This window comes from Vibrio tetraodonis (assembly GCF_003350295.1).
Lineage (GTDB): Bacteria > Pseudomonadota > Gammaproteobacteria > Enterobacterales > Vibrionaceae > Vibrio > Vibrio tetraodonis.
In genome coordinates this window covers 57,672-103,143 of record NZ_QLYY01000023.1, presented here as the reverse complement: position 1 = coordinate 103,143, position 45,472 = coordinate 57,672, and the positions used below count along the sequence as shown (strand labels likewise).

The following is a 45,472-nucleotide window of genomic DNA, read 5'->3' as shown; positions in this document are numbered from 1 at the left end:
GCCAATATAGCAGCCTTAAATATCGTCAAAGGCTTTGGCGATATCGCATAACTCAGAGCATGAGTCGTAGAGGTAACTGTTGGGATAATGCCCCAATGGAAAGGCTATTTAGAAGTCTAAAAACCGAATGGATACCAACTACTGGGTACCTAACCCAAACTCAGGCAAAGAAGGATATCAGTTATTACTTGATGGATTACTACAATAGGCAACGGCCTCATCAAGCAAATGATGGGCTATCGCCAGTTACTGCCGAAAATCGGCTTAAGTTAGTGTCCGGAATTTGTTGAACACTACATACAACTTTCACCTTAAGGGAGTTTAAAATGAACGACTTAAATGAACTAAAACGCTGGGTAGAAATCGTGCAAAGATCAGCCGTGCCATCGAACGGTGAACAGCTCACAACCAATGAGAAACAAGCACTTGCACAATGCTGCAGGATATTAGCTCAAACGGCAGAACTCATTGCTGATAAGGTCGCTGCTTAATCCGTTGACATTAGCACTTGTGACTCTGTATAGCATGAGTCACAAGTGGTACTAGGTCCCTCTTCACCATCTCAGAACCCCTAAGAATTAACTGCACGCTTCCGAAAGTATTTGATAGAAGTATTTTGGCGGTCTTACTAAATTGGAAAATTGGGCTTAATCTCTCAGTTATGAAATCAAGCTTATAATTGATGTAAGTGAACTTCGTTCCTTGCTTAATTAGCTGATATATTGAGAGTTATCCTATTTAAGAATCACAAATATTATGAGGTTTTATGTCGGCAAATTCTCTTCTTTCATCTGCTGCTGAGCAGATTTATGGGCGTGTATCTGGCAAACAAGATGCTAATAAATGGTATAAGGTGTTGGTTCCTGAATTACGTGAAGCACTGGAACGAGGGACTCCAATAAGTGACCCGCAGGTAAAAAGGCTCATCGAGGCGATAAGTGATTTACCATCTGCTGGAGCAAAGCAGCGCAACTTTACGCGCCGTTACATGCAAGACAAAGAATCAATGCTTAAGTTACCACGAGATCCAAATTCAATTATGTTCGGGTATTGGTGGTAAACATGATCAAATGGCTAATACATATTAGTTTTGTCGTCGCAACGATACTGGTTGTTAACGATGTAGCGTCTTTAGGCGACCCTGTTCAATTTATCGATTTAACCAGTCTGCTTATTGTCGTGGTACCAACTTTACTTGCTACGGGTGTAGGTTATCAAAAGTCACGTACTACAGCACTGAGTTGCGCTTTATTTACGGCCATTGTTAGTAGTATCTTGGGTGTGGTTATTGGCGTTATCCAAACTCTAGGGAATGCTTATTCTGATTCAGAGGCAGTATTTGTAGGGTTGAGCGTTGCACTATTACCTCTATTTTATGGCCTTGTCATTGCGTTATTAGTTCTGCCTTTTCACTTGAGTTGTAAGAAGTAACTGCTTTAAATCATATAATCTAGTATTAACAATGCCACCTCTTTCTGGGTGGCTATTTTGACTAGAAAAGAGAAAGAGTGATGGCGCCAAGCGTTGTGAATCACTCTTAAATTTATTGTTAGGCTAATATCCCAACACGATCTTCATAGACCAAAGAGAGATGCCTAGGGGTAAACCAACTTCAATGAAAAGACGAGTCAGGAAAACTGGTTTGGCAATTATACTCAAGTGACTAACTTTACGAGCAAACGACTCAACCATCTGCATGTCACCTTCGTACTTTACAACACGCTCTTCATACTGCATCATATTGTCAATTTCTTCAGCTCGTAGTGCAATATTCCATGCTGTTAGCTCGGAAGCTATATAAACAAGAAAAGTAACTGCATAGAAACAAGTAATTCCAGCAATAAGTGCAAGCAATGATTCTTGATTTGCTTCTGAAAACTCGATACCAAACGCTGAAATATTTTTTGGTACCAAGCCAACTTTAATGATAACAATTCCAACAAAAGCGCTAGCAAGTAAGTTTCTGCGCACTTTTCGTGTAGTTTCTGTCAAAGGCTCTTTAAGACGCTCTCTTAATCTTTGATTTGACATTTTTCTCTCGATTAGCTTAGCATTATTAATAATAAGCTGGCTCGTTTTATCGCCAGCCTATCATAACCCACTAAATAAAAATTAAAGAATATATATCAAATTTCTTATTTCTCCGTCACATAAAAACGAGCCAGCCTGCTATAACTTTTTGACGTGGCACGTTATCTTGGGGAACTTTGGCATCAACTTACCTATTAACAACGACTTACTAATTGCTCTGCCGAAAAACGAGTTCATTAAGTTGCTGGATATTAGAGAAATTCACAAGATTCAGTCAACCTACTCTGCACCTTTCGATTCTTTACGGGTTGGTAATGAGCTAAGGCTATTTGAATAGCGCATGATTTATTTTCTTAGTACTGGCATCTATTAGCTATGTATTTACTGTTACAACTCCATGCGGAGTTGACCAGAATCCTTTTCTGCCCTGATGTCTAACGTAATTCGCTATTACTTGTTCATTCACGCCTACGCTACTGACAAAGTAACTTTGAAATAACCTTCCATATGTAGAGACACATGCTAGGATTCATGATTTTCCAACAGTACTTGGTTACTGGAACTGCATGATATTTCGCGTAATAGACACTATGAGACAAGGTGTAATATTGTATTTATCCATCATACCGTCTCCAAAGGCATTCATCTGCGGGTAAATCCGAGGCTTTCTGCATCTATAGAATTAGTTGATATAAATATCAAAAACAATTAATATCCTAAATCTACGAGACTGCATGGGCATTCGAATAGGAAAAGACTATAACATCAACATTAATACTAAAGTGAGGTAGCTATGCCGTCGAACGTGATTGGCACATCTTATCAGGTTATAAGTGAGTCCAGACTCGAGAATGGAATAGAAGAACATTCTAAAGAAAAAGCAAATCATGAGGATGTTTGGCGTGGAATAAAAGATTGGTTTTCTAGCGAAGAAAAAGCGAAAGATGCACTATATTCAATATTCCATGATTACGAAGTTAATAAGAATAATAAGCTTCTAAATTTTGAACAATTAAAATACATGTGTTCCGAAGGATATAAGGATAAATTTTCTGCAGAATATATAAACGATGAAATCGAGTTATCCATTTATATAGAAGACAAAAATATTAATGTTTTCAAAGGAAAATTAAAAGATGAAAGAGTTTTAAAAAATTTAGATGTCGCAGCTGGTCATCCGAAAGATTTTTATATAGATGGTAAGGAGATATATAAGATAATATCACCAGCAGAGCAAGAAGGAATCAAATCACTCAAAACTGACAGAGATTCAACACCAGCAGTAGAAACCGTTTCACTAGAGAAGTCAAAAGAACTTCCACTTAGAGTAAGAAAGGATAATGAGAACTTCCACTTAGAGTAAGAAAGGATAATGAAGTTGTGGTGAAAATGCCAGTTATTGGCTCAGAAATAAAAACAGCAGGAAACGTCGCATATTATGACTTCAAGCTTGGAAAGAAGACTGCTTTGAGCAATGAATTACAAAGGAATCATAGACAATCATCTTTTAGAGCTAGCTTTAAAGAGTTTAAGCATCATCACTTTATTGATTCTAGAACTTCATCTAAAACATCATATTATAGACTTGAGGGTTTCAAAGCAACATCAAAAGTTGATTTAAATAGAACGGTAACAACTGAATCTTTTAAAAATATGTTTTTGAATACCCCTGAGAAATATCGGGAAGAATTATTCAAGGATTTACACACTGACCTAATTAAAAAGATGCATTTTCTTGATGAACAAAAAGTCACTTTTGTGGGTGGTAGTATATTATTTGCTATACCTGAAAATCCGATTGGAGATTATGGATTTGAGGTTAAATATGAGAAGCCAGAAGTAAAGTTTATCGATTTTGCACATCCAATTAAAAGTGAAGAAAAGGGTTATAAAACGCAGAAGGACTCTGTTATAAAAGGGGTTATACATTTATTAAAAGACCTTCAAGATGCACATAGCCAAATTAAGGAGCTAGGGTGAGTAGAACTGCCGAATCAACTAGATCCCAAACTTGCTTTTCAGTAGCTAGATGGAGTTAGTATGAGACTTTCTCCATCTAGCTACTGCAATTGACACATTGGCTTCATCAAGATTCCATTCTTTTGCTAACTTTTCACGTGCATTTAATACGCCCTTATTAGCTTCATACCTATCATGCCACCATACATCTGCTAGCGCTTTAAGTTCTTCCAACAAAAAATCGCCCTCACGATAGAGGCGCTCATCACCAGACAATGGCTCTTTTCTGGGGTAAATGGGCTTCTTACAAGATTTACACTTTGCTTTACATTTCGGTACTCCCTCTAGTTCCTAGCTTGTTTAGTGAAGAGCAACTGCTCTAAGTAGGAAAATGGCATAGATGTTTTATAAAAGGAAAAACACCTGTATGTGTATTTCTTTTTTTGAATATAAGAGTTTGTTCTTCCCCTACGCCTCCATAAACCACCCAAATACAAAAAAACCTCGCATATGCGAGGCTTTAATTAATACAGGAAAGGTTAACCATCAATTCCTTTCGATTTTAGGAATTCCGAGTAAGTGCCACGGAAGTCGTTAATTTTACCCTCTTTAATTTCCAGAACACGAGTCGCCAGCGAGTCCACAAACACTCGGTCGTGAGATACGAAGAAAAGCGTGCCTTTGTATTGCTCAAGCGCCGTATTTAGAGATTCAATGGACTCCATATCCATATGGTTGGTAGGCTCGTCCATCAGTAACATGTTCGGTTTGTGCATCATAAGCTTGCCGAGAAGCATTCGCCCTTGCTCACCACCCGAAAGTACTTTAACAGACTTTTTAATGTCGTCTTGGCCAAACAACATGCGTCCTAAGAAACCGCGAATGACTTGTTCGTCATCACCAGCCTGACGCCACTGGCCCATCCAGTCCATTAAGTTCATGTCTTCAGCAAACTCTTCAGCATGATCTTGAGCGTAATAGCCTATGTTAGAGTTTTCAGACCATTTGAACTCACCAGTACGCGGTGCCAATACGCCTGCAAGCGTGTTCAGTAATGTTGTTTTACCGACACCGTTTTCACCGATAATGGCAACCCGCTCTCCCACTTCAAAAATAGCGTTGAAGTCTGAGAACAAATCCTCTTCGTAACCTTGAGATAAGTTTTCAACAATTAAAGCATTACGGAATAATTCTTTAGACTGCTCAAAACGAATAAACGGATTCTGGCGACTCGATGGCTTCACTTCTTCTAGCTGGATTTTGTCAATCTGCTTAGCTCGAGAAGTGGCCTGCTTAGCCTTAGAAGCATTGGCAGAAAAGCGCGCGACGAATGTATTTAACTCGGCAATTTGAGCTTTCTTCTTAGCATTATCAGCCAGTAAACGTTCACGAGCCTGAGTAGCTGCGACCATGTACTCGTCATAATTACCAGCAAACAGACGTAATTCACCGTAATCTAAGTCAGCCATGTGTGTACATACTGAATTTAGGAAATGGCGATCGTGAGAAATAATGATCATGGTACAGTTTCTCTGGTTGAGCGTGTCTTCTAACCAGCGAATGGTATCCATATCAAGGTTGTTGGTCGGCTCATCGAGCAGCATAATATGTGGGTCAGCAAATAGCACTTGCGCTAACAGAACACGAAGCTTCCACCCCGGTGCGACTTCACTCATCAATCCATAGTGCTGCTCTTCAGGAATGCCTACCGCCAGCAGTAACTCACCGGCTTTGGCATCGGCCATATAGCCATCCATTTCGGCAAATTCGACTTCAAGTTCGGCCACTTTGATGCCGTCCTCTTCTGTCATTTCAGGCAAGGAATAGATGCGGTCACGTTCTTTTTTAACTTCCCATAGTTCTTTAAAGCCCATGATAACGGTATCGATAACAGTGAACTCTTCGTAAGCAAACTGATCCTGATTCAGCTTAGCGACGCGCTCATTTGGGTCATAACTGACATTACCACCCGTTGGGTCGAGCTCACCGCTTAAAATCTTCATGAAGGTAGACTTACCACATCCATTGGCGCCTATTAAACCGTAGCGGTTTCCATCACCAAATTTGACGGATATGTTTTCAAATAACGGTTTTGCACCAAATTGCTGCGTAATATTGTTGGTACTTATGATAAGACTATCCCCCTTTCTCCAACTCAGTTTAGTAGAGAAAATATGTTCGTATATGATTTGCGGGGGATTGTACCAAATTGAAACTATGAACTACATCAATTGTTCCAACTTGTTCTTCTGCAGCCTAATTACTACTCAAACCTGACACCAAAAGGCTGGGTCAGGTTTTAATCATGCTATCAGTATCAAATTGCTCGCCAATCGCTTAACTCAACACATCGACCACGATAAAGAACCTCGCTATTCGGATCTCTATTTGCGGTCACGAGTAACTCTGAACTGCTCTTTAACATTTTCCACTCATTCGGTGACATATAACGAATATCATTAATGTTTTGCAAGCTATCTATTAGCTTCAATTCACCTGTTGAATTATCGCGCATCCAAACCATGGCTTTGCTTTGAGAGATCTTGTCCATCGATAGGTTTCTTTGCATACGCAAGCTGGACTGTCCGGGTTTATCTCCCTGATAAGCAACCAATGCAAAATGATTGGTTTGTGTATCTGATGACATCATTGCCAAATAACTTGCCGGACGCACCTCGGCGATATTTATGTTCGAGGGAGGCTGTGTAAGCGTTGGTTGTAAAAATATACCCACGAATAAAGAGAAAGCCATACCTGTTGGCAGCCACCACCAGCGGATACTTTTTTCACGTTTGCCTAATCTAAAAGTGCTGTTGGCAATATTGGTCCATACCCGTTTGGAAGGTTTTTTGAGGGTGTTAGTAGAAGCGTTAAGGTCAGAACTAGGATTGAGGCCTGACAGATGTTGCTGCCATTGCTCTATATGAACCCACCAAGTCGGATCCGCCTTGATTAAGGCTTCCATTCTGCGGCGCACTCTGGATGTTTGTGTACCAAGTACGTATTCACCCGCCAGTTTTTCTCTCAGTTGGGGATTTTGGTATCGTTTACTGTTTATCTTGTCAAACATAGTTTCAATTCCTGTAACCCACGACGAATCCAAGATTTAACTGTACCTAGAGGTGTCTTCACATACTCGACGATCTCTTGATGGCTCATTCCATGTTGATACGCCAATACAATTGCATTTCGTTTCTCTTCAGCAAGAGACTGAAGGCAATAGTTCAAGCCTGAGTCGGTCTTTGATTCGCTAAGCTGAATCGCATCTTCTAATAGATTTTCAGTCAATTCTTCCTTGCGACGCTCTCGTTTTCTGACTTCATCTATGGCCATGTTTCTCATAATCTGGCAGAGCCAAGCCCAAGGATAATCCAATACGTACTCATTATTGCTATACCAGAGCTTTACATAACCTTCTTGTAAAATGTCAGCGGCGATATGTTCATCTTTGACCACATTGTATATAAGACTAAATAATCTTGTACTGGTTAACTGATAAAGCGCTTCGAAAGCCTCTCGGTCTCGAAGCGCTATTTTGGAGAGCAGTGAACCTATTTGATGTTTATCGTCGCTCACTTTTTCCTCATTGAGTGATCAGATGCCAAACATTTTTGACACCATCGCCAGTTGTTTCACCAGCTTGGGAATCTTTAAACCAACGATAAAGCGGTTTGCCCTCAAAAGTCCACTGGTATGTGTCATCCTTGCGCTTGGTAACACCAAATCCTCCAGTTAGCTTAATGTTGTCGATACCTTTTTGCGTTAAATCTGAGTCAACATAAGCGGGCGGCCACTTCACTTCACAGTCACCGTAGCACACTGACTGATTGTTCTTGTCTTTATCGAAGGTATATAGCGTCAAGTTGTTATCATCAACTAAGTATCGACGGTTGCCATCGTTATAAAGTTTTACTGCAACATCATCAGCGCGTGCAACTGGCCATACACCTTTAACACCAGCGCCATCAATATCACCCTCTTTTTGATCTTTGAACCATCGATAAAGTGGCTTGCCATTTAATGCCCATTGCTTGCTGCCATCTTTCCTAATCACTTGGCTAAACTCTGAACTTTTCGAAAACTGACTACTCGCTTTATCGTTAATAAGTAGAGGTGGCCATAAGGTCTCACACTTATCTGTACATACAGATTCCCCAGCAGGATCTTTAGAGAAGGTATAAAGCGTTTTACCTGCACCATCCACATACACTTCACCTACTGAAGTTTCGGTCGTATTAGAAGATGCCGTTGCGTAAGCCATAGGTACAACTAGAAGTGAAGGTATCATTAACTTTTTCATTATTTGGTTTCCTTAATTATTGAGTCCAACCTTCGCGAGTAAAGAAAGCTTTACCTTGTTCGCTATTTACAAAATCGATGAAATCCTGAGTTTGTGGCTCTGCGCCACGTGTTTTAGCTAACGTCAAATCTCGATATATACGCCTTTCTGGTTCAATCTCGACATAATCAACCTTATCAGCATGATTTAAAGGCCAATGAATCCATGTGATCCAAGCGTCGGCTTTCTGCTCTTGGAATGCCTTAAAACTTGCTCCACTGCCTTTGGCATAAGCAATAATCTTACTGCGGAAGTTTTGCACATCAGCCAAAGAGCCTTTACGTCCTGCAATGTCTTCCCAAACACCTGTCCCTGATGTGTTGTATACTCCCAAGCCTTCCGTCACGACAATACGAGAAGGTTTATCAAGTAAGTCTAGAATTCCTTTGATATTTTTAGGATTACCTTTAGGTACCGCTATAACAGCTCTGCGAAGATAAACAGGTTTTACATCCATATCGGTTATAAATGGATAGGTTTCAACAAATGCGCTCATAGATTGCTCTGAAGAACCAAAAATCAAATCTGCATTTTTCTGTGCATCACGAGTCCATTTAGATTCTGGACCTGCGATGACTTTTACCGGCACGCCTGTTTTTTCACTGTAGGCATTCGCTGCACTTCGAAGTGCTGTGTCAGGACCACCAGGACCATACACATTTATAACGCCATCTTTAGGCTGATGTTTAATCGATGGGTCAAGTTTAGGCGACGCGACAGAAAAGGTGCTGACCACTGCCAATGTCAAAGCGGCTAAGCTCATATTAAGCTTCATGTATTCTCCTTAGCTTTAAAAGGTTTCATACAAGAGACGCACTAGGGTGAGTTTTGGATGCACTAAAAACACACTTTTTTTAAAAAAATTTTCAAAACGAGCCAGAATAGATATAATTAATTGATATTTAACAGTATTTATTTTGACAACAATCAACCTGTGGTCGAGCCACGAGTGATAAACTCATTTCTCTATCACTTTACTTTGCAGATAAAAATCTCGATAAGTTCAGGTCAGTATGAGGACTACTATGCTTCTTCCAAAAGACACCAGTTGGGTTATTTTAGCTGGCGGACAAGGCAAACGTATGGGCGAAAAAGATAAAGGGCTTATTCTGCTTAACGGTCGTCCACTGATAGCACATGTGTTCGAACGTCTGTCGGCTCAAACCTCAGACATAAGGATTAGTGCCAATCAGAATGTCGAGTTTTACTCGCAATTTGCTCCTGTCATCAAAGATCATTTGCAAGGTTTCCTTGGACCAATGGGAGGAATTCATGCGGCCTTATGTGAATCAAAAAAAGATTGGGTTGGCTTTGCCCCTTGCGATTGCCCTGCGTTAACAGAAAATCTGGTCGAGCGTTTTTGCTCCGCAGTAAAGGAAGAATCTGAAATACTCGTTGCTCACGATGGGCAGTCGGCACAACCAGTTTTCTCTCTTTATCATAAAAAGTACTGGGCAGGTTAGTCTAGTTTTTGAGCGCCGGAGAGAGAAAAATGAAGCGTTTCTATCAAGAACGTAACACTCAATTTGTCGACTTTAGTGATGAACCGGACTGCTTTATCAATTTAAACACACCAAAAGAGCTAAAGGACTTTTTAGACAACACACCACAACAAAGGCTCTAAGCAGACATCAGAAAAGAACACCAATCTCTCAGCTGATGTTCAGAGAAAGTGACAATTAGCTTACTTAAGTGCAAAATATAAATTAATAAGAGCAGTTTTAAGCTCTACAACCATCCGAGATACTTATGGCACGCACAATCGAATACACATACAAAGGTAAGAACAAAACACTGACGTTTTCTTACCAGCAACACCACAACATTCATGAAGCAGTTGCTCAAGCTGAAGGGATAGACATCTCTGAATTCCTGAAGATGGAACAGCAAATTGAAGCCGTATCAGACACAAAGGCAGTGCGTAACTTTCGAGACAATCATTTTAGAAAATTAGGCTTTGAGAAGATCACTCTTGCGCAAAAAGAGAATCGAGGCATTGGTTCTAACAGCAAATAAATAGTCTGATAAGAGCTTGCCTTAGCAAGCTCTTTTTTTACTTGATATTTAGGAACGCTGCACCGCGAACACCACCTGAATCACCGTGCTTAGCTTTTATAATTTTGGGACATTTAGCAACCGACATCAGGTAATTAGGAATGCGTTTGGGCATTTCTTGGTATATTACCTCGAAATTCGATAACCCACCGCCTAAAACAACAACATGTGGATCATTAGCAGTAAAAATATTAGCTAAACAAATCGCCAACAATTCCAGAAAGCGATCTACATGCTCTGCTGCTTTACTTTCCCCACTCTGATATGCACTGATTATATCAAGCGCTTTTTTTTCTTCACCGTAATAGTGCGCATAGAGTAACTCAAAGCCGCGTCCAGATAGGTAGTTATCTAAACAGCCGCTTTTACCACATCCACAGCCAAATAAAGGTGCATTTTCTCCGAGAAAAAGCCAAGCATCAAGAGGCAGTCGCGTATGCCCGACTTCTCCAGCCACATTGTTTCGGCCAGACAACACTTTACCGTCATGTACTATGCCACCACCAAACCCAGTACCGAGAATAAGTCCGAGAACGGATTCTTCCTTATCAAGGCTTTTGTCCCACGCTTCGGATAGAGCAAAGCAGTTGGCGTCATTTTCTATTTTAATTTGACGACCGATTCTCGCTTCCAAATCCTTACGCAATGGTTTGCCGTTTGCGGCTAGAATATTAACAGTTAGCACCGTTTGGTCATCGGCATACTCCATTCCCGGGATCCCAAGTCCGATACTGCCTTTGCACCCAAATTTCTTATCGTATTTCTCAATCAGCTCTGCAATGGTACTAATAAGTAGCTGATAGTCATCTGTCGGTGTAGCAACGCGTTCAGTTGAAACACGCTCTAGTTGATCGTTAAAAGCACCAAACTCAATTTTTGTGCCTCCAACATCAAAACCGTAGAACATTACCTCTCTCCTAAAACTCAGTCTAAATTCGATAATTTTCTTATTATCTACATCAATGGGCCTACAATCCGTGATACCGTACTTATTTGTGCATTAACTTCAACTTTTCAAGGCCTTTACATCTCTTATCATACGTTCTCATAGCTAAGGTAATATTGTAGATTCGGCCTTTGTGTATCTGACTTTGTTTGACTTTTACTCATCAAATAGCTCTCTTTAAAAGCATCAAACCACAATACTAATGTTCTAGCTGCCGAATGTTCTCCCAATTGCTCTAATACAACACTCGCGACTTCCGCCGTAGCAAGATGTTGTTCATTGTCACTACGCCTCATTACATACTGTGAAAGTGACTGCGGAGAAATTGAAAGCACTGGTAGGTTATCTAAGTAAGGCGATTTTCTAAACATTCTCCTCGCCTCTCTCCAGCTTCCATCTAAAAAAATAAGTAATGGCTTTCTCTTGTTATCACTTAACTGACCTATGTCTTCATCCCTGATGATGCGATATTTGGATTCTACATAGTCTTGTGGAAACACCACTAACGGCTGGTATAAAGGATTAATCAGAAGATCCAACAGCTCCTGATGTGGCTCTGTACGGCTCCATTGATACGCATACCCTTCTTTTACCGTATCAAGGATTAAGCGCCCTGTATTACTTGGCTTGAACACTTCATTACTTGAAAAGAGCAAAAGCACGGCAACATCTGTGTCGACATTAGGCTGATGGGGACATAGACAGAGAGTATGCGCTACTTGACAAAATGAGCATCGTTTAACCTTGCTACCCCTGGCTTGATACGCCCGAGTGGAAGATAACAAACGCTGTTCATACAAATGATGATACGCGTGGATTCTCATGAGAATTGATGGATAATAAATAAGAAGGCCAAGTTTACATGGCAAGTGGGATATTGGAAATACACGACCGGAGAAAAATCAATTCATGGATACCCCAGATACTATTCGGCTGAGTATATTCGTTGTCGTTTTAATACTCTGTGCTCTATGGGAGTCGAAGAAACCTAGGAGAACGCTAAGCCAAAGTAAAAAGTTTAGATGGTTAAACAACCTTGGCCTAGTGTCATTTAATTCTCTATGCCTAACCATATTTATGCCTATCCTTGCCTTTGATGTCGCCGTTACCGCACAAACACATCAGTGGGGATTAATGCAGTATCTCCAATTACCAACATTTGCTGAGTTTATCCTATGCCTACTGATACTTGATTTCGTAATCTATACCCAACATATTGTTTTTCATAAAGTGCCTTGGTTATGGAGGCTACACAGAATGCATCATAGCGATCAAGATATTGATGTGACAACGGGTACTCGATTTCATCCAATAGAAATAATCATTTCGATGTGGATTAAGATTTTCACAGTGATCGTCTTTGGCATCTCTCCCATGGCCGTCGTGTGTTTTGAAATCACACTCAATGCTAGCGCCATGTTTAATCATAGTAATGCTCGCCTACCAAAAAAGGTGGACTTCTTAATGCGTAAAATCATTGTCACGCCCGATATGCACCGAGTACATCACTCGCAAAATTTAAGCGAAACCCATTCTAATTATGGCTTTTTCTTGTCTATTTGGGACAAGTGGTTTGATACCCACATTCCTCAACCAGAGTTAGGTCATAAGAAAATGGAGATTGGCGTAGCAAAGTTTCAAACAACGAATGAGCAAAGAATTGATAAAATGCTCACCCAACCATTCAGAAACGGATAAGAATGACTAACATGGATAGTTTGATAAAGCTGTTAACACCAATAGCATTCATGATCATCATGTTAGGGTGCACATCGCCTACAAAAAATGAGCATCTAATCGATACCAACTCTGGTTCATTGAGTTCCCCAATCACAAGTGAACTTGAACATAATCTGCTTAGTTTTTACAGAGATTGGGCTGGTGTTCCCTATCAATTTGGGGGAAACAGCCGATATGGTATAGATTGTTCAGCTTTTGTCCAAAAAACCTATTCAAGCGTGTTGAACATACGTTTACCAAGAACAACAGACATGCAGGTTAAAGTGGGACAGCGAATAGAATATAGGAATGCACTAGTGGGAGATTTAGTGTTTTTCAAAACTTCGCCCTCTGTACGCCATGTCGGGGTTTACATTGGCCAAAAGCGTTTTGTACATGCATCAACATCAAAAGGCGTCATTGTATCCAGATTAGACAACCCTTATTGGGCTTCAAAGTTCTGGCATTTCAGACGAGTCTATTCAACACCAGACACAGCTTTGAATTAGTGGTAAGCCAGACTATTCTCAATCGTATTTTGCTACCGCGGAATCAAACAAATTTTTTAGAAGGGCGATAAGCTCGTCAAGAAACGTAATTTGTTCATTTGTGGCTGGTTTTGACCAAACACCAGCGAGCACTTCGCTCAGATCGTCGACAACCGAATCGACCTCTTTTAGTAGCTGGAAGCGCACCGTGGAATGGAGCTCCGGATTCTGCTCAAAAATGGTCATAATGTTGCTAGCTACCATGTCAGTCACCACATCTTCGATACTCTCTGCGCCAGTGTCCCCATCTTCTGACGAGAAAATGTCGAGATTAAAAGCCAGGTGTTCAATTAGTGCAAGGTAGCCATCGGTTTCAACAACCACTGTCGTTCTCCATTCATTATTGTATTTCTAATTCACTCTCTAATACTAAGACATATCAATGGTTTTTCACAACCCAACTCCGTAAACATATTTGGAAAAACCAAAGGCACTAGTTACCTGAGAGAAGGCAGCACCTCGATTCAGGCGTATTTATTTGTTTGCAAATTTCTGGCTTACTGTTTTGGGTATTTTCGAATTGCTAGCCAATAGCATGATAGGGATCACACAATAGTCAATTTATCGAATAAGCGTGGTTAAACTGTTGAATTTTTTGTTATCGGCTTAAGAATAGCGTGTTCGCTTATCCTACAATGTCAGCATCATGTTAACCATAATGGTTCGAGATATGTGGCAAGCTATTGCAGATCAATTGTCCGAGACACTTATGTTTTCTTTTAATATTGTCGAAAAGAGCCCCATTCATGGCGGAGACATAAACAATTGCTACATGATAAGTGATGGCGAGCAGAGATATTTTGTAAAAATCAACCAAAGAGACTTCTACTCAAATTTTGAAATTGAAGCAGACAATATCCACACTCTGAGGCAAAGCGAGAGTGTTTTAATCCCTGAACATATATTAACCGGAAAATCTAAGGATCACGCTTTTCTCATCCTCAATTATTTTCCAACGAAGCCTTTGGATGATGCTGATAATAGTTACAGATTTGGTCAACAGCTTGCGACCCTTCATCAATGGGGAGAGCAAAAGGAGTATGGCTTTGATCAAGATAATTACATAGGCGCTACTTTGCAGCCCAATAAGTGGGATAAGAAATGGAGCCGATTCTTTGCTGAGCAACGCATTGGCTGGCAGCTTCAGCTTATGAAGGAAAAAGGCATAACACTTGTAGACATTGGGGAGTTTACCCATCTAATCCAAGATAGACTGGCAGGTCATCAGCCTCGACCATCTCTTCTACATGGTGATATTTGGAGCGGTAATGTTGCGACATCACCATTTGGCCCAATTTGCTATGACCCAGCATGCTATTGGGGAGATAGAGAATGTGATTTGGCGATGACTGAACTCTTTTCTAAATTTCACCCAGACTTTTATCTGGGTTATGAAAGTATTTTCTCTCTAGGTTCGGGTTATGAAGAACGAAAAGATATTTACAATCTCTATCACCTATTAAACCATTACAATCAGTTTGGCGGATCATATTTGGCTCAATGTGAATCATCAATAAGTCGCATACTATCTTACTAACCCCATGATTCTCACCGATGGTGAAATCTTGAAAAACGAATAGTCTAAAAGACTCAACCCCTTATTGGGTCGGTGTTAGTTTAAGGCTTATTTCAACTCGCTTTCTTCATTCATCCTATTATGCTTTATGTAATGAACGTGTAGATGCATTTTGTTTTTCATCGAACACTAGAGATGTAAATACAGCTCGGGTTTACGTTTAGAATGACTCAAATGCATCATTCTCATTATTGTTGTGCCGGAGAGAATTATGCGTCAACATACCGAAAAAAGAGTATCTTGTCCTCATTGTGGACATTCCGTCAGTATCAGCTTAGATACGAGTAATGGAAGTCAGGACTTTTACGAAGACTGTCCTGCATGCTGCCATACCATTCATCTAGACATGGTGATAAACGAACAGTTTGATAGGGTTGAGCTTTCTATCGATGCCGACGATGAACAGATCTTTTAACCTTTATCCAACTCACTAGGCTTTGTAGCATTGATAAGAATCCACTAGCAATTTTGATGTTTTGGTGGTGGTTAGCGTAACAATAATTTATCATTCCATTCAAATTTTTATGACTGCCCAACCTAAAATTGTTAACCAACATAGCGCCGCAAGCTGACTTTCAAATCTAACGGAACCAGAGTTTCATCGCATATTTTAGGAGTTTTAAGTGCATCTCTACAAGAAAGAAATCATTAAGCTTATTAAGTTATCAACCCCTGTATTGATTGCCTCTGTCGCACAAACAGGTATGGGATTTGTTGATACTGTGATGGCTGGTGGAGTAAGTGCGATTGATATGGCTGCCGTATCAATCGCTTCAAGCATTTGGCTACCTTCGATTTTATTCGGTGTGGGACTGCTAATGGCTCTAGTTCCTGTAGTTGCGCAACTTAATGGCTCTGGACGACAGGTGAAAATCCCCTTTGAGATTCAGCAAGGAGGCATATTAGCTATCGTGATTTCGATACCTATCATTGCGGTTTTATTTCAAACACCAAGGATCATGGAGTGGATGGATGTCGAAACACTAATGGCGAATAAGACCGAAGGTTACATGCATGCTGTTATATTTGCCGTACCTGCATTCCTATTATTTCAAGCTCTTCGCAGTTTCACTGATGGCATGTCATTAACCCAGCCTGCAATGGTGATAGGATTTATTGGTCTCATCTTTAATATCCCTCTAAATTGGGTATTTGTTTATGGAAAATTCGGCGCTCCAGCATTAGGCGGTGTAGGATGTGGTGTAGCGACTACGATTGTTTATTGGATAATGTTTTTTCTATTACTTGCTTACATTATTACATCCAAAAGAGTCGCGCACATTCGCTTATTTGATCGCTTCTATCGACCTCACTTACCGTCACTAAAACGACTATTCAAACTCGGATTTCCAGTTGCTGCCGCGCTCTTTTTTGAGGTCACGTTATTCGCGGTTGTAGCAATACTTGTTGCTCCACTGGGCTCACTCGTTGTCGCGGCGCATCAAGTGGCAATGAACTTTTCCTCGCTTATCTTCATGCTGCCTATGAGCATAGGTGCAGCAACCAGTATCCGTGTAGGTCATAATTTGGGAGAAGGTAATGTCCAAGGCGCCACTATAGCCTCACATGTCGCTATTGGGTTATCAGTCGTACTGGCTCTTGTCACCGCGTTTTTGACGGTATCATGTCGTGAATTCATTGCTCTACTCTATACCGACAACCGAGCTGTAATCACAATTGCAATGCAATTGTTGCTGTTTGCAGCACTTTATCAAGTTACTGATGCAGTTCAAGTCGTCGCTGCTGGAGCATTACGTGGATACAAGGATATGGCGGCTATCTTCAATCGCACTTTTATTGCTTATTGGATATTGGGCCTACCTATGGGTTATCTTCTCGGCATGACAAACTGGATTGTGGAACCTATGGGAGCAAAAGGCTTCTGGATTGGCTTTATCATTGGCTTATCTTCAGCCGCATTTATGCTGGGAATTAGGCTACACTGGATGCACAAACAGCCCGACAAAGTTCAGTTAAGTTTTGCAGAAAAATGATCGATTTGCTGTATTACAAAGTAACGACTAATAAAGGGTTAACCACAAAAATTGAGACTGAATAGAGCTTTGCTAGCCAAAAGATTGTTTATCCTCGTCTTCACTTCCTCCATGATCACATCTTGTGGTTTTGGAGGTAATACAATGGACCAAACCATAGAAACCTATATAGCTCGTATTGCTAGTATTCAAGATCGCCCAGTCTTTAACTTACCCCAAAGCCAAAATATAGCATTGCCCACAAAAAGAAAATTACTGATTGATATACCGACAACCAGTATTGGCTTACTTGATAGTTATGAGCTAAGAAAATGTGGCTTGTTTTCCCTAATAGCAGAGCGCAACTCAATTCTCGGAAAGGTACAAGATCAATTTCGCAATTATGATTACCAAATAGCACTAGTGCGTGGTCTCAGTACTTGTATAAAAAGTCCTAACTTGTCCAAAGAGTTACAATCTCAATTAACCGAAATTCACAAGCAAAAATCAGCAGAGCTCCCACTGCACCTATCTAACCTTCTCTATAGTAGTGAAGCAATGAGGAATCAGTTGCAATCTTCTTCGCCTCTAGCTATCGATGGGCCTAGAGAAAGCACCATCATATTAAAAGCCGTCCAAAGTATAAATAAAACCCTTTCAGAAACGGACCAGATTGATAATTCGGCAGAGGTAACATTTCTCACACCTTATCAAGAAACTTTGGATAAGTATGACGTTATTGGTCAGCTCAGCTACTCAATGCTGAACATCAGCCAAATGCTCCCAATCGTGACAAGGCAGCTCAAACAGTATGACCATTTAATCAAATGCGAAAAAAACCGAGATAGAACTCAATTTAAGTATTTAAAAAACATTTTTAACAAGTTTTTCATTGGCGAAGTTCAACCTTATATCGCTAAGGTGAACAGCGTATATTACGATCTTGAACCCTTCCTCAACTTTGCAGAAATAGGTCATCCAGAATACCAATACCCGATCAAAAAATACCATCAAGCTTTTAGAGAGGCCACTTTATCTCATGTTGAATATTGGCAAAAGCTTTTCAAACGCTGTCGTTCTGGCCCTAATAAGTTGTAGGTTCTACCCTTTCTCTCAAAAATCGAGCGAACTTTGGAATCCCCTTATGAGTATAACCATTATGTCTGAAGGTAATCGTGGTTCCCAGCTTTGGAGGCACTACCCTTAGCTGGTCATTAAGTCCACTACCAACATAAAACTGTATACCGGAATCCAACTGAACTAACAAGGCACCAACCATACCTTCTAGTTTACCCTTACCCATTTTATAGCCAACTATGGTTGCTTCAGCGTCATTATACTGCTTCATTTTGAGCAATTGTTCTCCTCTGCCACTTTGATACTTTTCTTTATACTTTCTCAACATCACACCCTCACCACCAACCGCATTAATCTGGTCGAAGTATGCACTTAGGTCTTGTTCGGAAGAAATTGGCGTACTCTCTATGAATCTAATATGTTCAACTTGAAGCGAATTCACCAAATGCATAATTCCTACATACCTGTCCGTATAGCTTGCTGGTGAATCTGGCATATCAAATAACATAAAGTGTATTTTTCGCCATGCCGTTTCAACGGGTGTTTTGTCTAAGACCGTACTTTGAACGACATTGAAATGTCCCCTCCCTGCCCATAACTCTCCCTCTACAGGATAATCGGGTAGCGACTCTGTAAACCAACCAGGAGGACTTAATTTAAGGCCACTACGAGTTCTTAGATTTTCACCATCCCAAATGGCCCTGATGCCGTCAAGCTTTTCACTCTTCCAATATTGGCTCACATCAACGTCAGTGTCATAGTAACCTGCTAGCATAATCCGCAAGTGTTTTCGATCGATATCGAAAGAGTCAGCTCTGCATGGAAATGCCGATAGTAAAGCGATGGTGAGATAACTGAGTTTGATATACATATGCCCGACCTTGTTTGAATTGCTAAAGTTTTATTGTTTAATACGAGACATAAATTTCAACCATAACCGTCTATGATTGGAGTAGCTTCAAAGAGAATAAAATTAAATGAAACTATCAATTAACCATCATCACTTAGCTCTAGATGTTAATAGGCAGGTTAATTGGTCGCAGTGCCTCTCATAATGAGAAAATTCACTTGTCAATATGAGAATTTCACCTAAATTTTTTATATGGGATTGAAAAATAAGCGATTATTTCTTGGCACGTAAACTGCTCTGATAAAACTACACTACGTGAGGAGATACGACCATGGAACTACGTACAATCGAAACAACAAACGAAATGCTTACACTACAAATCAATGGCAACCTGGACGCAGATGGAAGTCGTCATGCTCAAAAGCACATTGATGAAATCATTGCAGATCAACACCTAGAGGTAGAAGTTGATTTTCGCAATGTAAGCTTTCTGGATTCTTCAGGTGTTGGAGCTTTGGTTTATCTCTACAAACGCCTAGTAGAGCGTGAGCGCCAAATGCGCATAGAGAACGTAACTGGACAACCGCTTGAAATCATCAATTTGTTAAGAATTGATAAGGCAATACCTGTGAACTCTCGCACTCATTAAATCTATAAGCGAGTACACAGGCACTAACAAAGGACGTTGGCATGGTTAATTATTTGAAACACATAGCCCTAGGTTTATCCAGTGTACTATCGCTGATCGGCTGCACCAGTTATCCGGACGAAGGACGAGGTGGGTTAGCTGAGCAGTATATCCAGTCCAGTTTTACACCCGTCATGCCAAACGAACCTTTAGGCCCAGAGCACGGGCTCAGATTCGACTGGCAACTTGCCAAGCTCCACTTAGACTCGCTTATAAGAGAGGGGGCCCGCTGGTGCTTCCCTGCTGCGGTTGTTCAAGCAATAGAAAAGCAAAACAGAATTGCTCGCGAGCTCGAAGGAGGACTTCTCCTCGATGCGGCTAACGATATTGTCATTCAAAGAAAACGACTCGATGAGCTAGAAAGGCAACTGGATTACGTCACATCGCAAGCGAAATGCGCGCCACCTCATGATGATTACAGCTTCCAACAGCAATTAGCAATCATAGATAAGCTCTACAATCTACTCAACGTTGATAACCAGTTTGCCTTTAAGTCGACCGAAGTTAATCCAAAATACATGGGCCATTTAGCACAAGCGGCTAACATTCTGAGAGAGCACAAATCACTGAATCTTGTCGTAACAGGTCACACGGATGCTATCGGTAACGAATTAAGTAATCAAAAGCTCGCAATGGGCAGAGCAAAACAAGTGAAACGTTACCTCACTATATTTGGCCTTGAACCCAATCGCGTAAAAGCTAAGTCCGTAGGCGAAAGCCTGCCTCTGTTTGAAGGAAAATCCGATGGAGTTAGGCTGACAAACCGCAGGGTAAGTATAGAAATTGTTGATACAAAAGACTTAGCAGAACAAAAACTGAATGGAGGCTACTATGATATGGAATAGACTCTTATTCATCATTCTAGCCATAGTATTTTCTGCTCCAGTACTTGCAGAGAATGAGCGGGTTCAAGTCGGTGACATGGTGCAAGTTAACCTTCCAGGAGAGGAAACCTTAAACAAAGGGTTTCAAGTTGACAAGCGTGGACGCATCAACCTTCCTGAAGTCGGCGCATTATATGTCGCAGGCTACACAGAAGAACAATTAGAGAAAGCAGTCCTAGATACACTAGGCAAGGTTTACCGTGACTTGTCGACAGCCTCAGTGTACATCGCAGAGCAACAAATCCTCATTTCAATACAAGGCTATGTAAATTCTCCAGGAGAATACACATTATCAAAATCGTCAGACGTTCAAATGGCAATCCATGCAGCTGGTGGTTTACGCTCGGGAGCCCAACTGGATAATTTGCTACTCAAGAGAGGCAAAGAAAAGTTTCCGTTCAACTACAAAAGCTTTCTCGATACTGGTGATGAGACATTATTACCTCAGCTCAAATCACTGGATACCATTTTCATCCCTGCCTCACCCTTGGTCGGTAACATCGAGCAGAAATTTGATGCAAGTAAACTAGCAAATTCCGGCGACAGTGCGGATGGACGTACTGCAATTAAAGTATTCGGCGAAGTTAATGCGCCTGGCTCATTTAGCTACAAAGAAAACTCTGATTTAGTCGACGTTCTAATGCGCTCTGGAGGGGTTACTCGTTACGCATCTGTTGAGCAGATCCGAGTCATCAGCAATAACAAGCCACAAATATTCAATCTCAAAGAGTATCTTGATAGCGGAGATATCTCTTTATTGCCAAACCTTCAACCGGGCACGACAATCTTTGTTCCCAAGCAAGAAGAAGAAATTCGTGCTGGCTCAAACGTTATTTATATCATGGGTGAAGTCGATCAACCTGGTGCTTATGAAGGCAAAAAAGGCGCGTCCTTTATGGACATTCTCGCCAACGCGGGTGGTCCCACACGATATGCAGAGTCACGTCAGATTCGTATCCTTAAAGCCGATGGAAAAGTAGTAAAGTTTGACTTAACAGCCTATACGGAAGGTCTTAGTACTGCGCTTCCTCCACCAGAGATTGTCGCCGGAGACGCGATATTTGTGCCCGAAAAAACAGACATGAATGAAAAGTCTTGGCTAAAAATCGCACCCGATAGAGCAGTCAATGTCATCGGTGAAGTAGTGAGGCCTGGGCGCGTAGAGTGGTCTGATGAAATGGATATGATGCATCTGCTAGCGCATGTTGGCGGCCCAACATTAAGGGCCGACACTTCTAAAATAGAAGTAGTAGAACCTGATGGAAAAATGCTTACGTTCAATCTCGATGAGTTTATTCTAAATGGAGCCCCTAGCGCAGAACTGCCGGTTGTTCGAGCTGGTACTATCATTCGAGTGCATGACCTTCCACAAGATCCGAGTGACAACAAGTCACAGTGGGTACGCCAAAGCTCAGACGCTTCAATCTATGTCTTCGGTCAAGTTAATGCCCCTGGGCGATATCGATTTACCAAGGAAATGCACTTTCTAGATATTTTGTCAGCTGCTGACGGTCCAACAAAAGACGCTGATATTCACAACATTAAAATCACTCATCGTGATAAAGATTACGCCAAGGTAAGCAAGCTAAATCTGTCTTTGTACTTTGAAACCGGGGATGAAAGTTTACTGCCTAATGTGACTATGGGCGACACTATTTATATTCCCGAAAAAGACAAAATATGGCTCGATAGAAGTAAAGAAACAACAGTACGTGTACTAGGTGCAATTAACAAACCCGGACGCTACGTATTTGACGATAATATGACCATATTAGATATTCTCGCTGAAGCGGGTGGTCCGTCTAATCGTGCTTATCTAGAAAAAATTTCTATCGTCAACATGTCTTGCTGCCAAGAACAAGCACGCACATTTGATCTGATTGACTTCAGTAAAACTGCCAACGTTTATAAGCTTCCCGTGCTAAGAGCTGGAGATACCATTTATATTCCAGACCGAAGCGAGGGGCTACTAGAAAGACTCCGTGTAGGGCTCGAGGATATTCTTCGTCTTACTACCACCATAGTTGTAATAGGAGCATTATGATGACGATTCCAGCCACATTGACCGAAGTCGAGCAAATTTATCTTGCTGCAGAGTTCAGTGAAGCTCGCTCTCTATGCGTAACAGGATGCAACTCAGGTGACGGCGTAACGTCAGTTGCCTCTGCAATTGCTGAAAGGTACCTATTGGGTGGGCATAAGACTCTACTTGTCGACCTTAACTTGTTCCACCCCGCTTTCGAGCCTGTACTTGATAATCAGGAGTCTAGTGAAGGCGTTGGCGTATTACTAGAACATAAATCGTCACATCAGCTATTCACTGGCATGCCGGTACCCAAAACAACATCTACCTTATTAGCGTACAAAGATCCGAGTGTGCTAAGTACAACCGTAGATAAGTGGCTGCAAGATTATGACCGCATTATCTGCGACACCTCTCCCCTGCTTCATATCAACCGAGGAAATATACCCGCTCAAGTAGTTGCCAGTGCGTGTGATCAAACCGTGTTAGTCGTCATGGGAGGAAAAACTTCTGCGGGGCAGATCCAGAAATCTCAAGAGCTACTCGATAATCCTAAAATCTCATTTTTAGGCTCTGTGCTAAACCTCAAAGAACAAGCGACTTTAGGACAAGAGATGGCAAGAGAGGTAGAACGATTGAAATTCTTGCCAAAATCGTTACGCGAGAGATGGTGTCGATGGTTGATTACTAATGAGTTTTTGGCTCATTCAGCTTAGGGGTGATGATGAAAAAGTTCATATTAGTAATCATACTCTGCCTGTATTCTACGGTCAGTGTAAGCAAGACTCTAACATTTGGCGTTGTCCCACAGCAGTCAGCAAGCCGTTTAGCAGAGCAATGGGCTCCTTTGATCTCTTATTTATCTGCTCAACTAGGACAAGAAATCGTATTTGCTACCACTCCTGATATACCATCGTTTGAAGAAAAGTTAGAACGTGGAGACTTCGATATTGCATATATGAATCCTTATCATTACACGGTATATAGCCAACAACCCGGATATAGAGCGGTTGCCAAAGCAAAAGATAAGCTCATAAAAGGGATCATCGTCGTTCGCAAAGACAGCGGCGTGACGGAAATGGGACAATTACAACACGAAAAGCTTGCTTTCCCCTCACCAGCGGCTTTTGCAGCAACCATTCTCACACAGTCGTACCTCAAAAAAGCAAATATCGATTTTACATCAGCCTACGTGTCGTCTCACGATTCAGTTTATTTGTCTGTTGCTAAGGGCTTTTTTCCTGCTGGTGGCGGTATTTTACGTACCTTTAATGCCTTGCCTCAGTCGACACGAGATCAGCTCACTCCTATCTGGACAACTGACGGTTTTACTCCACATGCTATTGCGGTTCATCCGCGCATCAATGACCAAACAGAGCTTGAATTAAAAGTAGCACTAGAACAAGTTCACATAGCCCCAGTGGTCAAACATCAACTAGACCAACTGAAAATTACAGGTTTTGTTTCAGCGCAAGATAGTGACTGGGACGATATACGCTCACTTAATATTAAGGTCCTTGATTGACCTTAGGAGGCATGAGTTATGTCTTTTAGAGTAAAAACCATACTTGGTATCGCTTTCATAGAGATTGTTATGCTTGTTGCTCTGACATTTAGCGCGATGAGTTTTTTGTCTGAGTCAAACGAAAAGCAATTACTTCAACGTGCCAACTCTACGGCAGACATGTTTGCCCATGCGGCTAAAGACGCAATGATTTCAACTGATATCGCGACCATCGATGATCTTGTTAAAGAATTTATGACAATTGAAGACATCGCCTACATAACAGTGACGCGAGGCGATAAAGAGCTTTCTAGCATGGGAAGCGAATCATTAATAGCTAGAGAAGCTGCCGAGGACTATACCTTAGATTCGGTTAGTGACGGCATCTTTGATACTCGCCGGCAGATATATGATTCAAACAACAATTATGGCTCCATTAACATGGGTTTTGAGATTAGTGAGATAAATTCCATGCTCACCAATGCTCAAAAATCCATCATTGGTATAGCCTCAATCGAAGTCATACTCGTCGCAATCTTTTCTTTTTTCTTGGGGACCTACCTTACAAAAAGCCTAGTCAAGCTTATCGACGCAGCCAACACAATTAGTCAGCAAGGACCTGGCTACCAGATCAATGATAACTCAAAGGACGAGTTAGGAGAGGTTGCAAGAGCATTCGATGATATGTCGAGGAAACTAGAGAGAAACTACAGGGATTTAAAAGGTGCACGTTCTGAAGCAGAACAAGCTAATGAATCAAAAAGCCGCTTTTTAGCTTCCATGTCACATGAAATTCGAACACCCATGAATGGCGTACTTGGGATTTTGAACATATTAGAAGAATCAAAGCTTACCCCAGAGCAGAAAAAATTGGTCAATACTGCCACTGAATCCGGTGAGTTTTTACTTAGTATTATTAACGATATCCTTGATTTTACGAGAATGGATTCTAACACCTTGAGGCTTGAACATAAGCCTTTCGAGTTCCGCAGATGCGTTGAAACTGTTGTAGAGAGCTTCTTGCCCACCGCTGAGGCGCGTTCTCTGAGTCTCAGTTGCACTATCGATAGTCAGGTCCCATCTCACGTTTATGGTGACGAAAATCGTATTAAACAGGTTTTACATAATCTGATTGGTAACGCGATCAAATTTACCAAGGATGGGAGTATAGCGGTGCAAATTGAATCTCCATCTACAGACAATGGTTACGCAGATATTACCTGTAAAATCATTGATACAGGAGTTGGGATCAGCCGCAACGCGATGGATTATCTTTTTGAAGAATTTACTATGGCTGACCAAACCTACTCTCGTAGCCATGAAGGTTCGGGGCTAGGCTTGGCGATATGTAAACGTCTCTGCGAATTAATGGATGGTCATATTAAAGTTGAGAGCACACCCTCTATTGGCAGCACTTTCTCCTTTTGTGTTCGATTAGAACTTGCCGATATGCACATAGGCATGACGGAAAAACCGTCTAATAACGCAGAACTCAAAGTATCTGACGTTAGCATACTGGTTGCAGAAGATAACAAAGCCAATCAATTGGTCATCCAAGAAATGTTCAACAGACTAAACTTAAATGTCGACATTGCGGAAAATGGGCAACGCGTCTTAGAAATGGTTGAACAATACCATTATGATCTGATTTTTATGGATATTTCGATGCCGAAATTGGATGGCATGGAAACCTGTAAGATGATTAGGAAAAATAGCGACACATCGGTCAGTCAAGTGCCAATTATTGCCCTAACTGCTCATTCTTTAACGGGCGATAAAGAAACGTTCCTTGATGCAGGCATGGACGATTATTTATCGAAACCCGTTAGATTGTCACAACTGATTGAAAAAATTAATCTATTCTTAACTGATGTCTCAAGCGAAGGTCCAACCAAGCAACATCAAATTGAGGCAAGTTTTAATGCAGACAACAATAGTGTCGAAACAAGAACTCAGGATGATCACGTGGATTTAGAACTGGTAGATGAAACAATTCTTGAACAAATGATAGAAGATACGAGTGCTGATGTGTTACCCATGCTGATTGACCATTACCTCGAAGAATCTCAAGAAAGGCTGAAGAAAATTTATCAGGCTATTGACGACAGAGACAAGAACACCCTCGAATTTGAGAGTCACACGCTGGGAAGTTCAGCACTCGCACTTGGAAACAGAATACTCTCGAATCTCGCACGAAAAATAGAACATTTATGTATCGATAACCAAGAAGAACAGGCTTTCCAACTTAAGGAAGAACTCAAGGAATTGGCAGAGAAATCTCTCGCTGCATTAGCCTACAGAAAAAAGCAGGGCTTCATAGAACCCGCAGGCTAGAAATAAACAAGGATAACGTCAAATGAGAGCAAAAGTACTATTAATTGAAGACTCTACATCTCTGGCTATTTTATATAAACAGTACGTAAAAGATGAATCTTTCGACCTTTTTCATGTAGAGACTGGCCGCGATGCCATTAGCTTTATAGAGAGAAATGTCCCTCAGCTTGTCATTTTAGACCTCAAGTTGCCCGACATGGATGGAGAAGACATTCTCGATTGGATTAACGACAACCAAGTGCCTACTTCTGTCGTTGTTGCCACGGCTCATGGCTCAGTAGACACTGCGGTTAATTTACTTCAAAAAGGCGCCAAAGACTTTCTAGAAAAACCAATTCAGGCTGATCGGTTAAAAACATCAATCAACTTGCATTTGCAGCAAGTTAAACTTGAACACCTTGTTGAAGATATTGAAGCTAAGTTTGATAGGAATCGTTTTCATGGTTTCATAGGATCTTGCTTGCCTATGCAGGGCGTATACAAAATCATTGATTCAGTGGCTCCAACGAATGCGAGTGTATTTATCATCGGAGAGAGCGGTACTGGTAAAGAAGTCTGCGCAGAAGCTATCCATCAAGAAAGTAAACGCAGCGATAAACCTTTTGTCGCCATTAACTGTGGTGCCATACCCAAAGATTTGATGGAAAGTGAGATTTTCGGTCATATGAAGGGGGCATTTACGGGAGCAACCACGGATCGAAAAGGTGCGGCATCACAAGCTCATGGAGGAACACTTTTTCTCGATGAGTTATGCGAAATGGAACTCGATATGCAGAAAAAACTCCTGCGTTTTCTGCAAACAGGAACATTTACTCCTCTCGGTGGTTCACGAGAACTCAAAGTTGACGTTAGAATCATTTGCGCGACTAACCGCGATCCCTTACTCGAAGTAGAAGAAGGACGTTTTAGAGAAGATCTGTATTATAGAGTGCATGTTGTGCCGATAGAAATGCCTCCTTTAAGAGAGCGTGGTAACGACATCACGACACTAGCGACTCACTTTTTACGAGTATTTGCCAAAGAGGACGGTAAAAAGTTCAATGGTATCAATAGAGATGCCGAGTCTATATTAAAGCGTTATTCATGGCCAGGTAACGTGCGGCAATTGCAAAACATCATTCGTAATATCGTTGTACTCAACAATGATGCAAAATTATCGGTAGAGCACCTTCCCGACCAAATAACGCGCAGTCCGAAATCTTCAAAAACTAAGATTGCTCAACCTTCGGTTATACAGCCCACCCTACCTGATGAGCAAGAAGTGTCCATTCCTTCGCAACAATCAATATCAGAATCAATCAGTACCACAGAAGAACAGGTAACGGCACCAAAAGGTGTCACGATACGTCCTATGTGGATTGTTGAACGTGAAACCATCCAGCAGGCCATTGATTATTGTGATGGCAATGTGCTTAACGCAGCCGTGCTACTAGAGCTCAGTCCATCAACAGTTTATCGCAAAAAGCAAGCTTGGGAATCTGAAGAAGATGCACAGCAGTACGCCGACTAAAGTGTGGCTACTTATTGATAGTCTAACCTATGGAGGCATCGATGCTTATGTGCTTGAGCTTGCCAAAGGGCTCAAGCAACATAAAGTTTCTGTTGAAGTGCTAATAGTTAGGCGGTACAGCGCAGTATCGCCCCTCATAAGTAAATTAGAACACAACAAGATTAAATTTAGTTATCTCTCTTCTTCCAACGGTTTTCCACTTCGGACTTTATTAAAAAGAGTTAATCATCGGCGTGGAGACGTAATCCATGCTCATGGTTACAAGGCAAGTATACTGGCCAAATGCGCTCGTATTTTCACAGGAATAACCCAGGTTTCTACATACCATGCAGGTGAAACTCCACAAGGAAAGGTCAAGATCTACGATTTCCTGGATCGCTATACCGCATTTACTTCTTCCTCAGCGCTTGTAGTTAGTGAAAAAGTAGGGAATAAAATCCCGACCTCTACTCGAAAGTTGAACAACTTTATCGACAATGGCCAATTAAGCCCAAGCACAGGAGAACAAATCGCTTTTGTAGGAAGGTTAAGCTATGAGAAAGCACCTGAACGCTTTCTTCAATGCGCTAAAAGTAATCCAACACTTAACTTCCATATATACGGCTCTGGCCCTTTAGAAAGTGAAATCATTGAAAAGGCACCAGCTAACATTACATACCACGGATACCAAACTAACATGGCTGAAGTTTGGAACCACATTCAGATCCTCATTATTTGTTCACGCTATGAGGGGCTGCCGATGGCAGCATTAGAGGCCATGGCAAGAGGTTGTATCATTATTGCTTACAACGTGGGCGACTTATCCAAGCTAATCGACGACGGTAAAAATGGCTTTATTGTCGACAGCTTAGACTCCCTTAATCAAACATTAGCCAATATTAGCCAACTCAATAATCACGACAAGGCAGTGATCAAAAACAATGCTATCGCAACAATTAACAAGGACTTCTCCACCTCCTCAGTCATCCCCAAATTGCTTGATATTTACTCCGGTATTGACGCTCAATCTGATTCTCAATTTGATAAAAACCTGTCTTAAATACAAGCATCCTTTCTTTCTTATTTTTTATCAATAACATAGCGTATTTTACATTTTGGCATCTCATTTGCGTTGTTAGACATTAAACGACATCAGGAGAGGTTCAAATGACAAAGAAAATATTGTTTGTACACTACGGAAACGATTGGATCAGAGGCAGTGAACACTGTTTGCTTGACTTAATCGAGCAGTGCCCCAGCCAAGGATTCGAACCTCACCTTTGGACCAACAACACATCACTTCACGAGCTTGTTAAAGGCAAAAACATCAACACCAACAAAGACTCTTTCCCATTACTCTTTGGCTGGCTCAAACCAAAGTTCAATATATCCGCTTGGGTAGGCCTTGTCTTTAAAGCTTGCCGAATCATCAAGAAAAACAGGATTGACATGATTCATGTTAACAGCGGTGCTCCTTGTCAGTGGATGATTATCGCTTCTCGCTTGATGAACGTGCCATTAGTCACACAGCTACATAGCCCCTACCCAGCTCGGGATCGTGTCACTCTTGGATTGCATCTGTCTCCGCACACCATCGCCGTCAGCCGTTATGTCGGAGGCCAACTAACCCGAGAGGGCTACCCACAACAGCGACTTTCAACCATTCACAATGGTATTGATGTCACCAAACTAATGGAACAGACGAAAGTCGATAGCAAAGCAGCAATTGGATTACCTGATGAATGTACTCTGTTTGCTACCGTCGGTTCGCTCATTTACGACAAAGGAATGGACAGGCTTATTACGGCAATACAAAACCTCAATATGGAATACGCTGATACGCACCTACTGGTTATAGGTGATGGACCAATGAGATATGAGTTAGAAAGACTCGCGAAAACATTATACGTTGAAAATAAAATCCATTTTGTAGGTGAGCAAAATAACGTTGTCGGCTGGCTTAAAGGATGTGATGCCTTCGTCAGTGGCTCTCGACGAGAAGCTTTTGGACTAGCGATCGCCGAAGCAACTCTTGCCAATATTCCAGTTATAGCACCACGAGAGGGCGGAATTCCTGAGTTCATTCACCATGGTGTTACTGGACTGCTCTACCCCAATCATGGCACTGCACCAATTGCCAAGATGATGACCGCTCTACTTGAGCACAAAAAGTTTGGTCAGCAGTTGTCGAAGGAAGCTCATCAGCATATTACTCGACACTTTGACATAAACGTTTCTAGTCAAAAAATATTTCACCTTTATCGTCAATTGCTCAGACAACATCAAACATCCGTATCCATTTGGCGCACTTTCATACCCTTAAAAACCTACCTTACCAAACGCTTTCTACTAGGAGGTGAACATGGTTAAATCAAATGTTGAACAAACATTGATATTTGATCCTATTACGTTCAAAGGTGGATCAAAGCTTGCGACCGTTGAAGCGTTACGGCTTTGTCGAGTAGATAAAAGCCAATTCATTGTCGCAACAGTGCAGCCACAATTTTGGAAAGAATGTAAGTTGAGCCATTCTCATACTATTGATGTTATTAAACTCCCTTTGGTGAAAGCCCTAGCTAAACAACATTATGGCATCCTATATTGGATAAACCAGTTGTACACTTGTGTTTGTCTGCTTTTTGTGTTGTTCAAATATCACAATGTATCTAGAGCAATTGGTGCCTCTGGGCCTGGGATGGACATGGCACTTTATATCACTAAGTTATTTAAAAATATTGATATTATTCAATTTGTACATGGCCCTGTGGGTAATTCTCGCTCTATCGGATACTGTCTCACCAAGGCTGACAAAGTATTCCATTTACCTTCTAGTAAGCCAAGTATGGCTGTTGCACTAGCCACTTACTTAACAAAGAAAATTAGTATTAGTGATTGCCAAGCTCTCGTAGAGTCCTATTTCACTTCTTCTGCCTACCATACATTTGTAAATGGACTAGCAGAAGAAGATTGGCCAACGCGTGCTCAAACCGACTTTCCTATTTGTTATTGGGCTGCATCCCTGCTTAAATGGAAAGGGCTTGATCTGATGGTTGAAGCTTTGGCGCATGCTGCCAAACTTAAACCTCTCGCCGCAAATATTTGCTACATACGGCCAATAGATACCTCGATACCTGTCAGTAATGCGCCTGTTTCCATTTCGCATGTTAATTGGTATCAAGACCCTCAAGACCTCGACACCATTCGTAGCCAATCAAACATTTTTGTGTCTACGAGCACCAATGAACCTTTTGGTTTATCAATTCTGGAAGCTTTGGCGGCTGGTATGTGTGTGGTGATACCTCAAGATGGCTCATACTGGGATAAACGTCTAATACACAATAAAAACTGTATCAAATACCAGCCTAATGACCCAAACTCCTTATGTGACGCTTTGCTCTATGCAGCCAAAGACAAAGAAAACTTTCATCGCTGCATCAATAATGGCCTTGAAGTGGCGCAGGAATACAAAGCGGAACAACGCTATCTTGATTTTGTAAAAACAATCGATAGCAACCCATATTTGAAAATGGCTCGTGAACCAAACCCATTAAAACAGTGAGGAATCATGATGCAACGCAGAATTAGCGCTTGGTTACAACAAGAAAACATAAAGAGTATGTCTCTTTATGCCGCTAGTCTCCTAATGATGAAAGGGACATCTCTTATCATGTTACCTTTTATGGCTACTTACCTCACACCGAGTGAATTTGGACATCTTGAGCTCTTGTCAGTCACAACGGTATTCTTTAGTTTGCTTGTCGGACTGGCCATGCACGAAAACTTGTATCGCTTTATTGGTACACTTCAAAAAGAGAATGAGCGTTATTCAAAAGTGTGCGAGCTTTGTACTGCCTCCTTGGTTACCTCCTTTATTCTTGCGCTTCTTTTCGCCAGCCTGTTTTTTACATTATTCCTGTCAGATACTGCAATCACCAGCCAGCAAGCCTTGCTGATCACGATAGTCATTTCTGTCGAAGCACCGCTGGCAATATCTCTAGCCTGGTTGAGGCTTAATAACAAAGCTTGGGTATTTTTTAAAGTCAGCTTGGTGACACTGATTACTCAAATCTTACTCATCGTCTGGATCCTTATTACCTCTCCGAGTGTAACATTAATATTCGCTGTGGGCGTTCTGTGTACTGTTTGTCAAACCATTTATTTGTACATTCATAACCGCTTTAAATTTCAATTACCAAACTTTGTTAACTACAAACACTATCTTAAGTATGCTTCTCCCCTTATGCTTTCAGCAATTGTCGCCTTTGGACTGAGCGGTGCTGAAAGATGGATCATTGCAGAGGCTCACCCACTAGAAACACTTGGCATTTATGCTGTTGCGGCAAAGTTTGCACTTGCCTTAGGCATCCTAATTCAACCCTTTCATATGTGGTGGATGCCAAAACGATTTGAGCTGCTCGAAACACAGGGAAGAACTAAGGTTGTCTATCATACGCAGCAGGGTATCTCTGCACTCTGTATCCTGGGAGTATCGGTTACATGGGTAAGTCAGTGTTTCATTATGGTAGCGCTGCCAAGCACTTATCATTTGGCAAGTCAGCTGGTTTCCATCTGTATCATCATTATGCTGTTAAAAGAATTAACAGAATTGCTCAACATAGGTGTTCTTTATGCTCAAAGGACTCAAAGCTTGTTCTACATTAATATCGTAGCGACTGTCACTGCTCTATCACTCGCTTGGTCTTTAAAAGGAGCTGGTGTAGCGGCGATACTCTTATGTTTATGCTTAGGCCAATTCATACGTATCTTACTTGTCACTTACATGAGTCAATCGCTGTATAGGCTGCCCTACAACACAAAGCCATTAGTCGCCCTTGTGACCATAAGCATAATATTTATCTCAAGCGGTTGGTTTAACAGCTCAGTTCAGGTAGCCGTATTGATGTCAGTGATGCAACCTTTGATAATCGCGATGTTTCTATACAAAGCCGGATTCATTAAGATTCATCCAAAGGCTACCGAGGGTAATAAACAGGAAAATAGAATGGAACATACATTATGACAGGGCAACGAGCATTATACCCAATGCTTGTTACACTTGGAGTTTGCTTTGTTATTGCTCTAATTTGGAAGTTTGTTCCTCATCCAGCGGTAGCGGTTGTTCTATGTTTATTACCGCTTGGCGTGTTATTTGTCCTCAACCAAACATTTTGGTTGGTAAGCTTATTCGTCCTGTTTTCTTTTTTTCGAATACATGAAGCCATTCCAGCACTGTATTCATTAAAAATTCCTCTACTTCTATCCTTGGGCGCTCTCAGCGCCTTGGTTTGGCATAGCCTGATCAGCAAGCAACTCAAGACGTTTTGGCACCCAAGTTTTACGTGGTTATCCATATTCTGGTTCTTGGTATTCATCGGTATACTATTTTCATCGAATCCTGGCTTGGCCATCAAATACTTTAAAGCCATCTACTGGAAGATTATTATCATGACGTTCGCTATTGCTTGGTTGGTAAATAGCGCTTTAAACGTTCAGCGTATCAGTATATTAATTGTTCTTGCTGGTGGTTTGATTGCGTGCGTCGCACTCTCTAACTCAATCAATGGTATCGGTTTAGTCGAAGGAACTCGTGTAACCATTGGAAGAAACCTTGGATCAGTGTTAGGAGATCCAAACGATTTGTCTCTCGTACTAATGTTCCCGCTTGCTTTCGCTATTAGCCTTATGACGACGAAAGACCTTGGTGGTGTTCGAATACTAGGGCTAATAGGAACAATCTTGTCTCTTTCTGCTGTAATTGCGACGCAAAGCCGCGGCGGGTTGCTTGGCTCGGTTGCCGTGTTTGGTATCTTTGGGCTAAGAATTATAAAGTCTAAAGTGTTACTTGCTGTGATCGGAACATTAGCTTTACTGGTACTCGCTGCAGCGGCAGGAATTTCTGATCGAAAGTCTGGTGGAGCGGCCGAAGAAGGGATCGATGCCTCAGCCATGGGGCGGCTTTATGCTTGGGAGGCGGCATTTGGAATGGCGGTTGATAACCCAGTCACTGGTGTGGGCCTAAACAACTTTTATTCTAACTATTTTTTCTACAGTCCACACTGGGATGGCCTAAACCATGCTGTGCATTCTACTTGGTTTGGCGTGTTAGCTGAGACGGGTTTCGTTGGGCTATTCGTATTCATTGGCTGTATCTACTCCTTAGTAAAAACAAGCCAACAGACGCTTGGGCTGCTCGATTCGGACCCATCCAACTACTCACCTTACCTTCATGGAACAGCAACGGCTGTTTATGCTGGCATTATTGGCACCATAGTGTCTGGAACCTTCCTCACTCAAGGCTTTACCTGGCCCATCTATATACTTGCGGCCTTGTGCATAGCACTTAATCGGATTGTGCAAAATAGTTCTCAAAATGAGAAGATTTCAGAAACCTCGCTCAACAAAACGTAAATTAATGTTTTAAAATGAGTTTTATTCTGGCATACAAAGTGTAATACCTCCTATATTTAGTAAATATAAAGGAGACTCAGCATGCTAGCGACTCATATCAATGACATCAAAGTATGGCTCAAAGAGAGCCCAAACCCTGCTTGTCGTAAGTTGTTTTTAGTTTTGAAGTACATCAGAGCATGCGATCTCCCAACTCCGTATGTTTTTAACAAACTGGTTTCGCTTGCCTACAATGGATTTGTGGCATTTCTCGGCACTATAACCAGAGTACTTGTCTACACTCCTGCATTCAAAGGGCGAGTTACAAAATATGGCAAACATCTGTATTTGTTCGGGGGCGTACCTTTGGTTACAGGTCCGCTCAAAATACATTTAGGCAATGATTGTCGAATATCGGGCCACACCACTTTTAGCGGACGCACACAATCAATACACCCTGAGCTGGTCATAGGTGATAACGTCGATATAGGCTGGCAAACAACCATTGCAGTAGGTAAACAAGTCATTATTGGCAACAACGTCAGAATGGCTGGTCGAGCATTTTTGTTTGGCTACTCAGGACACTCACTAAATGCTCAAGAAAGAGCTATCGGCCTAGGCGATAAAGATGAAGATGTCGGCAACATTATATTGGAAGATGATGTGTGGTTGGGGACTAATGTCACCATATGTCCAAACGTAACAATCGGTAAAGGTACAGTAATCGGTGCTGGAAGTGTGGTCACAAAAAGCCTTCCCCCGTATGTGGTTGCGGCGGGAAACCCAGCCCAAGTGAAGCGTAAGTTGAAATAAACGGAGGCCCTATGAATCGTGATTTGATCGTATTTGGCGAAGACTTCGGTGGATTACCGTCTAGCACTCAGCATATTGTCTCAAGACTTGCTCAGGATCGAAAAATCCTCTGGGTGAATTCTATCGGTTTGCGCCAACCCAAGCTTAGCAAGCACGATGTAAAGCGAGCATTGAGTAAACTACTTGGTCGCGGTAAAGGCGGGTATTCATCTCATGCTCAACCCCTTCCAGAAAATATTACCATCGTCAACCTTAAGACCATTCCTGCACCGAGGTCTTCATGGGCACGTGAGTTAGCAAAGAGCTTATTACTATCTCAACTTAAACCCATCATCGACAAACTTAACCTCGTAAAACCAATACTATGGACATCACTTCCCACTGCTGCCGATCTCTGCGGGCATTTAGATGAATCGGCTGTGGTTTATTATTGTGGTGATGATTTCTCATCTCTAGCAGGCGTTGATCACGATACGATAGCATCACACGAAAGTAAGCTAGCAAATATCGCTGATCTCATTTTGGGAGCAAGTCCCGCTATATGTGACAAATTTGATGCAAGTAAAACAACACTCATTCCGCACGGTGTGGATTACGAACTATTCAGTCAACCCGCTCATAGAGCAATGGACTTACCCAATAATGATAAACCTATTGCTGGCTTTTATGGCAGTATTTCTCAATGGCTCAACTACGAGCTGATAACATCAGTTTGCTTGGCGAATCCAAATTGGGATTTCGTTTTCATCGGCCCTGTAGAGCTCGAATTCAATCCTCTGCCAAAGCTGTCTAATGTGTATTATCTGGGGCCTAAACCTCATGATGCACTACCCAGTTACAGTCAGCATTGGGATGCAAGCTTGCTGCCTTTCAAACTCAATGAGCAGATTCTCGCATGCAGCCCACTTAAGTTGATGGAATACTTAGCTACTGGTACACCTGTTGTTACCACTCCGTTCCCTGCACTTGAGCCATACAAACAACATGTGAATCTGGTCAACACTGCAGAAGAATTTAGCCAAGCGCTAAACCATGTATTGAACAAAAGTAGTATTAATTCAGAGATAGTTCGTAGCGATAGTTGGGATGCAAGAACCCAAGCAGTCAGTCGGCTTCTGGAGACATTATGAATGAATTAAAGCTCAGATTTATCGTCATTTTAAACGCAGCTTGGCGACAACGCTATGTGATCGTTATACCCATATTACTGATGCCATTTGCAGGGTATTTTGTTGGAAAAATGGCGCCAGAAAAATATATATCACACACAAGTATGCTCATCCAAGAAACCGCAAAAATGAACCCATTTTTAGAAGATTTGGCTGTTTCTACCATGTTAAAGGAGCGTTTAACCGCTTTACGTACACTGCTAAAAAGTAGACATATTCTTCGCTCAGTCGCGGCAGAACGCGGACTGACCAATGATAGCATGTCTCCACAACAAGTGGATAGAATAATTGCCCAGCTAGCATCAAGTCTTAATGTGACTCAACCTGGAAAGGATTTTCTGAAAATACAGCTCACGGCCTCAGAGCCAGATGGAATGAAAGAATTACTCGAGTCGATTAGTGAACATTTCATCGAGCAAATGCTTGCGCCAGAGCGCTCATCAATAAAAGATTCTAGTGAATTCCTCACCTTACATATTGAAAAGCGTCGCCAAGCTTTGGATGAGGCTGAAACTGCGTTGGCGAATTTCAAAAATGAAAACGCTTCTGTCACACCCGAAATGCAGAACCAAAGTCTGACTCGTTTGGCCAGCCTGAAGCAAAGTCTCGCAGAAAAAGAAGCAGAGCTAGCGGGTGTTGAACGCAGCTTGGGTTCACTCGACCAGCAGTTATCAAGAACAAACCCTGTGGTAGGAAAAATAGAAGATCAAATCATTGAAATAAGAAGTGAACTCTCTCTCTTAAGAGCAAAATACACCGACAGCCACAGTGCGGTCGTAGGAAAGCAACGCGAGCTTCGCCGCTTAGAAAGTGAGCGTACAGAACTATTAGCTGTTGAGCAACCCAATATAAGCAGTGAACAACTCTGGGATATTGCCAGTAGTAATACCCTCTCTGACATAACTAAGATACAACCTTTACTTGTGACACAGTTACATAATCTACAAATGGTTCGCGGAAAGTTCGAATCCTTGAGCGAAGAAACCAAAAGCTTGAAAAAAATGATTTCGGATTTAGAGCTGCAAGCCAACAAGTTTGGTGATAACGCCAGAGAGATTTTTCAGTTGCAAAGTGATGTGAAGATAAAAAGACAGCTTTATGATGAGTTAATCCAAAGATACGAAATGGCCCAACTTACTGGCTCACTCGGTGTATTTGAACAAAACAAACGGGTGAAAATAATCGACCTCCCCTACACACCCAGTGCTCCCGCTAATCTGCCAGTCATCATTTTTATTGTTGCTGGATTGTTTGCTGGTATAGGACTGGGTTGTGGTATCGCCACTGTAATAGAGTTGTTTAACACTTCTGTTAGAAGCCCCAATGAGCTTGAAGCTTTGACAGGTTCACAAGTCATCGCCATTATTCCCAAAATAAAACCATTCCATTCATAATTGAATCTCAAAATGAAACAGCGTGACAAATAGATATTAAGCTAATGTTTAATATCTATTTTTATTTTGGCATAGGATGTGCTTTGTAGGTATTAGACTCACAGAATTGAGAACTAATAATGAAGAGCAAAGCAAACACTGTTATCCATGTTGTCCAACACCTCGCACCGGGTGGCTTAGAAACTTTAGCGATTAACATGCTTAAGTTTGCTACATCAACGTCCAATGTATTAATCGTTAGTCTCGATGGGAATAAAGAAGAAGCGGTGCGCAACTGGCCCATATTGAGCGACATCACTCACAAGCTTGTATTCTTGAACAAAAAAGCCGGCGTGAGCACAAACACAGTCGCAAGCCTCTATCGTTTGTTCAAACACATCAAACCTCAGGTTGTACACACTCATCATATCGGGCCACTTATCTATGGCGCCACAGCCGCAAAGCTGGCTGGGATCAAACATATTGTTCACACTGAGCATGACGCTTGGCATCTAAATAATCCCAAGCACAGATTACTACAAAACATTGTTCTAAAGTTTTCTCGCCCTCAAGTCGTTGCTGATGCGGATGTAGTCAAAAGTCAGCTTGATAGCCAACTCAGCTACGACAGAGTCGCGGTCATCAGAAACGGCGTCGACTGCGAACGTTTTTCTCCAAGCAACAAGAACAACGCAAGAACGAATCTGGGTTTAACATTGAATGACACTATCATCGGTTCTGCTGGTCGTTTAGAGCACGTTAAAGGTCATGACCTACTACTTAAAGCCATGCCTCTGGTTCATCCAAGCGTGAAGCTTGTCATTGCTGGCGATGGTACACAACGCGAAGCGCTGACCAAAATGGCCAAAGACTTATCCATATCTGACCAAGTCTACTTTCTTGGTTTGGTGGGTGATATGCCAAATTTCTACCGAGCACTCGATATTTTCTGTCTCCCTTCTCGAAGTGAAGGGTTTCCACTCGCCACACTCGAAGCTCAGGCTTGTGGTGTACCAACCGTGGCTCATGATGTCGGTGGAACCAAAGAAACACTTTGCCCTGACACAGGCATACTTTCACCAGTAGGTGATCACAAAGCATTGGCAGATAACATTAACAAACTACTCATTCAACAATCTGACCGTTCACCACGCCGATTCGTAACACGCAACAACGATATAAAAAAAATGGTCGAGGCCTACAATGCCCTTTTTCAGGAGGAATTCGCATGATTGACATCACTATCGCAGCTTGTTTCGCCATTAGCGCAGCTTTGATTATCTATCATCATATGGTGTACCCAATGGTTCTTTCATGGTATGCAAAGCGCCACCCTGCTGCAAAAATCAAGCATGTAGAACGCGGTTATAAGAGGGGTCAAGATGATGTCGAGTGTGCTGATGTCACCATACTCGTCCCTGCCTACAACGAAGAAAAATGGATTGCTGAGAAGATTCGTAACCTAGCCTCGCTAGATTATCCTAAAAAGCATTATCAGGTCATTATTGCTTGCGATGGATGTACTGACCGCACTGTACAAATTGCACAAGATACTATTCAAGAAGCCATTTGCTGTGATACGCACTTTGAAATACGTGCGTTCGAGCAAAACCGAGGCAAAGTGGCGTTAATCAATGATCAAATGAAGACCATCACTTCAGAAATTACGGCCATGAGCGATGTATCGGCACTCATTTCAATTGATGCCCTTCTTGTTGCCAACAGACACTTCCAAGATCGCAGAGTCGGCGCTGTTAACGGCCATTACCAACTTCTGTCTTGTGGTAGTCAAGGTGAAGAAAAATATTGGCACTATCAAAGTGACGTCAAGCAAAGCGAAGCATGTTTAGGTAGTACTCTAGGCGCTCACGGTGCGCTTTACATGTTCAGAACCGAGTTGTTCGAGCCTTTACAGCACAACACCATTAATGATGACTTTATTATCCCGATGGAAATCATCCGTAAAGGATATAGTGTCCACTACGACCAAAACATGGTCGCATTAGAACTAGAGGCGACAAACACTGACAATGACTTCAAACGCAGGCTTAGAATTTCTGCTGGTAACATGCAGCAAGCGGTCCATTTAGCTGACCTCTTCTCTCCCAAATACAAAGGCGTGGCATTTGCTTTTATCTCAGGTAAAGGTTTGAGGCTCATCGCACCCTACCTAATGATTGCTTGTTTAGCTTTTTCGATAGCGCTTATCAACCACCCAGTTTTTTTAGTGGGAACCATTGCGCAGGTATCTTTATACACACTCGCTGCCTTGGGCCATGTCTTCCCCAAAATATTTAGTCATAAATACTGCCAGTTACTGACATACATAGTCGCTGGTCATACTGCCAACTTAATTGGTGGCCTACGTTATTTGTTCGGCTTAGTGTCCACTCGCTGGACACGAGTTCAATAAAAGGAGCATCTCATGAGTAATGCATCTTCTTTATATTCAATTTGGTTAGCAAAGCGTACCTTTGATTTTATCTCTGCCTTGCTTGGACTTATCGTATTATCGCCTGTGATGCCGATTATCGCACTGGCTATAAAACTCGACTCAAAAGGGCCTGTTTTTTACAAGCAGTTACGAGTTGGTAAATCAACACCAAAACAAATGATGTTCTTCGAAATTGTTAAGTTTCGCACTATGTATGTGGATGCCGAAACAAGATCAGGCGCGGTATGGGCGACAGAAAACGACCCACGTATCACTAAAGTAGGTCGTTTCCTTCGCAAAACTCGCTTAGACGAAATTCCTCAGCTGTTTAATGTGGTTCGCGGTGAGATGTCTATCATTGGTCCAAGACCAGAGCGTCCAAGCTTTTACAATAAGCTAGAGTCTGAAATTCCCTACTTTGCCGACAGAACTTACGGTGTCATGCCAGGTATCACAGGCCTAGCACAAGTCAATCAAGGCTACGACACTTGTATCGATGATGTGAGAAAGAAAGTCGGCTACGACCACAGCTACGCTCTATCACTTCGTTCACTTAAATCTTGGATCATGATGGACGTTAGTATCATCACTAAAACTCTGATTGTTATGGTTGATGGCCGCGGCCGATAGAAACTAACAAAGGCCGAGGTATCACAGTGAAACCTCGGCCTTTTCAGTCCAAAAAAACATCAAACTGCCTAGTTGTGAAGCAAACAACTTGAAAACCAACAATTTGCACTTGCACACCAATCAAAGTCTCGGTAATATCCGTCTCGTTCTTAAGGAATGGGTCCGTAGCTCAGTTGGTTAGAGTACTACCTTGACATGGTAGGGGTCGGCGATTCGAGTTCGCCCGGACCCACCACTCCTTAAAGCATAGATATGCAAAGAACATAAATTTGGGTCCGTAGCTCAGTTGGTTAGAGTATCGCCTTGACATGGCGGGGGTCGGCGATTCGAGTTCGCCCGGACCCACCAAATTTAGAAAAAGCCCAGCTCTGACTGGGTTTTTTGCATCTATTTTTTCTTTACGTTTGAGCGTAAAGACAACTCCATTTCAACACGAAGATCGTGAAAAGATTTTCGAGTTTCTCTATGACTTTTACCCTCCCGCTCAATAAAACCCTGCTGTTTTTCAAAGCAGCAGCCTTCAGATATAAGTCATACTTTTATCAAGCAATAATACTTGTGAATGTTTCACTTTTACATTTCTGACATTGCTGATAGTTTACTGATAATATTGGTATTATGTAAACTGAGCAATGAATAAAAAGACTCTCAATGTTGCCATTATTGGTGCTGGATTAAACGGCCTCTCTTTGGCATTATCCCTGCGCATGTTTGGCATTAATGCAACTGTATATGAAAAGTCTGATAAGCCACGCGTTGAAGGAGCTGCCATTACACTGTGGCCAGAAGGTATGCAGGTACTTGCTGCTCTTACTGATGCCTCAAAAGTTCAAGCCGTTGGCAATACCAACGAGTTCATTACTACATCGACTTTTAGCGGAGAAACAATCAACCAAATTTCAATGCGAAATATGGGTAGCAAAGTCAATGCTGATATTGGCACATTTCACCGTCGTGACCTCTACCAGTTACTGCTTGATGCCTATGGAGAGGAAAATATTGTTACGGGCAAGCACTGCACGGTTGAAAACAACACCATACTGCTTAACGGTGAACCATTAGAGGCGGATGTGATTGTAGGCGCTGATGGCGTTTTCTCTCAAGTCAGGAAGTTCGTTGCACCAGAGGTATCAATTCGCAAGCATGGCGTGTATTGCTGCCGAGGCATGGTTAACTATGCCAACCCCCAAATAAGCACCAAAGAAATCAATGTATTTGCAGGTAAGCAATCACGAATAGTCACCTATACCTACCATAGAGAGTGTAACTCAAGGTACTGGTTTGCATCCTGTAAAGTAGAGTCAGGAGAAACCTTAAATAAACAAAAAATCTTAGATAGGTTCGCGTATTACTCCCCTGACCTATTAGATATGATTGAGCAAACACCAGAAGAGCAAATCCTTCGCTCTCCTTTAGTTGATGTCGCGCCCTTTGATACATGGTCCCGTGATAATGTAGTTCTACTTGGTGATGCGTGTTGTGCAGTTCTTCCGACAATGGGAATTGGTTTTAGCCTTGGTATTGAAAATGCCTTTATCCTTGCCCAAAGCTTAGCCTCAAACTTTTTTGAAATACCACGAGCTTTCGAACGTTATCAACACCGAACCCAAAAGCGCACCCATGAATTACAAAATATTACTCATCGCTTAACTGAACTAACTTATATTAAAACATTTAATCCTAATGAAGTTGAGCAGTTATACCAGCGCTTTACTCAGGTCTATAGTCATTCACCTTTTTAAGGTAAAAATGGCATAGTACCCCAATAAACAGTGAAGAAACTAAGATATCACCAATATCTGATTTATGAACAAAATGGTGGTAACCATCAATTACAATGGTTATCACCTGACTTATCATTTGTAGCTTTGTAGTTTACTGTTGGTATTCAAACTCCGGAACTGAAATTTCTACTCGGCGATTTTTCGCTCGGCCTTCAGCTGTATCATTACTTGCAATAGGATCATCTTCCCCTTTACCAGAAGCAGTTAACCTTTTTGAATCAATACCCCGATCAATTAAAGCCTTTACAACCGATTTTGCACGATTCTCAGACAAAGTTTGATTATAACTTTCTGCACCTGACGAGTCTGTATATCCAGTAATGTTAGCCGTCGCTTGTGGATATTTATTTAAGAATTCAACAAGCTCATCAAGTTGGGTCAAACTCTCAGTTTTTAGTTTGCTACTGCTCGACTCAAAGGTATTGCTCAATAATGTTGCTTTAAAGGTTTTGGTTGGAGCTGGTGCAGCAGGATCAACTTTTTCTATTTCTTTGTTGGCTTCACTGCTTGGCTCTTGTTGCACATTCCCTCCAAACTGATAAGAAAAGCCTACATAAGCGGTATTTGCAGACGCTCGTACAATATCATTGTTGATATCAGTCAATGATTGGTACTCGATTCTTATTGACCCGTTATCTATTACATCAAACTCTAAGCCTAACGCCCCTATAAAAGACTCATCGCTTTTATCACCATAGTTAACGTAGGCACCACCAAGTTTCCCATAAACATTAACAGCATCACTGATACCAAAAGTCAGTTTGGGCGCCAAAGTAAAAGCATCAACACTATCGTCTGGTAAACCTGCACCGGTAAACTTTCCGAGGTAATCATAACCTGCCTCAATAGCTAGAAGACTATTAAACGAGTAACCGCCAAAAACGCCCAGAGACGCAGACTTGTCATCATCACAAAAGTAACCAACCTCGCACTCATCATCAAGCCAAGTGTGCCCTAACTTTACACCAATATAGGGAGAAGCATGGGCAATACCACTCAATACTACTAGTAATGATGGCAATGAAATTACAAGCTTTGTCATCTTAATTCCTTTTTATCCAGTTGTTATACATTGAGAGGACTCATAGTGAATGAGTCTAGTCACATAAGATATGTCAATTTGAAGCCCATTACATACCGCTCTAAAACAAATAAGCCTCTATAAAGGCTAAATTGAGATCCAATCTGCAAGACAAAAAAATAATAGGCACTCGATTTCATACATTCTATTTTCATCTACGCTTGTTAATGAACAACGTTAGACTAATAGGACTCAATAATGAAAAGGCTTTATATCGCACTACCACTACTATTTCCTCTCACTACTTTGGCAAATGAGTTTGAAGCAGCACTAAAACAATTTGCAATGAATGATGTGAAAAGCATGGCGACTGATGCAGACGTCGTATCTCAAATTAAAGCGCAAAACCAGCAAACCAGTCAGCTTGACCAAAACCAGATGACGTCACTTGATAATGATTGGAGGAGCCAGGTAGGACAAGATAACGCACCACTCATCAACAGCAAATTGAACACTGAATTGTCGAAAAAGCTTGCGGCGATGCAGCAAAAGAGTCACGGCGTGATCACTGAGATTTTTTTCATGGATAATAAAGGCTTAAATGTTGCACAAAGTGCTGTAACTTCGGATTACTGGCAAGGTGATGAAGACAAGTGGCAGCAAACTTACCTAGTCGGACCCAACGCTTATCACATCAGTGAAATAGAAGAAGATGAATCGACCCAAATGTTCCAATCTCAAGTAAGTTACGCCATCTCAGACCCGTCATCTGGGCAAGTGATCGGTGCAATTACAGTTGGTGTAAACGTGGAAGAACTATAGCGACTGGAGCTAACTATGCGAGTTACGATTAGTAAGCTCGTTGTCGCCAGTGCGTCGATTTTGACCATTATTGCCATGGCGACGATATCGTTTTTCAACTGGAGTAGCAGTGTTGATGCTATCTACCAGTTAAACAAATCGTCGTACATGCAATCAAGTCACGCTCTAGGTGAACAACTAGCAACCCCTGTTAGGTTTAAAAAAGTAGCTAATATAAAGGAAAAGATCGAGGTCGCACTTCAAAGTCAAAATGGGAACTTGAATGCAATACAAATTTATCTTCCTGACCTTTCATTACTATACAGCAGCAATGAAGTTACTGAGTCTGCCTTAACTGGTATCTTACAAGATAAGACTGTGCTTATTGACCAGACTAATCGCCACCAAATAGGCGTACCCATGTACGCCGGCAAAAAGAAAACCTTGGTAGGATACCTGGTCACTGACTGGAATTTTAATCAGGCACGCGCTCTTGGAAGCCAACTGAGTATTCAATCGTGCATTATTGCGTTTATCTCTGTGGCCGCTTGTATAGCGATTCTCTACGCGCTTCTTAACTCACTGCTTGTGCTGCCACTTCAAAAGCTCATTGGCCTTTGTGACGAACTCAGCTCTGGAGAATGTGATCTAAGTAAACGCCTTGAATTCAAACGCCAGAATGAGTTAGGCAGGTTAGCCCATTGTATGAATCGCTTCATCGCAAAAATGGAGCAAACTTTAATCCCGATTCATCAAGGCGCCGACTCTGTCACATCCATTTCCAAAGACCTAGGTCATTATTTGGCATCGATTGGCAACAAGATTACGCGCCAAAGAGATGATATCAAAACCACAGTTCAAGTTAGTGAACAAGCACAGCGTTCCTTCTCAGTGGTGAAAGACAATACCTTTGATACTTTGAACTCGCTCAATCGCGCAGTAGAAAGTGCCAAGGGAGGCCAGCAATGTTTATTGAGTGCACTACGAGAAAACCGCTCAATGTCGGAGAAAAGTACCCACCTTTATGAAGCAGCCAATGAGGTAAATCGGCAAGTTATCAAGGTC

Annotated in this window: 46 protein-coding genes, 2 tRNA genes and 1 pseudogene (1 of these 49 running past the window's edge); 37 read left to right on the top strand and 12 right to left on the bottom strand. The window is 41.7% G+C overall.

The genetic code is table 11. The annotated features are described in order from the left end of the window. From DPF90_RS17590 to DPF90_RS17580, 4 genes are all read left to right on the top strand, one after another. The coding region (locus DPF90_RS17590) for an integrase core domain-containing protein (protein ID WP_162814014.1) at positions 1 to 290 on the top strand (290 nt) is incomplete at its 5' end. 36 nt (positions 291 to 326) lie between these two features. After that, the gene (locus tag DPF90_RS20370) at positions 327 to 491 is read left to right on the top strand and encodes a hypothetical protein (protein WP_205395203.1); all 165 of its coding nucleotides are present in this window, start codon (positions 327 to 329) and stop codon (positions 489 to 491) included. A 275-nt stretch (positions 492 to 766) separates the two neighbouring features. Beyond that, positions 767 to 1,060 carry a hypothetical protein gene (locus DPF90_RS17585; RefSeq protein WP_114787628.1) on the top strand — a complete coding sequence of 98 codons (294 nt, stop codon included), beginning with the start codon at positions 767 to 769 and terminating at the stop codon, positions 1,058 to 1,060. A 2-nt stretch (positions 1,061 to 1,062) separates the two neighbouring features. Further along, positions 1,063 to 1,431 carry a MotA/TolQ/ExbB proton channel family protein gene (locus DPF90_RS17580; RefSeq protein ID WP_114787627.1) on the top strand — a complete coding sequence of 123 codons (369 nt, stop codon included), beginning with the start codon at positions 1,063 to 1,065 and terminating at the stop codon, positions 1,429 to 1,431. Positions 1,432 to 1,554: 123 nt separating this feature from the next. Here DPF90_RS17580 and DPF90_RS17575 read toward each other — a convergent pair whose 3' ends face one another. Then, positions 1,555 to 2,031, bottom strand: a complete 477-nt coding sequence (locus tag DPF90_RS17575; protein ID WP_114787626.1) for a hypothetical protein — start codon at positions 2,029 to 2,031, stop codon at positions 1,555 to 1,557. A gap of 793 nt (positions 2,032 to 2,824) precedes the next feature. Here DPF90_RS17575 and DPF90_RS17570 point away from each other — a divergent pair. Together DPF90_RS17570 and DPF90_RS17565 are read left to right on the top strand one after the other, a co-directional pair. Continuing rightward, complete coding sequence (locus DPF90_RS17570; protein ID WP_114787625.1) at positions 2,825 to 3,394, top strand: hypothetical protein; 570 nt, start codon at positions 2,825 to 2,827, stop codon at positions 3,392 to 3,394. A 26-nt stretch (positions 3,395 to 3,420) separates the two neighbouring features. Beyond that, on the top strand, positions 3,421 to 4,011 hold the full coding sequence (locus tag DPF90_RS17565; RefSeq protein ID WP_240314540.1) for an inositol polyphosphate kinase family protein: 591 nt from the start codon (positions 3,421 to 3,423) through the stop codon (positions 4,009 to 4,011). Between the two features lie 45 nt (positions 4,012 to 4,056). Here DPF90_RS17565 and DPF90_RS17560 read toward each other — a convergent pair whose 3' ends face one another. From DPF90_RS17560 to DPF90_RS17535, 6 genes are all read right to left on the bottom strand, one after another. Next, entirely contained in the window at positions 4,057 to 4,266 is a 210-nt protein-coding gene (locus tag DPF90_RS17560; RefSeq protein ID WP_114787623.1) for a hypothetical protein, read from the bottom strand. Positions 4,267 to 4,529: 263 nt separating this feature from the next. Beyond that, positions 4,530 to 6,122: an ABC-F family ATPase gene (locus DPF90_RS17555; protein ID WP_114787622.1), complete on the bottom strand. Its 1,593-nt coding sequence runs from the start codon at positions 6,120 to 6,122 to the stop codon at positions 4,530 to 4,532. A gap of 185 nt (positions 6,123 to 6,307) precedes the next feature. Then, on the bottom strand, positions 6,308 to 7,060 hold the full coding sequence (locus DPF90_RS17550) for a hypothetical protein (protein WP_114787621.1): 753 nt from the start codon (positions 7,058 to 7,060) through the stop codon (positions 6,308 to 6,310). Next, the gene (locus DPF90_RS17545) at positions 7,045 to 7,566 is read right to left on the bottom strand and encodes an RNA polymerase sigma factor (protein WP_114787620.1); all 522 of its coding nucleotides are present in this window, start codon (positions 7,564 to 7,566) and stop codon (positions 7,045 to 7,047) included. The genes DPF90_RS17550 and DPF90_RS17545 overlap by 16 nt, the downstream gene beginning before the upstream one ends. Before the next feature lie 7 nt (positions 7,567 to 7,573). Next, on the bottom strand, positions 7,574 to 8,290 hold the full coding sequence (locus DPF90_RS17540) for a hypothetical protein (RefSeq protein ID WP_114787619.1): 717 nt from the start codon (positions 8,288 to 8,290) through the stop codon (positions 7,574 to 7,576). 16 nt (positions 8,291 to 8,306) lie between these two features. Beyond that, a complete protein-coding gene (locus DPF90_RS17535; RefSeq protein WP_114787618.1) occupies positions 8,307 to 9,104 on the bottom strand; it encodes a substrate-binding domain-containing protein in 798 nt (265 codons plus the stop codon). A gap of 250 nt (positions 9,105 to 9,354) precedes the next feature. On the opposite strand from DPF90_RS17535, the pseudogene mobA reads away from it, so the two are divergent. Together mobA and DPF90_RS17525 are read left to right on the top strand one after the other, a co-directional pair. After that, a pseudogene (gene mobA / locus DPF90_RS17530) lies at positions 9,355 to 9,953 on the top strand (molybdenum cofactor guanylyltransferase MobA). Positions 9,954 to 10,078: 125 nt separating this feature from the next. Continuing rightward, on the top strand, positions 10,079 to 10,345 hold the full coding sequence (locus DPF90_RS17525; protein WP_114787617.1) for a DUF2960 domain-containing protein: 267 nt from the start codon (positions 10,079 to 10,081) through the stop codon (positions 10,343 to 10,345). A gap of 37 nt (positions 10,346 to 10,382) precedes the next feature. Here the strand turns inward: DPF90_RS17525 and nagK are convergent, their stop codons facing one another. Together nagK and DPF90_RS17515 are read right to left on the bottom strand one after the other, a co-directional pair. After that, the gene (gene nagK / locus DPF90_RS17520) at positions 10,383 to 11,291 is read right to left on the bottom strand and encodes an N-acetylglucosamine kinase (RefSeq protein WP_114787616.1); all 909 of its coding nucleotides are present in this window, start codon (positions 11,289 to 11,291) and stop codon (positions 10,383 to 10,385) included. 128 nt (positions 11,292 to 11,419) lie between these two features. Next, positions 11,420 to 12,154, bottom strand: a complete 735-nt coding sequence (locus DPF90_RS17515) for a tRNA-uridine aminocarboxypropyltransferase (protein WP_114787615.1) — start codon at positions 12,152 to 12,154, stop codon at positions 11,420 to 11,422. 85 nt (positions 12,155 to 12,239) lie between these two features. On the opposite strand from DPF90_RS17515, the gene DPF90_RS17510 reads away from it, so the two are divergent. Both DPF90_RS17510 and DPF90_RS17505 read left to right on the top strand, forming a co-directional pair. Next, entirely contained in the window at positions 12,240 to 13,028 is a 789-nt protein-coding gene (locus DPF90_RS17510) for a sterol desaturase family protein (RefSeq protein ID WP_114787614.1), read from the top strand. Positions 13,029 to 13,030: 2 nt separating this feature from the next. Beyond that, positions 13,031 to 13,558 carry a C40 family peptidase gene (locus DPF90_RS17505; protein WP_114787613.1) on the top strand — a complete coding sequence of 176 codons (528 nt, stop codon included), beginning with the start codon at positions 13,031 to 13,033 and terminating at the stop codon, positions 13,556 to 13,558. Positions 13,559 to 13,576: 18 nt separating this feature from the next. Here the strand turns inward: DPF90_RS17505 and DPF90_RS17500 are convergent, their stop codons facing one another. Next, on the bottom strand, positions 13,577 to 13,921 hold the full coding sequence (locus DPF90_RS17500) for a DUF3802 family protein (RefSeq protein ID WP_114787612.1): 345 nt from the start codon (positions 13,919 to 13,921) through the stop codon (positions 13,577 to 13,579). Between the two features lie 346 nt (positions 13,922 to 14,267). On the opposite strand from DPF90_RS17500, the gene DPF90_RS17495 reads away from it, so the two are divergent. From DPF90_RS17495 to DPF90_RS17480, 4 genes are all read left to right on the top strand, one after another. Continuing rightward, positions 14,268 to 15,134, top strand: coding sequence for a fructosamine kinase family protein (locus DPF90_RS17495; RefSeq protein WP_114787632.1), 867 nt, complete (start codon positions 14,268 to 14,270; stop codon positions 15,132 to 15,134). 250 nt (positions 15,135 to 15,384) lie between these two features. Continuing rightward, entirely contained in the window at positions 15,385 to 15,588 is a 204-nt protein-coding gene (locus tag DPF90_RS17490; RefSeq protein ID WP_114787611.1) for a CPXCG motif-containing cysteine-rich protein, read from the top strand. 208 nt (positions 15,589 to 15,796) lie between these two features. Continuing rightward, complete coding sequence (locus DPF90_RS17485) at positions 15,797 to 17,167, top strand: MATE family efflux transporter (protein ID WP_114787610.1); 1,371 nt, start codon at positions 15,797 to 15,799, stop codon at positions 17,165 to 17,167. Positions 17,168 to 17,311: 144 nt separating this feature from the next. Then, on the top strand, positions 17,312 to 18,244 hold the full coding sequence (locus tag DPF90_RS17480; RefSeq protein ID WP_114787609.1) for a DUF3080 family protein: 933 nt from the start codon (positions 17,312 to 17,314) through the stop codon (positions 18,242 to 18,244). Here DPF90_RS17480 and DPF90_RS17475 read toward each other — a convergent pair. Next, on the bottom strand, positions 18,231 to 19,094 hold the full coding sequence (locus tag DPF90_RS17475) for a DNA ligase (protein ID WP_114787608.1): 864 nt from the start codon (positions 19,092 to 19,094) through the stop codon (positions 18,231 to 18,233). The genes DPF90_RS17480 and DPF90_RS17475 overlap by 14 nt on opposite strands. A gap of 310 nt (positions 19,095 to 19,404) precedes the next feature. On the opposite strand from DPF90_RS17475, the gene DPF90_RS17470 reads away from it, so the two are divergent. From DPF90_RS17470 to DPF90_RS17370, 21 genes are all read left to right on the top strand, one after another. Continuing rightward, positions 19,405 to 19,722: an STAS domain-containing protein gene (locus tag DPF90_RS17470; protein WP_114787607.1), complete on the top strand. Its 318-nt coding sequence runs from the start codon at positions 19,405 to 19,407 to the stop codon at positions 19,720 to 19,722. A 41-nt stretch (positions 19,723 to 19,763) separates the two neighbouring features. Further along, entirely contained in the window at positions 19,764 to 20,606 is an 843-nt protein-coding gene (locus DPF90_RS17465; RefSeq protein WP_114787606.1) for an OmpA family protein, read from the top strand. Continuing rightward, entirely contained in the window at positions 20,593 to 22,689 is a 2,097-nt protein-coding gene (locus DPF90_RS17460) for an SLBB domain-containing protein (protein WP_114787605.1), read from the top strand. Before DPF90_RS17465 ends, DPF90_RS17460 begins: the two co-directional genes overlap by 14 nt. Next, positions 22,689 to 23,384, top strand: a complete 696-nt coding sequence (locus tag DPF90_RS17455; protein ID WP_114787604.1) for a CpsD/CapB family tyrosine-protein kinase — start codon at positions 22,689 to 22,691, stop codon at positions 23,382 to 23,384. The genes DPF90_RS17460 and DPF90_RS17455 overlap by 1 nt, the downstream gene beginning before the upstream one ends. 8 nt (positions 23,385 to 23,392) lie before the next feature. Continuing rightward, a complete protein-coding gene (locus tag DPF90_RS17450; RefSeq protein WP_114787603.1) occupies positions 23,393 to 24,193 on the top strand; it encodes a phosphate/phosphite/phosphonate ABC transporter substrate-binding protein in 801 nt (266 codons plus the stop codon). Between the two features lie 18 nt (positions 24,194 to 24,211). Next, entirely contained in the window at positions 24,212 to 26,506 is a 2,295-nt protein-coding gene (locus tag DPF90_RS17445) for a response regulator (RefSeq protein WP_114787602.1), read from the top strand. 22 nt (positions 26,507 to 26,528) lie between these two features. Then, positions 26,529 to 28,016, top strand: coding sequence for a sigma-54-dependent transcriptional regulator (locus tag DPF90_RS17440; protein ID WP_114787601.1), 1,488 nt, complete (start codon positions 26,529 to 26,531; stop codon positions 28,014 to 28,016). Next, the gene (locus tag DPF90_RS17435) at positions 27,994 to 29,055 is read left to right on the top strand and encodes a glycosyltransferase family 4 protein (protein ID WP_114787600.1); all 1,062 of its coding nucleotides are present in this window, start codon (positions 27,994 to 27,996) and stop codon (positions 29,053 to 29,055) included. Before DPF90_RS17440 ends, DPF90_RS17435 begins: the two co-directional genes overlap by 23 nt. 107 nt (positions 29,056 to 29,162) lie before the next feature. Further along, positions 29,163 to 30,365, top strand: a complete 1,203-nt coding sequence (locus DPF90_RS17430; protein WP_114787599.1) for a glycosyltransferase — start codon at positions 29,163 to 29,165, stop codon at positions 30,363 to 30,365. After that, on the top strand, positions 30,358 to 31,554 hold the full coding sequence (locus DPF90_RS17425; RefSeq protein ID WP_114787598.1) for a glycosyltransferase family 4 protein: 1,197 nt from the start codon (positions 30,358 to 30,360) through the stop codon (positions 31,552 to 31,554). The genes DPF90_RS17430 and DPF90_RS17425 overlap by 8 nt, the downstream gene beginning before the upstream one ends. A gap of 9 nt (positions 31,555 to 31,563) precedes the next feature. Continuing rightward, positions 31,564 to 33,015, top strand: a complete 1,452-nt coding sequence (locus DPF90_RS17420; RefSeq protein ID WP_114787597.1) for a lipopolysaccharide biosynthesis protein — start codon at positions 31,564 to 31,566, stop codon at positions 33,013 to 33,015. Between the two features lie 23 nt (positions 33,016 to 33,038). Next, entirely contained in the window at positions 33,039 to 34,403 is a 1,365-nt protein-coding gene (locus DPF90_RS17415) for an O-antigen ligase family protein (RefSeq protein ID WP_420855784.1), read from the top strand. Between the two features lie 81 nt (positions 34,404 to 34,484). Next, on the top strand, positions 34,485 to 35,195 hold the full coding sequence (locus DPF90_RS17410; RefSeq protein WP_114787595.1) for an acyltransferase: 711 nt from the start codon (positions 34,485 to 34,487) through the stop codon (positions 35,193 to 35,195). Between the two features lie 11 nt (positions 35,196 to 35,206). Continuing rightward, entirely contained in the window at positions 35,207 to 36,325 is a 1,119-nt protein-coding gene (locus DPF90_RS17405; RefSeq protein WP_114787594.1) for a glycosyltransferase, read from the top strand. After that, complete coding sequence (locus DPF90_RS17400) at positions 36,322 to 37,758, top strand: GumC family protein (protein ID WP_114787593.1); 1,437 nt, start codon at positions 36,322 to 36,324, stop codon at positions 37,756 to 37,758. Before DPF90_RS17405 ends, DPF90_RS17400 begins: the two co-directional genes overlap by 4 nt. A 119-nt stretch (positions 37,759 to 37,877) precedes the next feature. After that, entirely contained in the window at positions 37,878 to 38,969 is a 1,092-nt protein-coding gene (locus DPF90_RS17395) for a glycosyltransferase (protein ID WP_114787592.1), read from the top strand. Continuing rightward, on the top strand, positions 38,966 to 40,150 hold the full coding sequence (locus tag DPF90_RS17390) for a glycosyltransferase family 2 protein (protein ID WP_114787591.1): 1,185 nt from the start codon (positions 38,966 to 38,968) through the stop codon (positions 40,148 to 40,150). The genes DPF90_RS17395 and DPF90_RS17390 overlap by 4 nt, the downstream gene beginning before the upstream one ends. A gap of 12 nt (positions 40,151 to 40,162) precedes the next feature. Next, a complete protein-coding gene (locus DPF90_RS17385) occupies positions 40,163 to 40,801 on the top strand; it encodes a sugar transferase (protein ID WP_114787590.1) in 639 nt (212 codons plus the stop codon). Between the two features lie 158 nt (positions 40,802 to 40,959). After that, positions 40,960 to 41,036: transfer RNA gene (locus DPF90_RS17380), tRNA-Val, on the top strand. Between the two features lie 36 nt (positions 41,037 to 41,072). After that, positions 41,073 to 41,149 (top strand) — tRNA-Val (locus DPF90_RS17375). A 284-nt stretch (positions 41,150 to 41,433) separates the two neighbouring features. Further along, positions 41,434 to 42,543, top strand: coding sequence for an FAD-dependent monooxygenase (locus DPF90_RS17370; protein ID WP_114787589.1), 1,110 nt, complete (start codon positions 41,434 to 41,436; stop codon positions 42,541 to 42,543). 133 nt (positions 42,544 to 42,676) lie between these two features. Here DPF90_RS17370 and DPF90_RS17365 read toward each other — a convergent pair whose 3' ends face one another. Further along, positions 42,677 to 43,627 carry an OmpA family protein gene (locus tag DPF90_RS17365; RefSeq protein ID WP_114787588.1) on the bottom strand — a complete coding sequence of 317 codons (951 nt, stop codon included), beginning with the start codon at positions 43,625 to 43,627 and terminating at the stop codon, positions 42,677 to 42,679. 237 nt (positions 43,628 to 43,864) lie between these two features. Between DPF90_RS17365 and DPF90_RS17360 the strand changes: the two genes are divergently transcribed. Together DPF90_RS17360 and DPF90_RS17355 are read left to right on the top strand one after the other, a co-directional pair. Continuing rightward, complete coding sequence (locus tag DPF90_RS17360) at positions 43,865 to 44,428, top strand: hypothetical protein (RefSeq protein ID WP_114787587.1); 564 nt, start codon at positions 43,865 to 43,867, stop codon at positions 44,426 to 44,428. Between the two features lie 15 nt (positions 44,429 to 44,443). After that, a protein-coding gene (locus tag DPF90_RS17355) for a methyl-accepting chemotaxis protein (RefSeq protein ID WP_114787586.1) crosses the window boundary here: on the top strand, positions 44,444 to 45,472 show its 5' portion. The gene runs 519 nt beyond the window's last position; 1,029 of the gene's 1,548 nt are visible here — the first part of the coding sequence; its start codon is at positions 44,444 to 44,446; its stop codon lies off the right edge, out of view.

Excerpts from the sequence above, each read along its gene's own strand:
- DPF90_RS17450 (WP_114787603.1), top strand. The coding sequence starts at position 23,393 with ATGAAAAAGTTCATATTAGTAATCATACTCTGCCTGTATTCTACGGTC.
- DPF90_RS17550 (WP_114787621.1), bottom strand. The coding sequence starts at position 7,060 with ATGTTTGACAAGATAAACAGTAAACGATACCAAAATCCCCAACTGAGA.
- DPF90_RS17570 (WP_114787625.1), top strand. The coding sequence starts at position 2,825 with ATGCCGTCGAACGTGATTGGCACATCTTATCAGGTTATAAGTGAGTCC.
- DPF90_RS17440 (WP_114787601.1), top strand. The coding sequence starts at position 26,529 with ATGAGAGCAAAAGTACTATTAATTGAAGACTCTACATCTCTGGCTATT.
- DPF90_RS17540 (WP_114787619.1), bottom strand. The coding sequence starts at position 8,290 with ATGAAAAAGTTAATGATACCTTCACTTCTAGTTGTACCTATGGCTTAC.
- DPF90_RS17475 (WP_114787608.1), bottom strand. The coding sequence starts at position 19,094 with ATGTATATCAAACTCAGTTATCTCACCATCGCTTTACTATCGGCATTT.
- DPF90_RS17465 (WP_114787606.1), top strand. The coding sequence starts at position 19,764 with ATGGTTAATTATTTGAAACACATAGCCCTAGGTTTATCCAGTGTACTA.
- DPF90_RS17585 (WP_114787628.1), top strand. The coding sequence starts at position 767 with ATGTCGGCAAATTCTCTTCTTTCATCTGCTGCTGAGCAGATTTATGGG.
- DPF90_RS17395 (WP_114787592.1), top strand. The coding sequence starts at position 37,878 with ATGAAGAGCAAAGCAAACACTGTTATCCATGTTGTCCAACACCTCGCA.
- DPF90_RS17515 (WP_114787615.1), bottom strand. The coding sequence starts at position 12,154 with ATGAGAATCCACGCGTATCATCATTTGTATGAACAGCGTTTGTTATCT.
- DPF90_RS17480 (WP_114787609.1), top strand. The coding sequence starts at position 17,312 with ATGGACCAAACCATAGAAACCTATATAGCTCGTATTGCTAGTATTCAA.
- DPF90_RS17535 (WP_114787618.1), bottom strand. The coding sequence starts at position 9,104 with ATGAAGCTTAATATGAGCTTAGCCGCTTTGACATTGGCAGTGGTCAGC.
- DPF90_RS17370 (WP_114787589.1), top strand. The coding sequence starts at position 41,434 with ATGAATAAAAAGACTCTCAATGTTGCCATTATTGGTGCTGGATTAAAC.
- DPF90_RS17390 (WP_114787591.1), top strand. The coding sequence starts at position 38,966 with ATGATTGACATCACTATCGCAGCTTGTTTCGCCATTAGCGCAGCTTTG.
- DPF90_RS17410 (WP_114787595.1), top strand. The coding sequence starts at position 34,485 with ATGCTAGCGACTCATATCAATGACATCAAAGTATGGCTCAAAGAGAGC.
- DPF90_RS17495 (WP_114787632.1), top strand. The coding sequence starts at position 14,268 with ATGTGGCAAGCTATTGCAGATCAATTGTCCGAGACACTTATGTTTTCT.
- DPF90_RS17385 (WP_114787590.1), top strand. The coding sequence starts at position 40,163 with ATGAGTAATGCATCTTCTTTATATTCAATTTGGTTAGCAAAGCGTACC.
- DPF90_RS17510 (WP_114787614.1), top strand. The coding sequence starts at position 12,240 with ATGGATACCCCAGATACTATTCGGCTGAGTATATTCGTTGTCGTTTTA.
- DPF90_RS17470 (WP_114787607.1), top strand. The coding sequence starts at position 19,405 with ATGGAACTACGTACAATCGAAACAACAAACGAAATGCTTACACTACAA.
- DPF90_RS17360 (WP_114787587.1), top strand. The coding sequence starts at position 43,865 with ATGAAAAGGCTTTATATCGCACTACCACTACTATTTCCTCTCACTACT.
- nagK (WP_114787616.1), bottom strand. The coding sequence starts at position 11,291 with ATGTTCTACGGTTTTGATGTTGGAGGCACAAAAATTGAGTTTGGTGCT.
- DPF90_RS17435 (WP_114787600.1), top strand. The coding sequence starts at position 27,994 with ATGCACAGCAGTACGCCGACTAAAGTGTGGCTACTTATTGATAGTCTA.
- DPF90_RS17425 (WP_114787598.1), top strand. The coding sequence starts at position 30,358 with ATGGTTAAATCAAATGTTGAACAAACATTGATATTTGATCCTATTACG.
- DPF90_RS17420 (WP_114787597.1), top strand. The coding sequence starts at position 31,564 with ATGCAACGCAGAATTAGCGCTTGGTTACAACAAGAAAACATAAAGAGT.
- DPF90_RS17400 (WP_114787593.1), top strand. The coding sequence starts at position 36,322 with ATGAATGAATTAAAGCTCAGATTTATCGTCATTTTAAACGCAGCTTGG.
- DPF90_RS17415 (WP_420855784.1), top strand. The coding sequence starts at position 33,039 with ATGCTTGTTACACTTGGAGTTTGCTTTGTTATTGCTCTAATTTGGAAG.
- DPF90_RS20370 (WP_205395203.1), top strand. The coding sequence starts at position 327 with ATGAACGACTTAAATGAACTAAAACGCTGGGTAGAAATCGTGCAAAGA.
- DPF90_RS17525 (WP_114787617.1), top strand. The coding sequence starts at position 10,079 with ATGGCACGCACAATCGAATACACATACAAAGGTAAGAACAAAACACTG.
- DPF90_RS17430 (WP_114787599.1), top strand. The coding sequence starts at position 29,163 with ATGACAAAGAAAATATTGTTTGTACACTACGGAAACGATTGGATCAGA.
- DPF90_RS17445 (WP_114787602.1), top strand. The coding sequence starts at position 24,212 with ATGTCTTTTAGAGTAAAAACCATACTTGGTATCGCTTTCATAGAGATT.
- DPF90_RS17575 (WP_114787626.1), bottom strand. The coding sequence starts at position 2,031 with ATGTCAAATCAAAGATTAAGAGAGCGTCTTAAAGAGCCTTTGACAGAA.
- DPF90_RS17580 (WP_114787627.1), top strand. The coding sequence starts at position 1,063 with ATGATCAAATGGCTAATACATATTAGTTTTGTCGTCGCAACGATACTG.
- DPF90_RS17365 (WP_114787588.1), bottom strand. The coding sequence starts at position 43,627 with ATGACAAAGCTTGTAATTTCATTGCCATCATTACTAGTAGTATTGAGT.
- DPF90_RS17460 (WP_114787605.1), top strand. The coding sequence starts at position 20,593 with ATGATATGGAATAGACTCTTATTCATCATTCTAGCCATAGTATTTTCT.
- DPF90_RS17405 (WP_114787594.1), top strand. The coding sequence starts at position 35,207 with ATGAATCGTGATTTGATCGTATTTGGCGAAGACTTCGGTGGATTACCG.
- DPF90_RS17565 (WP_240314540.1), top strand. The coding sequence starts at position 3,421 with ATGCCAGTTATTGGCTCAGAAATAAAAACAGCAGGAAACGTCGCATAT.
- DPF90_RS17505 (WP_114787613.1), top strand. The coding sequence starts at position 13,031 with ATGACTAACATGGATAGTTTGATAAAGCTGTTAACACCAATAGCATTC.
- DPF90_RS17455 (WP_114787604.1), top strand. The coding sequence starts at position 22,689 with ATGACGATTCCAGCCACATTGACCGAAGTCGAGCAAATTTATCTTGCT.
- DPF90_RS17490 (WP_114787611.1), top strand. The coding sequence starts at position 15,385 with ATGCGTCAACATACCGAAAAAAGAGTATCTTGTCCTCATTGTGGACAT.